Source organism: Pseudoalteromonas sp. C8 (assembly GCF_011378685.1).
Classification (GTDB): Bacteria; Pseudomonadota; Gammaproteobacteria; order Enterobacterales; family Alteromonadaceae; genus Pseudoalteromonas; species Pseudoalteromonas arctica.
Genome location: NZ_WTKT01000004.1, coordinates 115,343 through 173,013 on the forward strand (window position 1 = coordinate 115,343; position 57,671 = coordinate 173,013).

The 57,671-nt window shown below is 45.9% G+C and carries 57 protein-coding genes (2 of these 57 running past the window's edge); 29 read left to right on the forward strand and 28 right to left on the reverse strand.

Features of this window, described 5'->3' with window-relative positions; genetic code table 11:
• From GQR39_RS05670 to GQR39_RS05750, 17 genes are all read right to left on the reverse strand, one after another.
• Nucleotides 1-1,872: the 5' portion of a hypothetical protein gene (locus GQR39_RS05670; RefSeq protein WP_165735022.1), read on the reverse strand. The gene continues 78 nt to the left of window position 1, outside the view; 1,872 of the gene's 1,950 nt are visible here — the first part of the coding sequence; the start codon lies at nt 1,870-1,872; its stop codon lies beyond the left edge, outside the window.
• Nucleotides 1,869-3,686: a hypothetical protein gene (locus tag GQR39_RS05675; RefSeq protein WP_165735023.1), complete on the reverse strand. Its 1,818-nt coding sequence runs from the start codon at nt 3,684-3,686 to the stop codon at nt 1,869-1,871. Before GQR39_RS05675 ends, GQR39_RS05670 begins: the two co-directional genes overlap by 4 nt.
• The gene (locus GQR39_RS05680; RefSeq protein WP_165735024.1) at nt 3,686-4,060 is read right to left on the reverse strand and encodes a D-Ala-D-Ala carboxypeptidase family metallohydrolase; all 375 of its coding nucleotides are present in this window, start codon (nt 4,058-4,060) and stop codon (nt 3,686-3,688) included. Before GQR39_RS05680 ends, GQR39_RS05675 begins: the two co-directional genes overlap by 1 nt.
• A 51-nt stretch (nt 4,061-4,111) precedes the next feature.
• Entirely contained in the window at nt 4,112-10,837 is a 6,726-nt protein-coding gene (locus GQR39_RS05685; protein WP_165735025.1) for a hypothetical protein, read from the reverse strand.
• Nucleotides 10,838-10,910: 73 nt separating this feature from the next.
• A complete protein-coding gene (locus GQR39_RS05690) occupies nt 10,911-12,800 on the reverse strand; it encodes a hypothetical protein (protein WP_165735026.1) in 1,890 nt (629 codons plus the stop codon).
• Between the two features lie 12 nt (nt 12,801-12,812).
• Nucleotides 12,813-13,511, reverse strand: coding sequence for a hypothetical protein (locus tag GQR39_RS05695; RefSeq protein ID WP_165735027.1), 699 nt, complete (start codon nt 13,509-13,511; stop codon nt 12,813-12,815).
• Nucleotides 13,511-14,080 carry a hypothetical protein gene (locus tag GQR39_RS05700; protein WP_165735028.1) on the reverse strand — a complete coding sequence of 190 codons (570 nt, stop codon included), beginning with the start codon at nt 14,078-14,080 and terminating at the stop codon, nt 13,511-13,513. The genes GQR39_RS05695 and GQR39_RS05700 overlap by 1 nt, the downstream gene beginning before the upstream one ends.
• A gap of 1 nt (nt 14,081) precedes the next feature.
• Nucleotides 14,082-14,363, reverse strand: a complete 282-nt coding sequence (locus tag GQR39_RS05705) for a hypothetical protein (RefSeq protein ID WP_165735029.1) — start codon at nt 14,361-14,363, stop codon at nt 14,082-14,084.
• Between the two features lie 101 nt (nt 14,364-14,464).
• Nucleotides 14,465-15,079: a hypothetical protein gene (locus GQR39_RS05710; RefSeq protein ID WP_165735030.1), complete on the reverse strand. Its 615-nt coding sequence runs from the start codon at nt 15,077-15,079 to the stop codon at nt 14,465-14,467.
• Entirely contained in the window at nt 15,079-15,744 is a 666-nt protein-coding gene (locus GQR39_RS05715; protein WP_165735031.1) for a DUF6682 family protein, read from the reverse strand. The genes GQR39_RS05710 and GQR39_RS05715 overlap by 1 nt, the downstream gene beginning before the upstream one ends.
• 14 nt (nt 15,745-15,758) lie before the next feature.
• The gene (locus tag GQR39_RS05720; RefSeq protein WP_165735032.1) at nt 15,759-16,112 is read right to left on the reverse strand and encodes a hypothetical protein; all 354 of its coding nucleotides are present in this window, start codon (nt 16,110-16,112) and stop codon (nt 15,759-15,761) included.
• 49 nt (nt 16,113-16,161) lie between these two features.
• Complete coding sequence (locus tag GQR39_RS05725) at nt 16,162-17,301, reverse strand: N4-gp56 family major capsid protein (RefSeq protein ID WP_165735033.1); 1,140 nt, start codon at nt 17,299-17,301, stop codon at nt 16,162-16,164.
• Nucleotides 17,302-18,043: 742 nt separating this feature from the next.
• On the reverse strand, nt 18,044-19,081 hold the full coding sequence (locus tag GQR39_RS05730; protein WP_165735034.1) for a hypothetical protein: 1,038 nt from the start codon (nt 19,079-19,081) through the stop codon (nt 18,044-18,046).
• Between the two features lie 3 nt (nt 19,082-19,084).
• Nucleotides 19,085-21,214, reverse strand: a complete 2,130-nt coding sequence (locus tag GQR39_RS05735) for a portal protein (protein ID WP_165735035.1) — start codon at nt 21,212-21,214, stop codon at nt 19,085-19,087.
• Between the two features lie 288 nt (nt 21,215-21,502).
• Nucleotides 21,503-23,101 (reverse strand): phage terminase large subunit, encoded by a 1,599-nt coding sequence (gene terL / locus GQR39_RS05740; protein WP_165735036.1) that lies wholly within the window; start codon nt 23,099-23,101, stop codon nt 21,503-21,505.
• Between the two features lie 115 nt (nt 23,102-23,216).
• The gene (locus GQR39_RS05745; RefSeq protein WP_165735037.1) at nt 23,217-23,723 is read right to left on the reverse strand and encodes a hypothetical protein; all 507 of its coding nucleotides are present in this window, start codon (nt 23,721-23,723) and stop codon (nt 23,217-23,219) included.
• A complete protein-coding gene (locus GQR39_RS05750) occupies nt 23,724-24,047 on the reverse strand; it encodes a hypothetical protein (protein WP_165735038.1) in 324 nt (107 codons plus the stop codon).
• A gap of 288 nt (nt 24,048-24,335) precedes the next feature.
• On the opposite strand from GQR39_RS05750, the gene GQR39_RS05755 reads away from it, so the two are divergent.
• The 27 genes from GQR39_RS05755 (at nt 24,336) to GQR39_RS05885 (ending at nt 46,887) form a co-directional block, all read left to right on the forward strand.
• Nucleotides 24,336-25,808: a hypothetical protein gene (locus GQR39_RS05755; RefSeq protein WP_165735039.1), complete on the forward strand. Its 1,473-nt coding sequence runs from the start codon at nt 24,336-24,338 to the stop codon at nt 25,806-25,808.
• A gap of 76 nt (nt 25,809-25,884) precedes the next feature.
• Nucleotides 25,885-26,301, forward strand: coding sequence for a hypothetical protein (locus GQR39_RS05760; protein WP_165735040.1), 417 nt, complete (start codon nt 25,885-25,887; stop codon nt 26,299-26,301).
• Nucleotides 26,302-27,183: 882 nt separating this feature from the next.
• On the forward strand, nt 27,184-27,441 hold the full coding sequence (locus tag GQR39_RS05765) for a hypothetical protein (protein ID WP_165735041.1): 258 nt from the start codon (nt 27,184-27,186) through the stop codon (nt 27,439-27,441).
• A gap of 11 nt (nt 27,442-27,452) precedes the next feature.
• On the forward strand, nt 27,453-27,647 hold the full coding sequence (locus GQR39_RS05770) for a hypothetical protein (RefSeq protein WP_165735042.1): 195 nt from the start codon (nt 27,453-27,455) through the stop codon (nt 27,645-27,647).
• A 693-nt stretch (nt 27,648-28,340) separates the two neighbouring features.
• Entirely contained in the window at nt 28,341-28,949 is a 609-nt protein-coding gene (locus tag GQR39_RS05775; RefSeq protein ID WP_165735043.1) for a pentapeptide repeat-containing protein, read from the forward strand.
• Nucleotides 28,946-29,347 carry a hypothetical protein gene (locus GQR39_RS05780; RefSeq protein WP_165735044.1) on the forward strand — a complete coding sequence of 134 codons (402 nt, stop codon included), beginning with the start codon at nt 28,946-28,948 and terminating at the stop codon, nt 29,345-29,347. The genes GQR39_RS05775 and GQR39_RS05780 overlap by 4 nt, the downstream gene beginning before the upstream one ends.
• A 241-nt stretch (nt 29,348-29,588) precedes the next feature.
• Nucleotides 29,589-30,116, forward strand: a complete 528-nt coding sequence (locus tag GQR39_RS05785) for a hypothetical protein (protein ID WP_165735045.1) — start codon at nt 29,589-29,591, stop codon at nt 30,114-30,116.
• A complete protein-coding gene (locus GQR39_RS05790; protein WP_165735046.1) occupies nt 30,116-30,463 on the forward strand; it encodes a hypothetical protein in 348 nt (115 codons plus the stop codon). Before GQR39_RS05785 ends, GQR39_RS05790 begins: the two co-directional genes overlap by 1 nt.
• Nucleotides 30,464-30,527: 64 nt before the next feature.
• A complete protein-coding gene (locus GQR39_RS05795; RefSeq protein ID WP_165735047.1) occupies nt 30,528-30,818 on the forward strand; it encodes a hypothetical protein in 291 nt (96 codons plus the stop codon).
• Nucleotides 30,819-30,875: 57 nt separating this feature from the next.
• On the forward strand, nt 30,876-31,529 hold the full coding sequence (locus tag GQR39_RS05800; RefSeq protein ID WP_165735048.1) for a hypothetical protein: 654 nt from the start codon (nt 30,876-30,878) through the stop codon (nt 31,527-31,529).
• On the forward strand, nt 31,522-33,600 hold the full coding sequence (locus GQR39_RS05805) for a hypothetical protein (protein WP_165735049.1): 2,079 nt from the start codon (nt 31,522-31,524) through the stop codon (nt 33,598-33,600). Before GQR39_RS05800 ends, GQR39_RS05805 begins: the two co-directional genes overlap by 8 nt.
• Before the next feature lie 71 nt (nt 33,601-33,671).
• Nucleotides 33,672-34,400, forward strand: coding sequence for a hypothetical protein (locus tag GQR39_RS05810; RefSeq protein ID WP_165735050.1), 729 nt, complete (start codon nt 33,672-33,674; stop codon nt 34,398-34,400).
• 1 nt (nt 34,401) lies between these two features.
• The gene (locus tag GQR39_RS05815) at nt 34,402-34,761 is read left to right on the forward strand and encodes a hypothetical protein (protein ID WP_165735051.1); all 360 of its coding nucleotides are present in this window, start codon (nt 34,402-34,404) and stop codon (nt 34,759-34,761) included.
• Nucleotides 34,762-34,763: 2 nt separating this feature from the next.
• The gene (locus tag GQR39_RS05820; protein WP_165735052.1) at nt 34,764-35,162 is read left to right on the forward strand and encodes a hypothetical protein; all 399 of its coding nucleotides are present in this window, start codon (nt 34,764-34,766) and stop codon (nt 35,160-35,162) included.
• A gap of 208 nt (nt 35,163-35,370) precedes the next feature.
• Nucleotides 35,371-36,126 carry a DUF932 domain-containing protein gene (locus GQR39_RS05825; RefSeq protein WP_240918177.1) on the forward strand — a complete coding sequence of 252 codons (756 nt, stop codon included), beginning with the start codon at nt 35,371-35,373 and terminating at the stop codon, nt 36,124-36,126.
• A gap of 276 nt (nt 36,127-36,402) precedes the next feature.
• Nucleotides 36,403-39,063, forward strand: a complete 2,661-nt coding sequence (locus GQR39_RS05830) for a primase-helicase family protein (RefSeq protein ID WP_165735054.1) — start codon at nt 36,403-36,405, stop codon at nt 39,061-39,063.
• 277 nt (nt 39,064-39,340) lie between these two features.
• On the forward strand, nt 39,341-40,303 hold the full coding sequence (locus GQR39_RS05835; protein WP_165735055.1) for a PD-(D/E)XK nuclease family protein: 963 nt from the start codon (nt 39,341-39,343) through the stop codon (nt 40,301-40,303).
• Nucleotides 40,293-41,678: a DEAD/DEAH box helicase gene (locus GQR39_RS05840; protein WP_165735056.1), complete on the forward strand. Its 1,386-nt coding sequence runs from the start codon at nt 40,293-40,295 to the stop codon at nt 41,676-41,678. The genes GQR39_RS05835 and GQR39_RS05840 overlap by 11 nt, the downstream gene beginning before the upstream one ends.
• Nucleotides 41,679-41,704: 26 nt before the next feature.
• Nucleotides 41,705-42,076 carry a hypothetical protein gene (locus GQR39_RS05845; RefSeq protein WP_165735057.1) on the forward strand — a complete coding sequence of 124 codons (372 nt, stop codon included), beginning with the start codon at nt 41,705-41,707 and terminating at the stop codon, nt 42,074-42,076.
• Between the two features lie 42 nt (nt 42,077-42,118).
• Nucleotides 42,119-42,502, forward strand: a complete 384-nt coding sequence (locus tag GQR39_RS05850; RefSeq protein ID WP_165735058.1) for a hypothetical protein — start codon at nt 42,119-42,121, stop codon at nt 42,500-42,502.
• Between the two features lie 191 nt (nt 42,503-42,693).
• The gene (locus GQR39_RS05855; RefSeq protein WP_165735059.1) at nt 42,694-43,410 is read left to right on the forward strand and encodes a hypothetical protein; all 717 of its coding nucleotides are present in this window, start codon (nt 42,694-42,696) and stop codon (nt 43,408-43,410) included.
• 236 nt (nt 43,411-43,646) lie between these two features.
• Entirely contained in the window at nt 43,647-44,195 is a 549-nt protein-coding gene (locus GQR39_RS05860; RefSeq protein ID WP_165735060.1) for a 3'-5' exonuclease, read from the forward strand.
• Nucleotides 44,196-44,198: 3 nt separating this feature from the next.
• Entirely contained in the window at nt 44,199-44,654 is a 456-nt protein-coding gene (locus GQR39_RS05865; protein ID WP_165735061.1) for a hypothetical protein, read from the forward strand.
• A 41-nt stretch (nt 44,655-44,695) separates the two neighbouring features.
• The gene (locus tag GQR39_RS05870; protein WP_165735062.1) at nt 44,696-45,388 is read left to right on the forward strand and encodes an XRE family transcriptional regulator; all 693 of its coding nucleotides are present in this window, start codon (nt 44,696-44,698) and stop codon (nt 45,386-45,388) included.
• Between the two features lie 27 nt (nt 45,389-45,415).
• Complete coding sequence (locus GQR39_RS05875; RefSeq protein ID WP_165735063.1) at nt 45,416-45,820, forward strand: DUF3310 domain-containing protein; 405 nt, start codon at nt 45,416-45,418, stop codon at nt 45,818-45,820.
• 6 nt (nt 45,821-45,826) lie between these two features.
• Nucleotides 45,827-46,009 carry an excisionase gene (locus GQR39_RS05880; protein ID WP_165735064.1) on the forward strand — a complete coding sequence of 61 codons (183 nt, stop codon included), beginning with the start codon at nt 45,827-45,829 and terminating at the stop codon, nt 46,007-46,009.
• 11 nt (nt 46,010-46,020) lie between these two features.
• Nucleotides 46,021-46,887 carry an FAD-dependent thymidylate synthase gene (locus tag GQR39_RS05885; protein ID WP_165735065.1) on the forward strand — a complete coding sequence of 289 codons (867 nt, stop codon included), beginning with the start codon at nt 46,021-46,023 and terminating at the stop codon, nt 46,885-46,887.
• A 56-nt stretch (nt 46,888-46,943) separates the two neighbouring features.
• On the opposite strand, the gene GQR39_RS05890 is transcribed toward GQR39_RS05885, so the two are convergent.
• The 9 genes from GQR39_RS05890 to GQR39_RS05930 form a co-directional block, all read right to left on the reverse strand.
• Complete coding sequence (locus GQR39_RS05890) at nt 46,944-47,501, reverse strand: hypothetical protein (RefSeq protein ID WP_165735066.1); 558 nt, start codon at nt 47,499-47,501, stop codon at nt 46,944-46,946.
• Nucleotides 47,502-47,570: 69 nt separating this feature from the next.
• Nucleotides 47,571-47,936: a S24 family peptidase gene (locus GQR39_RS05895; protein WP_165735067.1), complete on the reverse strand. Its 366-nt coding sequence runs from the start codon at nt 47,934-47,936 to the stop codon at nt 47,571-47,573.
• Between the two features lie 238 nt (nt 47,937-48,174).
• Nucleotides 48,175-49,059: a DUF4238 domain-containing protein gene (locus tag GQR39_RS05900; RefSeq protein ID WP_165735068.1), complete on the reverse strand. Its 885-nt coding sequence runs from the start codon at nt 49,057-49,059 to the stop codon at nt 48,175-48,177.
• Nucleotides 49,060-49,224: 165 nt separating this feature from the next.
• Complete coding sequence (locus tag GQR39_RS05905; protein WP_165735069.1) at nt 49,225-49,467, reverse strand: hypothetical protein; 243 nt, start codon at nt 49,465-49,467, stop codon at nt 49,225-49,227.
• Between the two features lie 117 nt (nt 49,468-49,584).
• Nucleotides 49,585-50,193: a hypothetical protein gene (locus GQR39_RS05910; protein ID WP_165735070.1), complete on the reverse strand. Its 609-nt coding sequence runs from the start codon at nt 50,191-50,193 to the stop codon at nt 49,585-49,587.
• Between the two features lie 314 nt (nt 50,194-50,507).
• Complete coding sequence (locus tag GQR39_RS05915) at nt 50,508-51,137, reverse strand: hypothetical protein (protein ID WP_165735071.1); 630 nt, start codon at nt 51,135-51,137, stop codon at nt 50,508-50,510.
• A gap of 157 nt (nt 51,138-51,294) precedes the next feature.
• Complete coding sequence (locus GQR39_RS05920) at nt 51,295-51,780, reverse strand: hypothetical protein (protein WP_165735072.1); 486 nt, start codon at nt 51,778-51,780, stop codon at nt 51,295-51,297.
• Nucleotides 51,781-51,926: 146 nt separating this feature from the next.
• Nucleotides 51,927-52,361 (reverse strand): thermonuclease family protein, encoded by a 435-nt coding sequence (locus tag GQR39_RS05925; RefSeq protein WP_165735073.1) that lies wholly within the window; start codon nt 52,359-52,361, stop codon nt 51,927-51,929.
• Nucleotides 52,362-52,663: 302 nt separating this feature from the next.
• Nucleotides 52,664-54,571, reverse strand: a complete 1,908-nt coding sequence (locus tag GQR39_RS05930) for a beta-ketoacyl synthase (protein ID WP_165735074.1) — start codon at nt 54,569-54,571, stop codon at nt 52,664-52,666.
• 126 nt (nt 54,572-54,697) lie between these two features.
• On the opposite strand from GQR39_RS05930, the gene GQR39_RS05935 reads away from it, so the two are divergent.
• Complete coding sequence (locus tag GQR39_RS05935; protein ID WP_165735075.1) at nt 54,698-55,708, forward strand: helix-turn-helix domain-containing protein; 1,011 nt, start codon at nt 54,698-54,700, stop codon at nt 55,706-55,708.
• Nucleotides 55,709-55,796: 88 nt separating this feature from the next.
• Nucleotides 55,797-57,023, forward strand: coding sequence for an EAL domain-containing protein (locus GQR39_RS05940; RefSeq protein ID WP_165735076.1), 1,227 nt, complete (start codon nt 55,797-55,799; stop codon nt 57,021-57,023).
• A 16-nt stretch (nt 57,024-57,039) separates the two neighbouring features.
• On the opposite strand, the gene GQR39_RS05945 is transcribed toward GQR39_RS05940, so the two are convergent.
• The gene (locus tag GQR39_RS05945) at nt 57,040-57,552 is read right to left on the reverse strand and encodes an MgtC/SapB family protein (RefSeq protein ID WP_165735077.1); all 513 of its coding nucleotides are present in this window, start codon (nt 57,550-57,552) and stop codon (nt 57,040-57,042) included.
• Between the two features lie 8 nt (nt 57,553-57,560).
• Nucleotides 57,561-57,671, reverse strand: partial view of a GNAT family N-acetyltransferase/peptidase C39 family protein gene (locus GQR39_RS05950; RefSeq protein ID WP_165735078.1) — the 3' end only. Its footprint extends 1,002 nt past the window's final position; only the last 111 of its 1,113 coding nucleotides appear in the window; its start codon lies off the right edge, out of view; its stop codon occupies nt 57,561-57,563.

Sequence of the window (57,671 nt, forward strand, 5' to 3'; positions counted from 1 at the left end):
AATCGCTGACTGCTGGACTAGAATGTTGTCGTTTACGTCTGGAACAAGAACAACGGCGAACGTATGTTCTGCGGTACTTGCAGGAATATTGCAGCCCAGCTGAACCGTTACCGAACCTTCTTCGTTCGCGTTATGTGAATGGAATTTTTGGACTACTGAGCCATCGAGCAACAGGTATACGTCAAAGTTACTTGATGAACCGCCACCGCCTTGATGGTCAAGTGCTATGCCGCTTACGACAAGAACCCGATCACTTTCAGCACCTATTACACCGGGCGACACTTTTCCTGAGATAAGGGCGAACTTCTCGTTTCTATGCACGGTGAAATCATCTTGGATAACAACAACTGTACGGTCTACAATATCGCCCTCGATGTTCTTGGCTTTCAACGTCCCTTCAATGGTGCAAGACTCGTCAATGCGGACGTTCTTCATGTAGCCGTTTGTCGCAGCCAAGTTGCCCTCAAAGAACCCGTCTTTAGCGCGCATTACACCTTCTTGCGTTACGCTAAATCGGCTACCGATACTTAGGCTAGCACCTTCGATTGAGCCACCCTTAATCTTAGGGGAGCTAAACGACAGGCCAACCTTTACGCGCTCTGCGGTGATGTTCGCTGCCAACAGATTATATATCTCAGCATCTTGGATAAATGCTTTGTCGATTATCGTTTTGCCATCTTTAATGATGAACGGGAATAGCTTTGACTCACCGCCCGTTACCGTAAATGACTGAGCATCAACAACGAAGCTAGTCTTGTTCCCATCGTTCAAGAACCCCACACCGCCTTGTAGGTCGCCAACCTTAGTTTTAACGCCCCATTGCGCGTTGTACTTGTTGCCCTCAGAAGCGGAGGCCGTTGCAAGTTGGTCTAACGTTACGTTCGTACCGTTGTAATCAACAGTGAAGTTGCGTAGAGACTGTGCAATGCCGCCCGTGCTACTAGACAGTACGGTATCGAACTCAGTAATCTTTGCCGATATTGATTTGCCTAGGTCGTTTTCCCACTTAGACTCAAGCTCTTGGATACGAAGAACATAGGCTTCGTCTGCATTTACCGCTGCATGAATGCCCCCCGATAGACGAGCGTAGTTCTTGGCGAATTGTTGCTGAATAGTCTCACTTTGCACATGTTTTGAAATAGCACCACTAAGCGCTTGTTCGGCCAACATATCGCTAACTGACGCGCTATCGCCTAGCAATGCCGACAGATTAGAGTCACCTAGGCCAGTGCCTTGAAGCGATCTGTTTAGGGTATCCAACACACTTAAGTCACTGCGCAACCATTTGAAGTTTTCGCCCTGTGCAATCTCATTGCTGTATTTAATTAATACCTGTTCAGGGGTATCGGACGTAGTGCCTTTTGTGCCCTCAGGTGATTGCACATCGCCTGTTACGTAATCACGGTTAACATGTCGAACCCAATAGATGAACGATTTAGAAGGTTCTACCATATCCGAGTAAAAGCCCGTCGATGACGAGCCAACAAACACCGCGTCAGCGAACACAGGCGTATCATCAATAGCATTTGCTAGGTCTACACGATAAACCTCTGTGAATGCATACCACGAAGCACTAGGCCTATCCCATTCAAGGCCTACCATGTTGAACATGCCAAACACTTCAACATTAGTCGGTATGCTAGGTCGAGGGTCATTGAATGCTGTGACGACACCCGATTCAGTCTTGGTCATTAGCTGGCGCATATCCACTGTGCCAACAGCCTGTTTAAAGTCACGGAACGTAACCGCTTTATCTAAAGAGTTGCCACGCCCCATGCCCGCTTGAATCTGTACAGTTTCACGCAGCGCCGAAAGGAACTGTTGGACAGAGCGGGATGCGTCGCGCGGAACAGGGGGTAAAGCACGGCTCATACAAGTTCCTCTGGCGCTTGGGCTAATTGAATATCACGTATTTCTAGCGGGACAGCTTGGCTAATTGGATCAACACCCACACGCCATCTGAACGCACGGCTATTGAATGGCAAGTAGAAGAACGTAGGGCTAGCCACTTCTTTCGTATAACTAACAATCTCGCCTGTAAGTGCATGGTCATACTCAACACGCAGACGTACGGGGTATTGGTTCGCACGTACTTTTGCAATGTTGAAACACGTTGGGTCGTTGAACACATACGTTTTTGAAGTCCACTCGACAGGCATAACAGCATCGCTACTAGAATCGAACAACATAAGCTCTCGGCTATCAGTGTCGATGTAAGCAAGGTCATTTGTTTCCTCAAGCTCAACGAATGATTCAGCGCTTATGTCAACGGTTCGTATGCCCGCATTTGGATTAATCGCATCGAACACAAACGTTTTGCCGACTGTTGGGCAGTGAACAAACACCTTGTTATCCGAGTTCGCTAATCGCATGGTAGATGGGTCAAGCGCGCGCCATTCGTCAGACTCGATAAAGCCCGTGCTAACGTTAGCCATTGAATAGCTTTCAATACGGAATAGGCCGACCTCACTCGCGAAGTAAACAGCCCCCGCCACCTCAGTCGAGCCGTGTGGACTTGAGCAAGGAACTGGATCAGCAAGTCTAGCCGCGTCCATTGACTCAGGGTGAACGCCTTGAATTATGTAGGGAACGCCCGTAGTTAACACAACAAGGTTTGAACCCGATGGTTGGATAGTCACAATGTCTTCTTGGAACACTTTGTAATACTTCACAGGCCACGCGTAGAAAGCTTCTGGCTCTGCAAAACATAAGATTCGTTTGTTATGGCCGACAAGTATATCCGCGCCCATGACTGCAATCTTTTCCATTGCGCCACTAGGGAAAAGCGCAGTATTGGTGTCAGGTGCGCCCACCCAATCCTCGTTGATAGGAGCATCAAGTAAGTCGCCACTGTACGCGCTATCCACATACGTTAACTGTGTGCTAGGAATTTCAGCAACGAACTGGAACACACTCTTGCCCGATGTGCCCAAGTTGGTTCGGTAGATACGGGTTTTAGCTGTTGTCTTGCGAAGTGGATCAGCCGAAAGTAAAGAGTCTGGAACATCTGGCAACGTAAGCGTAACCGCTGTTGTGTTTATATATTCCCACTCACGGATAGTCACTAAATCGGTCGGGGCAGACAGCGCACTTAATCTGCCCCACGCATCAACATAACAAATAGCGTATACAACTTCTGACAGGTCATACTCGCTAACCTCAGGGTCAGTGAAAGGACGAACGCCAATGATTCCATCGCCATTGCTGTCCGTTCCTTCTTCAAAGTCAGGCGGCATTTCTTCACTGCCATCACCATTCGCCACCGCTTCTGATACCCACTTTTCAGCATCACCCGTTGTCACTCCGACAATAGATAAAGGCACTGGAACATTGAGCGGATAAGAGGCCGCTGGGTATGGCCCTCCCCCTTCTTCTGCGTCCAAGTTGTATGCGACTTGTGGGTCAGTATCTTTTGAAGCTATAACAACAAAGTCGTACGCATCATTCTTAAGAGGCGCTTTAACCGCGTATGTAACTTGCGGCCAAGAGAACCATTCATTGCGGTACTTGAACATAGACTTAGCATTGCTGCGGCCATACTGCCCAAGCGACACAGGCATTGCCCACGGCTCAAGAATGCCCCGCTCAGATTTAGTATTATGCGATACGGTAGCGTAACCATCGGGCACTTGTTCATCATCAAACTTTGGTGCAGTGCCCAAGAACGCATTGAAGAGGATTTTCATTAGCTATATGTCCACGACACTGGTTCAGCCGACAAGCGCCAATCAATATGTAGAAAGGAGTTGCCAAAGCCGAAGCCCTTAGCGCCAAGCTTAAGTGCAAGCGCAACAATACGCATACGTTTAACACCCCATCCCACGCGAATGTCGAATGCCACGCCATTAAAATGTTGACCAGGCTTAGCCTTTCGAGCTTCGTCTGGGTGCTGCGCGCATCGGAACGCACTAGACAAGCCCAATGCGCCTACATCTTCACGTATTTTTTGCAGCATACTGAGTGCAAACGGGTCACATTCATTAGGTATTTCACCCTTACAAATGTCGCACGTGCATCGTAGTTCGCTAGCTGCGAAATGTTTTGTTTTTGGTTCTGCCACGATAATGCCCTATTAGTATTACTATTATGGCATTGTAACAGTATTACTACTTTATTTAATCAAATTCTTGACCCCCTCATTGATTGGTTGCGCAAGCCAAGGGATTTGGTTAGCAAGCGGGACAATACGGCTCGGCTGCATTTCAAGCGTAGCAACGTCCACAGCGAATTGGGCACTCGGCCCTGCTGCCGCCACAACGGGGTGATTACCATATGTAGTGCCCGCATATATTGACTCTGCCATTGTCGCAGGACCGAGAAGTCCAGTAGCCGCAAAGACAGCGCCGCCCCAATCCCCTATGTTACGTTCGCCCTGCCATTTAGGACGACCAAACGGGTATCGAATCTGTTCACGGATAACCTCTGCAACCAACGCAAGAGGTACGGCAACCGCTGCGGTTACAGCAACGGCCATCATAGGATTGACACTGCTGTCCTTGTCCTTGAAGCCTTTTGCTAATGACTTGTGCACGTTATCGTAGAAGCCATAGAAGAACTTCTTAAGTGTCGTGACAAGCAGGAAACGTGGATCATTCGCCACCAATGGGAGCTGAGTAGCGCGCGGATTCGTAACAGCCTCATTCACAAATTGGTGAACAGCATCACGATAGCGTTTACCCGCTGGCGTATTCAGGTCGGCTTTGTCCTTGAACTCCGTAACATCTTTAGCAGTAACGCCTAGCTCTTTCAAACGGGCAACACCGCTCGACCCTTCTTCAACGGCACGTATCATGTAGCGTTCAGCCGCTTTCGTTGCAATGGCGCGTGTCATCTTAGTTACATAATTCTGCCCATTCAGCCTGAACACAGTGCCTTGTATCTTCTGCGACACACGGCCTGTCGATAGGTCATTCATGTTGTACATTTCTTGTAGCGAATGCTCGATAGCGTCATTGGTTATAATGTCGTAATCACGTGCCACCTTGTACATTTTCTCACGGCCTACGCTGGTCAGTACGCTTTTAGCATCGTTGAGCATTCCATCGGTATCACCGCGCATACGTGCGTAAGTTGCCGCAACCTCAGGGATACTCGCTAGGCCAGTGAACCACAGAACCGTAGCCGCTTGGAAACCAAGTGCCGCAGAGTTAAGGGCGCGTAACTTAGGTGACATACTCATACCTAATCGGCCTGTAACACCTTGGTAAAGTTTAGAGAACTCGTGGCGGTTGCCCGTATGTACTTCACTCTGAATACGGTTAAACTCGCCATTAGAATCCCATTTCCCATCTACCATTGAGCCATGCGTTTTGTTCCATGCTGCCCAGCTTGTAGCCGAATTAACTAGACGTAACAAGTGGCGCGGCGCATCGGTGTCAACGAACTTACCCTCTTTCAGTTTATCGTAAAGTGGATCAAGTACCTTACGGCCTGCTCTTGGCGGGTTCGACAGCTCTGGACGAATAGCAAACTCAGGGTAGCCACGACCCTCTAAAATAGACTCTAAGAGCGATTCAGGATTCTTTACATTACCTTCGCGGAGGATAGACAAAAAGCCCTCTCTATTGCGCTCAATAACGTGTGTATCTAAATGCACCTTAGAACTTACTGACTCAAACGATTTGTCGTTTTTACGGGTGTATTCATTCAGGTCTTTAAGGAATGCCTCATACTTAGTACGTTCAGGACTATTCACCTTGCGCACGCTGTCCTCATAGCCTTTCTGAATGGCTTTGTTGTTACCAACATCTTTGCCTATTCTTGAGGCGTAATACTCTGTAGCGTTTCGCTGAATGGCCGTAAACTTATCTGCGCGTAGTGCTGCGTCAGGATGGATGCGTTCAAGGCGCGTACGTGTCATTTCTAACAAGCGGAACATGGATTTCTTCGCTAGGCCACGGTTACGCTTAACAACTTTCATCAGCTTACGATTAAGCTGTATCTTACGGCCTTTGCTAATATCAGTGCCCACACCAACATCATTGTCCTTGTGGCTTTTGAGTGCCAGTTCCGCTATTTCCATACGTCTTTGTGCTTCGGACAGGATAGCGGCCTTAACATCGACCCCCTCTTTTGACGCATCAGCCACCGCTTTAATACCCTTAAGGCGCTCTAATCGGTGCTTGGCCTGTACCATATCGCGGTGCACATCTGACGCATCACCGAAGTCGCCTTTATTAACGAATGGCTTGCGTGAGTTGTTACGTTCTTGACTACCTACTGCATGTAACAGGTCGCTTGGTGCATTGTCTAAATCACCATGCGCGTTACGAATGGCCGCTTTACTGTGGCCTTTAACATCATCACGGCGTATTGCGTCAACAAGTGATCGCTTCATGGCGCGTCTTGCTTCGGTATGCTCCACTCTGGCGCGCTCTACTTCGGCAACCATATCATCGCCCTTGCTCTTTTTGGCAAGTTCAAAGTCTTCGCGAGCTTTGGCTGCATTCTCAGTTAGTGCCTCACGGGTAGCCGTTTCCTTTTTGCCGCTAAGGTTTTCAGTTTTACGTGTTTTGCGGATTGCGCCACGAGTGTTAGCGACTTCCGATATTTCATCACGGTTAGCGATTTCATTGTCTACACGTTCTGATTTGATCGTAAGCTCACCGCCATCTTTAGCCGCTTGCTCGTAGTCTTTATCGAACACGCCCGAACGCGCATCACGAAGTATGTCATCGCCTCGTTCTTCTGAGATTTTGCCTTCATCAATTGAGCGCTGAACCAGTGTATGCACATCATCGTAAGAGACTTCATCACGGTACACATTGCCAATATCTTCAGGCATAAGGTCAGACAGTGTGCGAGTCTTGCGCATGTTGCCCTCAATACCCGACACCAACGAAACCAACTCTTTAGGCAGCAAGTTACCCACTTTTACCGCGTGTTCTGCGGTAGCAATAACGGTCTTAAGCTCTGGGGCATCCGACAGTTTTAACCCAATCTTACGAAGCAATGGCCTAACAGCACGGTCAACATGAGGCGCACGAACAACATCAACTTTTTTGTTGTACTTACGGCCTTTGTGGTAAACGTTAGCGCGTATTGCACCCATAGTTACCGACGCAAGCTTGTCGCCATTCATTCGGTAAACAACGGAATCGTCGGGAATTGTGTTCATATCAAAGCTGAATACAGGTCGGCCATCAGGCAGTCTTAAATCGGCCAATGCTGAAATACCGCTAAGCACAGAGTTTGAAAGCTCATTGATAAAGTTAAGGTCTTTGCCCGACGAGTCGTTAAAATCAACATCATCTTCACGCATAGCCCAGCGCGTAACCGCATCAACATCAACGCGGATTACCTTACCACTTTCGTTATCACGTGCCATCACGCCACGGTCACTACGGTTTTGACCCGCCTCGTCACGGGCATTACGCACACGCTTATTACTGGCAAATGAGCTACGAACACTAGATATTAATCGTTCTTCGGGGCTGGCCTTAGCTAACTGGCCTATGCCACTATCTTTCGGAAGTATGCCAATTTTTGACAGTAGAGTACCGAATGCAGATAGGTCGTCATTTTCCAAGTATTCCTTAAGCTTTTTAATCGTACCCTCTGACACATGCTTAGAGTCAGGACGCTTCTCTTGCTCACCGAATGTAAAGGCTGGCGGCTTCTCTGAACCTTTAGCGAACTGGTTAGTCTTGTTCGAGTTCTGGTTATCAATGGCCTTAGAGTTTGCACTTCTGCGTTTAGGCAAACGATTTCCTAGCAATAGCTCACGTTCGTTAGGCTTAACCGACTCACGCATGAACTTAACTAAGCCACTTGCGTTTAGACCAGGCACTTTGCGAAGTAGCTGATAAGCATCGACCGCCGCAGAGGTTCTACGAGTATAGTTTGCCGCAACTTCTAGGTCGTTTGATGTGGTGTCAATCGTGCTTTGAACATCGCCAATGCTACGTTCCGCGCCATCTTCACCACGTTCAGCATACGCTAGTTGTTGGTCGTTCCTGTCGCCAAGTTCACGACGCGACCTATCGGCAGCAGTGTCCTCGTACATCTTATTGACGGTTTTCTTATAGGCTTCGTTGAACTCGAACTTGTCAACACGCGCTTGTAATGCGTCGATTTTCTTAAGGTCATCTGGCTTGTCTTTAAAGCTGTCACGTTTGCCCAATAAGCTACGCACAACCGGTGTAAGTTTACTTGGGTCTAACGCGTCATTGTCCTTAGCATTCTTGTTGAACTGCTTTTCAGCTTCCAACAGTTTACCCATATCGCCATCACTGGCCGTACGCGTTCCCAACTCTCGTTTAAGGTAATCAAGCTTACCAACAACAGTCGTAGGGGCTGGTTTGGGTTTGGCCTTAACTTCTGCTTTAGCCGTTGTGCCATTTTCGCTACTGTCTGCAATCTTAGTCAACAATGAAAGTTTGTCAGCTTCGAGTGAGCTAGTACGCTCAAGTTCGTAGTGTTGACCGACCTCGTTAAGCTGCTTACGGGTAGTGGCTAATTGTGTATCGAATATATCTTTAGCGGCCTGTGTATCTTTGCCCTTACTTTGGATCACACCACGAATACGAATAGCCAGCTTGTCCTTAACATCTGACAACATAGTCATCGACTCGTCTAGTTCTTCTTTGCTTGGCTTGCGACCTTCTTTAATCCAAGTAGGCGCGCTATCTGGTACGTTCTTCTCTTTAGTCGTCGGCGCTTTGCCTTTAGGAACTTTAACCGTTGGTGCGTTATCAATGTTTTTCTCTACTTTGGACTCTTTTTTGATGCGCTCGCTATTTTTGATGCGGGCAGACTTAACCTTGGAGTAGTCACGGAACATCGCACGGCCATCGAACTTGTTAGCGTTTCGGTAGACAATGTTATTGAACTCAGGATTGATAGCACCCAACGCCCCTTTAAGCGCAACATCTGTGCCCACATCTTCGGCCATTGTTAGCTTTTCGCGTTGTTCGTCAGTCAGTTTAAGCTTACCTTCGCGTGACATACTAACGACTTTACGGAACACATTAGCAAGGGCTGCATCCCCTTTGGCCTTGTCATAACCACCCGACAACGGTGTTTTAGAACCGTAATGAGAATCGGCTGAATAGCTCGCCAGTTCTTCATCCGTAAGTGTTCCCGAGTCAACGAGTGCCCCTACCTGTTTCTCATCAAGCGGTTTGCCCTCAGGCTCAAGCATCTTACGTAATTCATCGTAGCGTTCAGTCTTAAGATTCGGCACATCGCGAGAGGTCATAGAGTCAAATTGCCCTTGGCCTACAACACCCGCATCAACATCGGCATCATCACCCGCAGCAGTTTTACGCGCCTTAGGCTTACGCTTTGCAACACGTTCAACATTCAGTTCTAACGACTCAGACCCATCGTATGCAGGCGCTTCGTTTTCAGATTCTTCTACGGTGTCCTCTTTCCAGCCGTGAGCATCAACAGCTTCGCCCTCAGCATCAGCACCGCGTCTAGCTTCGTTGTAGTCACGCATGTAACCAACAGAGTTACCCAAGCTCGATGCGATACCACCGACAGCACCACCCCCAATAACAGCTCGAATGCCCGCTTCAACAATATCGCGTGTTTCAAGATTCCAATCAGTGCCGCCCATTTCGGTTGCAATAACTTCATCAATCACTACTTGCGCTGTGGAGGTAGCACCTTCGATGCCTGCACCCAATGCGGCGGTATTCATAACGTCTTTTAAGCGCTTTGCAACCGATGGTTTAGCCAATGCATCAAGGACAGGTTGCGCCGCTGCCTCTGACATTCCTGTGGCTCTAAGTGATTTGCTCATAACAGCAATAAATGGAAGCGCATTAGTCGCCGCACCCACAAGGCCTGAGGCCAATGTAGAGCTGCCGTGGTCTTCATTACCCGAAGCATCAAGACGATTTTCCATCGCCCCCGCTGCCTGAGCAAAACCAGATACAGCAGGCCCCGCGTACAATCCAGCCTTAACACCCTTCATTAACGAACGCGTTGCCGTAGCGCGCATTGCACCCATTAGGCCTGCACCAACAACAGCACCCGTACCGCCTGTAGCCGCGCCGACTGCAACAGTACCCGCAGTTGCTATCGCATCAACAATAAGACCAGGAGCAGCCTCGCCCAATGTTTCAACAACATAATCTACTGCATCGCCAAAGCCTTGAACCTTATCGACTGACTCGAATTGACGCTTGTTAGCGGAGGCTGCTACGCCATGTTCAAATGCAACAAGCTCACCTTCTTCTTTCCACTCGTCATTGCCAAGTGATTCACCGATATAGTTTAGCGCGCCACCTAATGCGGCTTTAGTTTCATCCGTTCCGCGATCAAATGCACGGCTAAACGTACCACGGCGGTCACGTATTTTGGGTTGGAACTCACCGCCCATCCATGATGTAAACTCGTCGTTTGTGTCGCGAAGCTCTTGGCCTACAGCGTTCATATCTGTGTTGCTGGTAGACTCGTAACCGAGTGCGCGACGCGTAATACCTGTTAGTGACGCTTGCATAGAATCAGCATCTTGAGTTGGCATTGCCGCCCCCGAACGTACTAAATCACCCGCAACGTCTAGGCCGTTCTTGTCACGAAACGTAGAGATTTTACGCCCATATGCCCCGCGTTCACCGCCAGCATCTACGTAGCCGCCATCGTCAATAATGCTCTGCGACAATTCTTGTTCTAGCCCCGCATTAATATTTGAGTCGCTACGCCAATCATGCTCACGTTCAACGCTGTTAAAGCCTTTAGCACGTGCATCTTTTTCGCCACCAATGCCGCCACTGTCGCCATCGCGCAGCTCAATATCGCGTTTATCTGTATTGGCCTGTTGTTCTGCCAATGCTCTATCACCATCATTTGGTTCAAGTAACCTAGCCATTAACTCGTCTTCGTTCATACAAAAAATCCCTAACATTTAACTGTTAGGGATTTTATCACACTACTACTTAGTTACTTTAACAGTATTACTACTAAAGGTTGTCGGAAGTAAAACCTGTATCAAACAGTTTTTGACGTTCTTCATTCCAGTCTAAGCCCTTTTCCTTTGCGGCATCTGAATATCTCATTAGCTTTTTATCATACGCATTACGCACCTCACGAAGCGAACGGCCTGAGTTCTTAGACGCGCCTAAAATCGTCTGTGCCGCGTTTGGCTTGAACTTACCCAATGCTGTATTGATAAATGGTAGAACAGTCTCAGCAGACAGGTTGTTGTCCTCTCCTTTATTTGCCAAGAACGAACGAACACCCTCATTGAACATAGCGCCGAACTTAGGGTCTTTCATCTGGTCAATGCTGAACGTTTCGCTACCCATAAGGCTTGTTGCCAACGCTTTAACACGGCCACGAACACCCGCAGCTTGTTGTCCTTTAAGCCCCATTCGACCACTATACCAATCAGCAATATTAGAACCTTCATCCTGTAGGAACTCCAACGCATCATTTCGGCGCTTAACATCGCTTTTATAATTCTTACCCGCTAAGTCAACATACTTGCGCTGGGCATCAAAGCGTTTTGCTTCGGCTGTTGCTACGGCCGCTTGACCTCTGGCCTCTGCCACATCAAGTGCCACATTATGCTTGTCCAATTCCATCTTAGACACACGCATATCGCCCGTTTCCATGTAGTTACGCATCTGACCTTCGTCAATGTTATTAGTAAGGTAAAGCTCACCCACAACAGCAGCACGTTTACGGCGAGTTGCATACTTTTCATGAATGGCTTGCATACGCGTTTCAACATCATCGGACTGCAACACAGGCTTAAGCTCTGCTCTGGCCTTAAGCGGTGGTGAACCCATGCTCTCTACCGTTTCTTTGGTATCCACAAGGTCATCGACACCCTCCGGCGTTTCTACTTTATTGCTAGGGAGTATCTTAACCTCGCCCTTTTTCTCGATACTAGCTTTAGCATTTTTGCCCATAACGAATTGGTTGGCCGTCTTCTTAACCGTATCACCAAAGCCACGTTCCTTAGCGCCATCAGACAACCAGTTACCCGCTTCCATGATTTTTCTAGCACCCGCTGCACCTTTGTTATACATCTGTTCGAGGCCAACAAACACACTCTCTGCCATCTTACGCTGCACGAAACCTATCGGGTTCGCCAAGTCGCTAGCTGTTACAGAACCATCGCCCTCAGGCTTAACAGTTGGCGCACCTTCGCCCGCATTGATAGGCACATCACTGTCAGGTGAAGTCTGCTTACCTTTCAACAGTCCATGAGACTTAAGGTTAGACATAAACTCCGATTCACTGGCTTCACGAATGTTGCCATTTTCATCTGAGGTAAAGCCTGCACGGATATAGGCCGAATGGTTTTCAGGTTCAACGCCATTCTTTTCAGCAATATCAATACTGCGCTGTGCATGTTCCTGTAGGCGCGGTAAGTCTTCGTTCTTGGCACGAAGCGGCTTACTCTTGTTATCGTTTGGGTTTGACGTTAGCTGCGTTTGTTCCCCGTTATCTTTTAGAACACCAAATGAAGTCGTGCCATCGCCATTGTCTACAGGGGTAATTTCGTCACCACTGCGGCTAACAGAGCGAGACAAACGCTGGTTGCGCTGAATTGCGGCCTGTTCCTGCGCATCAATATCACCCGATATACTGTCTACATAAGACTGACGCGCCTGCTTAGATTGGTCACGCTCAGCTACCTTGTTGTCGTACTCGTCCGTCTGTCTGTTGAACAACGTTTCCGAACGGTTGTCAGCAATAGCTTGTCGTGACGAACGTTCTTCATCTAATTTTGCTTGTCGGTTACGCGCGTACGTCTTATCTTTCTGACGCTCGGTGTAATCCGCGTACTGCCCAATTGCATTAATGATGGCTGTGCCATCGTGCATGCCATATCCTGCCATGATCATTCCTTATTAGTTACTGATAGCGCCGCCTGCCGCACCACCAAGAGAAGCACCCGCAGCTGCACCCATAGGCCCACCTACAAAGCCACCAATAACGCCGCCTGCCACTGCGCCAACCTGTGTCATAAATCCACCTTTAGCAGATTTATACGCTGCGTCACGTTGCTGCTTAGCTTGGTATGCTTGTGACATAGAGGCCGTGCCCGTCGCTTGCAACTGCTCACCAATACTCATTAGCTGTGTACGGGCTGCTTGTTGTTTAACGCGTTGGTCTTCATGCGCTTGGGTCATAACAGCGCTTCGAGCTGTCGCAACACCTCTTGTTTGTGTCCGATCCATTGCGCTACTTTGCGATGCTAGTTGGCCGCTCATGCTGTAACCCAATTGGCGATCAACAGTATTCGCCGTCTTCTCGCCTAGGCCATCGCTTAGCTTGCGTGACGTATCAACGATTGACGTACTTTTCGACTCGTCTACAAGGTCGTCAACAACGGGCAATGTGTTCTGCTCATAGTCAAGGACTTGCTGGCGGTACATATCTTCAAGCGAGTCTTCATACGACTTTTCATCAAGCTTTGCGTCGGCGGCTCGTTGCACCATTCCAATTTTGCCCGGACCATATGTTTTCTCTTGTTTGGCGAGCGCAACAGTTTGCGAATTAGATGGCGTAATAGCCCCACTAGTCGTCGTCTGCTTTACAGTAGGCATTATGTAGTTCTCCCCATCTCGTCATAGTTTGAGGCAGATAGCGGGCTGAAAATTGACACCTCACCACCGATTTCCTCTTTGTTTTTCTCATCGAAACCATCCGAACGGGCATAGGCCGAAGTCGCCGCCACGCCGATATCTAGGAATGCTTGTGTCTTCTTATTAGAGTCCGTGAAATCACTTAACGAACGTTGCTGACCCACTGCTGCCATGCTACGTGCCACGCGCGCTGTGCTTGAGGTATCTTGACGAACAATATCGCCCTCAGTGCCATAAGAACGCCCGCCTTTGCCCGTTGCAGAAATGCCAGTAGACTGCACATCAACGCCACCATCAACAGTCTTAAACTCGCCACCTGAGCGTGATTTTTTAAGGCGTGTACGACTAATGCTGGCGGACTCTGCACCAACGCGGGACATAAGGTTAGAACGCTCGTCACGGCGGTTTGAGGCCATGAACGCATCACGCGACCCCTCTTTTACGGTTGTTCCTTCCTCGAACATCTTGCTTGCAAGCTTGACCTGCATTTTCTCCCCCTCAGGGGTGGTGGGCTTCTCTGGACTAGACATTTCAAAACTCCATAGCATACGTCTTTGATTCAACGTGGAAACCTACTTGCGCTGCCACGCGACCCCAGCCTTCTCTTGGGCTGGTGAAAGTCAGTTTACTACACCCCAACTGTTTGACATAGCTAGTAGTATCACTAATAACATCAGGCCATGAATCAAGGTGGCCTTTCAACGAAGCCGCACATAAAACGTGACACGTATTCTCAGACCATTGGGCAATTAGGAACGCATCTTCCCCCACTAAATGTAAAGTAGCTGCACCAACGAGTAACAGACGTTCCACCTCATGCTCAGGGTAGCCCCCGAACTCACGATAAAGCCGCTCAATGAACGGCTTAATTGTAGGGAAAACCCTTGCTATGTCTTCAACACTGAATGGATCACTTACCATGAAAATCCTGTATTAAACTGCACCGAACGTTTCGGGCGACTGCGGTCATCACGTGCCTCACGCTTAGCCTTGTCGATACCTTCGCGAAAGTGCATTTCGTACGTTGCGGCCGCTCGGCTGTTAGCCCAAGTAGCATCTGGCATCGACAGTAAACGGGCAATAGCTCCACGCCTTATAACATCAAACCATTTGTCAGCTAACGAGTCGGGTACGCTTTCTATGTTTCGGGTGGGCTGCACAACAACCGATACCTCAAGCGTACCCTTTTCAAACGCGTCTAAAATGATAGTGTTACCACTGTGCGAGAATGACCCCACACGGTTTGTTTTACTGATACGGTGAGCTAGTTCACTAACAAGCTTAAAACGGTCACTACGACCCTCAGGCTCGAAATAAGCGAACTTCGTTGACGCTACATAAGTTTCCTCAGGTAACATTTGAAGTGCCGCAGTGTCCTCTACAAGTTTAATGCGCTCAGTATGTAACCACACTTCCGAAGTCCTAAAAAACTCTTGCAGGGCATAACGTACCTGTCGCGCCACTGTAGGGTCTAACGGCTCTGAAACGTCCATGCGGATACTGTCTACCCATTCTTGGACGTTAGCCATTAACGAGCCCCTATTGGATCACGTGTCACACCATTGTCGCTTTCCATGCTAGCTTGTGTGTCACCAATTTGAGCCGTAAACACATTGTAGTAACTTTGCGCGCGAGCCTGCATTCCTTCCGATTCAGTGAACTTACCAAACGCACGATGCAAAATGTAGTTAGCTACACAAGCGGCGTACATCGTAGGTAATGGGAACGGTTCATCAAGTGATAAAACCTCTGCTGGCGTAGTGCCAATAACCATCATTAAACCATTCTCACCAATTGTAGGTGGGTACACATAGAAAGTTCGTGGGTCAGTAAGGCTTACACTGTAGCGGAAGACTGTTAGCGTTTTAGTAGCGGCCATCCAGTTAGGGTCTTCGTTATCCAGTGTAGCGCGTTCGACACGACGAACTGAGCGACCTTCATCTTCCCCCACCATATTACAAACAACTTCTAGCACACGCGATGCGCCAAGCGCCGCTACACTCTGTTTAGAGCCTGCGCTTAAGTTAAAGGTTTCAGTGCTGCTGCATGATTCAGGACGTACACGGGCAATCTCGGCACAAGCTTCGTTAAACCATTGGATTAACTCAGGGTCACGCCATTGAACACCGCCCTCGTCAATATCACGTAAAAGTACACGGACGCGGTTTGTTAGTATTGTTCCTACGGTTAACATGACGTTTTTCCCTATTACTCAGATGCTTTAGTAGCTGCGTTCGCGGCACGTGTTGCCGCGGATTTCTTAGCTGCTTCACTTGCTTTAGCTTTTTTTGCGGCTTCTTCTAACGCTTTCGTCTGTTCCGTTGCGGCTTCCACTTCTGCTTTAGCCTCAGCGTCTTTATGAGACTGAATCACAGATGCAAGCTCGGCTTCACGCTCCGCAATATCCATAATGTCATCAAGTGGCACTAGGCCTGCGCGAATTGCATCTTCTTCAAGGTGTTGTGGAACGCTGCGTTCTTCGCCAGATTTAAAACGGATAACATGGCCGCCAATGCGGGCAGTTACACGGATAGTGTCGCGAGTAAAGTTTTTCAATTTCATGTTTTTGTCTCTTTAGAGGTCGGGGGTAATCGTCACCACCCCCTGCAAATTAGATCGCGAAGTCGATACGTAGAACGCCGTAATCTTGTTTAACAGCACGGTCAGCAGTCTTCTTAGCATCTTTGAACTGCATTTTCTTCATACCGAAGATTTTGCCGTACGCGATACCGAAGTTGTTACCGTAATCGAAATGGTCTCGTTCATCCCATGAAGGGCTATCAAGGTCAATAAAGCCGAGTGCTTGAGCGCCACATAGTAAGCCCATGCAACCCTCAACAGTGCCAGCCGCACCCCATTTAGAACCCGAAGCAACACCAAGCGTAGTTGGTACATGACGGAACTCATGGATGTGTAGGCCATCAACAATGTAAGACTCGCCGCCAGCAAACAATGTGTTACTGTCGCCACGAACGCCCGCATGACGCGCATTCTCTTTGAAATCAGGGTCTAATTTCAGTGCAGCAAGTGCCATTGGGTGTAGGAACAAGTGGTAAACTTCTGAACCGCCAGTGCCACGAATACCACGAATGTAACGAGTCTTAGCAATCGCTTGTAAACGTACAATGTGGTCGTAGCCTAGTTTGTCTTGGGCAGTAATAGCAGTCGTGTCACTTTCAGTAACTTGGCCGCCTTTAATACACATAAGGTGACGCTCAGACGTTGAGGCAAGGCCGCCGTCAGTGTTGAACGCTAAGTCAGACAAGTTGTCATCATTAGAGCCCTGACCAGGACGTACTCGACCATCATTCGTTTGCGCGAAATCTAAGCCAGCTAGTTGTAGGAATGTCATCTGATCTAAACGGTCTGATAACCAGTAAGATAGCTGGTCACGCGCTTGTTCACGGAAGTTAACAACCGTTTTCTGGTCGTTCATTTTACCCGTGTTCTTCACTGCGTTACGTAATTGGTCAACTTCAACTTTGTCTTGATGCGCAGTTAATGTTGATTCGTTACCGGTCAGCTCGTTGTCACCAACAATACCGTCGCCGTGCATATCTGGAACAAGGGTTACAACTGCTTCTGTACCACGTTCTGATTTAGTCAGCTCCGTAATACGTTGGATCATTGCGTTTTGACCCGAACCCATGAACTTAGACACGAACATCTTGTCGCGTGCTTGATGCCACGTATCACGTGACCATACTTTTTTAGCGTCATCATCTAACGCTGAGAAATTAGTTTTTGCCATTACAGTGCATATCCTTCGTTAGTCCCTGAGCCGTTGGCTTGTTGCGAAACGACAAACAGAGGACTTAATAAATCCAAGTGTTTTGAGTCGTCCCGTAACGTGGGTCTATCGAAATGTATGCACGGCATGACTGAGCTGTGGGGCAGGATTGATTTACAAGGTATCACCTTGAATATGCTTCAATAGTAGCAACACTACTGCACCATGTAAACAGTATCACTACTAATCAAGGGTTTATTTTCAGATAGAGTGGACATGCGTAAATGCCTCTATATACTGGCCGTTCGAAAATTTAGGGATATACACAATGGACAAAACATCAAAAATAACAATGCTAGTCTGCGTAAGTCTGTCAGTCGCGTTCGTTTCATGGAGGACTTACATAAACTATGTGGCACGCAATCTGCCAATACCAGACGGTGTTTACATAACGCCAAAATGGGATGAAGCTGCCGTGTGCGAAGAGGCTGCCCGCCTTACGATACGGTACACAGCGAGCAAGCGAGCCAAGGCTATTCGTGCTGCGACATGCAGCCTAGTTGAGCTGAACGGTAGGATGGGCTACCCCGCCGAGAGTTTTAAACCTTACGCCGTAAACTTTTCAAATGGTACATCAGTGCGCGTATTCCTGAACGACAGTGGAAACCTAGCAATGATGGGGGTTTCAGAGCGTGGGCAAGTTCCCGAATGGACAAACTTACCACCAAAGAAAAGCCAACCTTAAGGTTGGCTCTAGCAGAGGTTAAGCGATGTAGTCGCCACGTGCGGTGGCTAACGCTTCTTTGCTCAGTTTCCCGAACTCTTCATCCCCTAATCGCGAAATATCCACCTTAGGGCGGCTACTTCCACCTGACCCCCCTAGCTTGCCACGTTCTTTTTTAGCAGCATCTAGTTTAGCTTTGCTGTTTAATCGCTTAGCAGGCTTAGCCATATCGGCCTTAGGCTTAGCTGTACGGTCTTTTAAGCCGTTCTCTAACGCAACTAGACGTACTGACTTCTTAAGCGCGTCAGATGGTGATAAGCCACGTTCAACGTACAGGTCGCGCATTTCAACAACTTCTTCAATCAAGCCGTCGTCCGAATCATCGCCCGCACTATCTAATTCAGGATATTGAACCGATAAATCAGTAGCCGTTTTAACCAGTTCAGCAGTCGCACGGTCTTGGTTAATCTCACTGCGAACACGGTCTGCAACGTCTTTTTCTGTAAGGCTTTGAGCCGCTTGGTTCTGGCTGCTCATCATCTTGCCAAATATCTCGAATGCCTTGTCTGTCTCGCCATCAAGCATTGCTTCCTGCATACCTTCAAATTCTTCACGCGAAATACCTGTAGCCTCAGGTTCAGGCGCTTTAGTCTCTGGCGGTGCAACCTCTGGCGCTTTGCGAAGTTCGGTCAGTTGGGTCTCTAACGCACGACGCTTTGAGATTTCTTTGTTCAAACGGTCGAGTGGCACTTGGCGCTTGTTCTTGCCCTTCGCTGGCTTTTCTTCTGGCGCATCTTCTTCTGGCGCATCTTCTTCTGGCGCGTCTTCTTCTGGCGCGTCTTCTTCTGGCGCGTCTTCTTCTGGCTCGTCTTCTTCTGGCTCGTCTTCTTCTGGCTCGTCTTCTTCTGGCGCATCTTCCTCTGGCTCGTCTTCTTCTAGCTCGTCCAGTTCTTCTTCGGGTTCGTCAGCAGGCGCGTCATCTTCATCTACGAAGTCGCCGCGCTCAGCAGGAGTTGGTGGAATGTAATCATCAACGATTACAGATGTTGCGTCTAAGCCGTTATGGTTTGCAGCCATTTATTAGTTACCCTTCTTATTATTTTTAGTAGTGTTACTGCTATCTTTATCCGAGGCAGTATACGCCATATCCATAGATTTCATAGCGATTTGGCTAGAAATACGTTTGTCATTCATAGCGTTCTGATTCTGGTGTCCTCTAGCGGCCAGTGCGATGCGTAGAGAAAGCTCTTGCTCTTTCGTTGCACGTTCTTGTTCTAAGCGTTTAAGTTCCATCTGCGCTTGATTAAAGCCCATCAGAGAGTCAGCTTTAGCCATCTTCTCTTTAGCTGTAGCCAATGCCACTTCAATGTCAGCATCCGTCTTCTCAAGTTCTTTACGAAGCATGTTGATTTGGTGTTCGACTTGCATTTCTTCGAGTGCTGCTTGTTCTTCGGTAGGTTCGCCAAAGCCTTGACTCTGCTTAAGGAACTCAGCAAGTTCGCCGCGTTTAGTAAGGTTAGAGTGCTGAACGATAACATGGTCAGGAATAGCGACACCCATTTCACGTAAGCGCAGAGCTTCTTCAAACTCTTGGTCAGCCATTGTGCCGCCAGAAGGTCTAAAGCTAATATCAACCTCGTAATCGCCAACGGTAACATCGTTGAGAATATTGCCATCTTCCTCAGGAACATTGATACCCACGTCGTCCGTACGTTCTTCACCAGCCATTATGCTGTTACCCGTCACCTTAAAGTAACGAGTCTCGCTGTAGAAGTCCTGTACCAACTCAAGCACCTTCTTACCCACTCTGCGACGCGCACGTTTCAAGTTACTTACGATAACAGACACTTGAATTTGACCACGACCCACAGCGGCCTCTTGCGCACGGCCTGATTGGTCAGCGCGAGCCGTACCCAACATTGACGCATTCACTGCCGATATTTCACGGATAGTAGCTGCCGCTTTTTGCGAAATACGGTCAATACCTGTAGGGATTTGGTTAGGCTGAATCTTGTCTGGTTTTTCGTAGCCACGTTTGTACTGTAGCACTAGGCCTGTCTCAGCACCGCGTTCCTCAAGGTCTTCGGCCTCCATATCCACAAGCGAGTCTTCTTGGATAACCCAACCACTATTTGCTGTCGTGTTAACGATGTGCAATTCCTGCGAGCTTGTCTTGTTCAACAAGTTCTGTGGGTCGATTAGGTTATCAACAGGACCGAATGGGTGGCCTCGTCTAAAGTACGCGAAGAACGGTACGATTGTGAACGAGCGGTAGATAGACCAATCATCATGCAGCACAATGTCATCAGCCGTTGTGGTCATACGAACGCGTCGGCCTTTGCGCTTAACTAGGTCTAGGCCATAATGCTCAGCAAACGTTTCGCGTTCTTCTTTACTCGTGCCATAAGGAACAGGACGCATGTTACCCGTTACCATATCAACAAAGTGGAACTGTTCTGACACGCGATAGTGCTGGCGCTCAACTACACGGACACGGCGCAGTTCTCGGCTATCACTTTCATCAAGAGTTGATGTACGGTCAGCGCCACCGAATGTATGCTCAAAATATTCGAAATTATCGTCCGTGTTAAAGCTGTTGGTATCGACCAAGCGTTCTAGGCCTTCTACCTTTTCCCAGCCATACTCAGCACCGATTTCATCAAGCGTAAGCCAACGTGATATAAAGCATTCGTTCCACGTTGAAGGGTCAGCGTTCTTGGCTTCACCATCAGGAATAATATCAATCGGGTCTTCCGAAGTAATCTGTACCTCACCCTGCAAGTTCTTCTCGAAGTTCATGCGTACATCGTAATAGCCACGACCAGAGATTAGGCCATCGGCAAACACATCTTCTTCACTGTCATCAAAGTTGTTTGTGGCGAGAATATTGCGGGTAATAGCATTCAACGCAAACGCAGTGTCTTCATCACCGTAGTCATTAGGTCGGTAAACGACTTCCAATTTACGTTCGAGTTGTTCACCAATAATAGCGTTGACCGTAGATAAGATCATATTCAGTGTGAGTGCTGGGCGACCTTCCGCATCTAAACGCGCTTTGTCTTCCTTATTCCACTGTTCACCAGCATAGAACTGGTTGTTACGGACTGCACGGGCAATGAACTCTTTGTGCTTCGTATTGTTCGCCTCTTCAAATCGAGTTTGATTATCACGAGCGACCATACGAGAATCTACTTTCTTCTTCTTGCTCATTAGCGATCCAATCTATCGGTGAGACGCTCTATAGCGTAAGTAAGCGCGTTAAGCGTGGTGTCTAGCTTCGCACTATCTATCTCAAGTGTGCGAATGCTAGTGTTATTATTTCGTAGCTGCTCTTTGATAGGGACGACTACGACGGTGTGCCACAGTCCCACGATGGCAGCGAATACAGCACCTAGTGCAATAAACATCTTTATGTTTTCAGCGTCCAAGTTGCGACCTGTTATTATTATTTACTGTTTACTAATAATAACAGTAGCACTACTATTTAACAACAAACCACTAAGCCGCCATACCGCTTTTACTCTTGGATTTAGTGCCCCCACCGTACTTCCTAAGCTTGTCTTTAAACGACTCCTTAGACTTAACTTTCTTCTCGTTACGGATACCAAATAACATGATCATCTGACCAATCCATGCCAGCGCATCCACTTGGTCATCGTTAGCCCCAAGTGGGAACTTAAGCATTTCGTTTTGCAGTGAAGACATCCAAGGTGTCGAGTCAACGGTAGGAAAGTAAAATTTACCCTGCTCCATACGACCCTGCAACGGCCTAGCACGTGTGCCCTTATCTGCTCCACGTGTTCTAAGCTTCTCGTAACGTAAGCTTATGCCCCGCTCCTGCTCGGCTTTTTGTATGAACGGTTCAAGCGTTAGCTCAATCTGCCCCGTTTCAATGCCAAACAATTCAGGGTTATATTTCGTCTGAATCTCGAACATTCGGTCAATGATACCCAACGAGTTCCATCGGCCACGTACGAGGTCTACAAGCCAAATGTTTTGCTTTCTGTCGATGCCAACAACGGCAAACACACTGTAATCGGCGGTCTGCTTAGTAGATATTGCCAAATCCGCCGCAGCATAAAGCCGCATCTCATTAAGCGGTGGCATTTCGCCCGGCTTATAATATCTGAACATATCTCGCGTGAAGAAATCACCATCGTCTGATACGGGTTTCTGTTGGTACAGCGCTTCCCAATCTCGGGGGATCATGGCACGTTTGATACGACGAAGAGAGGGTAACGGATAACGCGCCTCATGCAGTGCTTCACCCTTTTTGCGGTACTTCTCGTCCTGCGTTGCAATGGCTGGGTATTCCACCAAGTCCCACTTGTCCACATCGTCAGGTACAGCTTCACCTTTTTCCGCAGCTTCCTGTTTGGCTTCATCAAATATGTTGAGTAACCAGCCTGCTAAATCATCATCGTGCCAGCGAGTCTGGATGATAAGAACACCCCCTCCTGGTGCAAGACGCGTGTAGAATGCAGACGAGTACCAATCTTTCACGTTCTGACGTGTCTTATCCGATTCGGCTTCTTCACGGTTTTTTACGGGATCATCAATAATGCCCAAGTGAGCGCCACGACCCGTAATAGGGCCACCAACACCCGCCGCAGTAAAACTACCGCCATCAGTTGTCGCCCACTTTTTAACGCTCTTGGAATCAGCAGATAGCCGCGTTTTAAATGCCGCTTTGAACTTATCAGTGTCTAATAAGTCACGACACTTACGACTGAAATCTTCGGCTAAGTCACCTGCATACGAACAGATGATTACCTCATGTGTTGGGTTACGGCCTAAGTACCAACTGGGGAAAGTCTTTGAGCCAATCTCACTTTTACCGTGTCGTGGTGGCATGGTAATCATCAAACGTGGCGACAACCCGTTTTCAATATCTTTGGCAAACTTTTCAAGGCGAACACATATATCGGCATGTACCCACCCCGGAACATATGTATCATTGTGACGCTTGATAAAGGGTAAAAGGCGGCGGCGAACAAGCTCACGTTCTGCAAGCTCTTTCTTGGCTTCCAGTTCTGCGTTAAAGGCCTCTACTTCTTCCTCATTGACACGTTGGAACTCATGTTCGATACGTTGCACTGATTCTTTGTTAGATGGCCTTACGAACGTTCCTAGGTGCTTAGCGCATGGTAAGCAGTGTTTGTCGTCATACATTTCAAAGTGAGCAACGGTACGCAAACACTCATGGCAATGCTTATTCTGCATCGCCAACCTCCACATATTCGTCAGGGCTTAGCTGTATGTCCTGCCCTGCAAGTTTGAGTAGCTGTTCGTCATCCATGTTTTCCATTTGCCCACGGTTCGTGACATTGATTTCAACACGGTCAGGTGTGGCTAGGCCATGCAGTTTCACAAGCGAATCGACTGCGCGTATTTCTTCCATAGCCGTTGCCGACTTAGCGTGTGCCTCAAGGTAGAGTGCCGTTGCATCATCCCGAGTGAACTCAAGCGCACCAGCCTGTACAGCCACTTGGCGCTGCATTTCCCGCATGTATGAAATAGCTAATGTAATGTCTTCGCGCTGTGCCATTTCTGCCACTGCTCTAGCGGGGTATCGAAAGCCAGCCGCCCGCGCTGCCGCAGAGGGATTAATCCCCTGCGTGCGTCTTTGAACATAGGTTTCTTCTTGTGCTGTTAAGCGGCCAATGCCCAATGAGGCATAACTCCCGCTCAGTGTTTGTAGTGACAAATCAGCAATCATTTATTCACTCCAAACAAGCGTAGTCTCACCAACAGCAGTCCATTGGGTCGGGTCAACTATGAACGGTTCGCGAACATGGATACGCACAGTGTTGTAGTCCACCCCACCCATGCGGCACTCACCGACATACACAACATTGGGGGCTTTGGTTAGCCCTAATGCATCAATTGCTATGCCCGCAAACATGCCGAGAGGAATGATGAGTTTGTATTCTTTTGGGTTGCTTCGCAGGGTAACAGTAGCCTCAGATTCGATGCTTCGAGCCATGTTCAATGTTTCTTTGGCGGTATTACGTAGCGACTCAACAAGGGCGTTTTTTATCATTTTTATTAGCCTCACTGTTATTTGTATTCAATAGTAACACTGTTAAACCTTCTCGCGAAAAAATATAAAAAAAATATAGGGAATTAGCGGTATACAGACGGGGTGCGGGGGTTAATTGAAAAGCGACTTTTTCCGCATTTCTCACAACATTGGTTGGTTGATGCATTGTATGTGTCTCTGCATAGGAGGCGCGGTCGGTTCGGATCGGGTTTGGTTCGAGTCAATCAATAATCGGGGCAATGAACCTACTTAGGAGTCCCTAATCAATCAATACATAAGGTACATATCATGAAACAGAACTTAATACTTAGCGCAGACAGCAAAGACTTTAAAATCAATGGCGAAGCAGCATTACGCTTATCATCAGCAGACTTCACTAAAGCCGTTGTTCAAACGATTGACGAGCTATCAACAGTATATGGACACCGAACGAACTACATAGTACGTGGTGTTGCATGGGCAATGAAGGGTGAACTCAACAAGCGCGGTCGCCAAGCAGACAATGCAGTGACAGCAAGTGTTGCATACGCCATCACTACCAAGGACGCAGAGAAGCTTAGCAAGCTATCAGATGTGGTTGAGAAGGTGTCGTTGTGGATAGAGGCGATGTTCATACAGTACGAAGCACATGCTCAAGACTTATCAACTCTTGGTGACTATGCAGTCGAGTTCCACCCATTCCAACGACGCATTGAAGCAACATTCCAGCTCAACAATGAGATAGACGATGGCGCAGAGTTTGACCAGTTCGAGTACGATTACGCAGATGATGATGAAGACGATGAAGCAGCCGCATGGATTGAGGAACACGGGCTTGCAACACAGATGAAACAGAGCGAGCTACGCACTCCAAAGGTCAATGTGGCGCAGGCGATGGATTCAGAGCCTAAAGCAGTATTTGAGGACGTATCACGCAATGAATGGGTAGAGGACAGAGTTCACCGCTCACCTGCTGAATGGGTAGAGAACGCTCAGTATGGCGCATGGGGTGGCATCAAGGCCTTAGTAAGCAAAGCAACACAACATGTGCATTATCCACTCGTACTTGAAACAGTCGGTGGTATGCCTGAAAAGCCACTGGCATTCGCTACTAAGTGTATGCGCAAACAGGTGGATATGACCAACAGAGTCGAACGTCTTGAGAGCCAGAAACAGTATGTGCTTGACCGCATATACAAGATGGACAACACGGCAGATGAAGCCCCAATAGCAGCAGTATCCAACGCAGTACGCGATGATGAGGTGGACGAGATAGACACCTCGATACGTGATGCAGTCAAGGTGCTTAACTTCTTGGACGAGTACACACCACAGTTCAACAATTGGCTTGAGCTAGTCAACCTAGACACACCAATACGTCGATACTCAACATACGTCGCATTTGATCCAGTTGAGATGATTATGAACCAGATGGTGAAGAAAGCAGGCTTTGAAGGACGTAGGCTAACAGCTCGCGACAACGCAAGGCTTGAAGCAGATGCACTCACAATGCTTGGCAACCCAACGACTATCGAATCGTTTGAGTTAGAAGACGCTGGCAACCTGAGATTATGGGGTATCCACTTCACAGAGGGTACGTTTGACGAGCTAAGAGGCAAGGCCAAAGACGTTAGCAAGATACGAACAATTCAGTACAGACAAGCCGAGCTTGAGGCACGTGCCAACAAGTTAGCTAGAGTTCAGAAAGGTTCAGCAATGCGTAATAAAAAGCCCACTAGCCCGTTAGAGCTAGAGGCCATCACAAATCAATTCCTTTTCTAAGAAAACTTAGATAAGAACTGAGGGCAAGGTGCACCAACACCCTGCCCTCGCACCAATATAAGAGAGAGAAATACTAATGTCAAACAACACGTTATCAATTGATTCATTATTCGATATGGACGACCTATTCGGAAGTGCCGCAGCATACGAGGCAACACTAGATGCCACAGAAACACCAACAGCAGAGAAGGTTCGCATACGCGCCTACAGCAGCGAATACTACACGTGGATAGGCCAGTGCATACCTATGCCTGCTAAAAGCCCTAAGATCAACGCTGTGGATCAAATAGTCACATCAGCAAAGGGCACAGCATGTAAACGGTGCAATGCAACAGGCATATTCGCCTTAAATAACGGGACTGCTACCACATGCTACAAATGTGCAGGCAGTGGCACAATCACCGCCATTGACGAAGCGCGCACCGCTAAATATTGGGCACGTAAAAACAGTGGGCAAGCCATGAGCAAACATTACACAGATTACGTTCACTAGTTCGTAGGCCAACAGTCAGGCACTACAAACAGACTGACAACCAAACACCAACAAGCAAGTAGATACCGGTGATCAAATCAACTTTCTAACTCCCATCCAACCGCCCAATGGCGCACAACTATGGTCACGAACTAGCCCCTAGCCTGCGAAGAAAGAGAATAAGATATGCGTCGAGAAGCGAGGATGCGAGGCGAGAAGCGAGGATTGTTAAAGGTTAAATGTTATGAGGTGTGTGTTATGTAACGTATGTCATTTAGCAGTTGTCAGTATGGCATGTAACAAGTGTCGTTTGTCTTGTGGATTCTACGGATAAGACGGTTTGGGTAGTTCGGGTAGAGCAACGTGGACAGAATGAGGTTCGTTCTGTTTGGAAAATGGGCGTTATGATTATATTTCGGGAGCTTAGATTTAGTTTACAGGCATTCCGCTTAACCTCAACGCTTAGTACGCTCAGTACAGCTCGCTACGCTTCTCCGTTCGTTCCTCTCTCCGCATGTCCTGCGTCCTGCGTCAAGGTAGACTCCACGACTGACACGAAAGTCCAAGCAATCACCCAAAACATTGCACAGAAGCCTAGGCGTGGACGATGTTAAATTTGTTCTTACGGGGGACTTTGACGACAGAATTTAAGAGTTATTCCGAACGTCAGAGGTCACGCGGCCAACACCATGCGCCACCATCCACACAACACAAGCCACGCGCCCTAGACTGACCAACACGCACCGACTACTACGAACCACACAGCAAGCACCGACCAACGACCAACAACCAGCATCGCCGACCATCGCGCGCTAACTACTAAGCAACACGCAACACAAACTAGCCAGCAACGGCATCAATCGCCCCACAACACGGGCATTCAATACAAATCGGAGCAACACTATGACACCTATCAACGCCCTTCACCGCCGCGTACTTATCAACTACCCTTGGGCAACCGGCACCGAACTCCAACACCGAACACGCACCCTCGAAACCATCGCAACGCACGTAGAGCAATGCCAAGATTACACACTGCGCGGCGACCGATATCAGGCTGCCGCCCACTTCCAGTTAGCATTCAACCTAATGGCACAACAACGCCAACTCGACAGCTACTTTACAACAACTAACACGCAGCAAATGCAACTAGCAGCCTAGGACAATTAACCATGAGCCAACGCCAAACAGATATGATTTCCCGCGCCCGCAGCGCAAAGACCGCCGCATACCAACAGGCCGATGCCGCCAAAGAGGCACTCGCCAAAGGACTCCCTGCCCGCGCCCAACATCACACGGAACAAGCCAATCAATTAGCAGGGGAAGCCAAGCGACTCCTATCCCGCAGCAATGCCCTTTACTGGTAACAATTAATACTCATCACCCCCCGACAGCACTCATTAAACGCTAAATGATAATCGGCAGAGTAATAAAAGATGCAAAACAATGACTTACAGGGAGCAAGTTGTACTTATGGACGCTTGACGCAGATTGGATGGACAAATAATTCGCGACTTTTGGCGCTGGATGTGAGTCAGAAGTAGAGGGCATGTAAACACCAAAAGTGTCCACCTTTTTTTAACCCTGTCCACCTTTTCAAATTGGGTGACCAAGGGGGGTGGACAGCTACAGCCTATGACACATATGGTCTAGACCCATCTGTCCATGTTGTCCATGTTTTTCACCCACCTACAGAGTATAGACATTATATATAGTGTGTTACTACAACACAGAATATAAAACTTTTTCTCTCAGTCCTAGGTATCAAAAAGGTGGACAACATGGACAAGGTGGACAGACGGTTAATAAGTGAACTCTGTAATTATTCATCATCTGTAATATGGGGGTCTGGGGGGTTAGTAAGCACTTACTTACAAACACCAAAAAGTGTCCACATATTTTTTGCTAGGTGGACACTTTAAAATAAAGGTGGACAGACTGTACAAATAATAGGCTATTTATTCGAGTAGCTTACTATTTGATCAACATTCCACTAAAAAGCCACTTTAACCGCTCATTGACGAGCAACCAGTATAAAACCATAACTTTCGGAGATTATTATGGAACAACAAACACAACAAATCAAATCAACATCTGACAATATGCGCCGAGTTGAACATGGCACAGATTTCACGGACGTTACGACAACCAAAGCACAGAGCGACGACTACGCAAGTGCGGTCTTCATAGACTGTAACTTCGAGGGTATGCGATTAGTCTGCGCCAATCTACGGGGCTCAACGTTCATAAACTGTAACATGCGCGACACTGACCTAACGCTAGTGAACGCCTCGAACACCACGTTCCGCGACACAGACCTAGAGGGAGCCGACCTATCGCAAGCCATACTATGCGGAGCCTCACTAGAGCGCACGAAATTCACGCCCGCCAACATTAAAGGGGCTGACCTGCGAGGCGCAACACTACCAGAGGGCATCATCGTAGCGGACTTCACCCTGTCACGCGCTGAACCACTCACCGCCCTACTATCGGCCAATACGCTGCAAATTAACAACGAAACCGCTGAATTAAATGTGTGGGACGCAATGATTGATGAGCATCCTAACGCAGACTATCGCAACCGAGTACGCTCACTGTTAGTCATGTGCCATGCATTACGCGCCAAAGAACGCGCGCCACGTAGCGTAGACCTTGAGGTGGCCGCATGAGAGCTGCCCCATTCCACCGACAACGTGGCTATCAACAACCGTACTTTGATGTGGGTCAGTACAAATTCCACATACACGACGCAACACTGAATGGCGCAGGCGACCCAGCGATTAACATGCAGGTGACAGAGTCATTTGATGGCAGACGAGTTGGCGTGTACTACTTCCGCAATTTCCATCTTACTGCAGCCACTACGCCGAAATCAAAAGCCTTGTGGGAACGCAAACTGGATATGCTATTGGGGGCGCTAGGCATCAAAGAGATGCACGACCTTAAAGAACTAGTCGGACGCACTGTTGTTGTTGAGTTCACCAAGTCGGGGCTTGAACCATTACCTAACTTTTTAGCACCTGACAAAGCAATCCCACTGTATAAAGCCGAACTGTTAGCAGCTTAACTCAATCAAACTTTAACAGTAACACTGTTGACATGGGTTAGTAGCACTTATACTATGCCGCAACTTTCAGGGGAGCAAACCAATGTCACCACCTAGAAGACGTACACATTCTTTCCGAAGACGCGCCGAACAAAGACTAACGCGCGTCCTTCTCCTTTGCATCGCAGTAGTAGTAACCCTACTAAGCACCGCAGTAGCATTCGCTACAAATCACTAATTATCATTATAAATGAGAGCATCCATGAAAAACTTAACAGCAAATGTAGCATACGCAGCCGTAATCAAAAGAGTCATTGAAAAGCACATGACTGAACCACAGTACGCAATAGGCTTGCCGCTTTACGTGCCTGTCATCACAGGTTTAATGGATACCGCTCCTTCACAAACTGACCGAGCGCAGATGTTCGGGGCAGCCGCAACGGCATTCCTATCGGAGTCAACACCCGCGCTTAGAGACTTTAATCCTGAAACGGTTGATGCACACATGGATCAAATCTTTGTTGAGATGCAAAGTATCCTTGACCAAGTACGCGAAAAGGTTATCGGCTCAAAAGATATGCACGACCTTATTAAGAGTAACCGCCAAACTAACTATGTTGACAGCAAAGGCGAACAGGCCGAGACCGAAGACAACGACGGCAAGAGTAGCAACGGAACAAGCATCCTAGACCAGCTACTCAGCGCCCTAAGTGCCGATGGTTGTGGCGAATGTGAAGGCTGTAAACGCCGTGCAGCACTGAAAGAAGAGCAAGAAAAAGGAGCTGCATAATGCCTTACGCTGACCAGAACCTCGAAATCATAAACGAAGTAGCCAATATAAGCACCCAGATACCAAGTACAGAGCGCTTAGCCGACCATCTGACACCTATCATCATCAACGCAGCACCGACTCCAGCTGATGCACTTAGTGACCTTGCAACGCATTACCTTACATTGGTTCACATGCTCAGCGTTGCACACGATGACATTGATAAGCGCGAACCACACTACATTGTGCTTGAAGTGAATGGCCTTGTGGAAGAAGCACTTACCAGTGTCAAAGAACAGTTAATGTTGAACCCAGACTTCGCATTAACAGTGACTAACGAAGCGGAACGCCTGCGCGAACTTGCTTAAACGAATTATGCGGGTACTCCAAGTGGGGTGTCCCGCCACCAAACGGATAACGGAGTACCCAACCATGTTCGGTAACAAAGAACAACAAAACCAAATTGAACAGCTTAGCTCGAAAGTAATTAACCTTGAAACCATGTTACGCGCTGCCACTCGAGACTCAATCAAAGCACACGATCGGATAGACCAGGCGAACCTTAGAACCGCCAACATTGAGCATTACACCGGTATGCGCTCACACAGCTTTGAGAATGGCGGACGCATGTGGAATTACATGCAGATGCACCGAGATATAGCGAACAGCAAGCGCCCTCAATCACTTTTTGTGAACAAGAGCCGCGTAGCACAAGCAGCATAACCAACGGGATGCACTAGTAGCATTCCTCCCCTCTTTGCAACAACACAGGTAACTAACATGAAAAAATTAAAGCTAGGTCTACGCCTAAACTCTTACAACCGTCGCAAGATAGCGGTTGCCGTTGTTAGCGCGCAGATTGGTGGACGCATTGAACAGCTAAACCGTGAACTGTCAGACCTTGGCAAAGAAGTTTATACATCACTATTCGATATGTATGGCCTAGGCAATTTATGCGCTGATGGTGAAGACGTAACGACCATTATGGAAGGAACACTGCCAGTAGCACCGCACATCACTGTGACCAGTCCTGACCGTGCCGACATAATGAACCTTGAATTTGGTGCAGAGCGCCCTATCCCGTATGCCTACCAGATTGGCAATGTTAACGACACATTGTTCGCAGACTTGCCGATGATGGAAGAGCGCATAATGGGATTATTCCCTAAGTGCGCGCTTGTTAAGAGACAGGCCGATGACATTGAACACAAAATCACGGTCTATCTCGAAGGACATAAGACGCTTCGCACTGTGATAGAAGAAACGCCGGGCATGGCTGACATTATCCCTGACGAGTATTGCGAAGAACAGAAAGAAGGTAAGTCACTCGACAGCATTCTAATGGGCACTGACGTTGTTGAAGACCTTGAACACGCTGTTGAAGACCTTGAAGGAGTCCTTGAAGAACAGGACGAGGACACAGAGATTGAGTAGCCTCTTTGACTCAAAAGACAACTTAGCAATTACGGTTATCAAGCGCGCATTCGACCTAGATATTATTGTCTTCCTAGATTGGGAGACATTCTACAAGTCTAAAGCGAACAATGGCTCTAAGTCATACAGCCTTAAATCACTAACCTACCCTGATTACATACTGGGCGACCGATTTGAAGAAACAGGCCTAGGCGTAACGATTGACCTAAACGATGAAATTGTTTACGGGCACGGACAATACTTCTACCAGCAACAAATGGCAAAGATTAAAAAGGCACGTGCTGAGGGTTTACGCGTTGGCCTAGTCGCACATAACACCGTATTCGATGGCGCTATCTGTAATTGGGTGCATGGCCTTAAGTTCGACTTCTATTTCGATACGATGCTAATGCGTAAGTATTTAGCGGCACATAAGCCTGCATCATTAGGCGCGTGTGCTAAGGACGAATGGCCTGATGACCCTGCGCTACGTAAGGGCAGCGATTTGGCGCAAGTTGATGGGATCAAATACGATTACATTAGCACGTCGGAACACGTGTCATTGGCGAAGTATTGTCGTCAAGACGTTAACCTTATGCGCCGTTTATTCTTGGCTTACATACCCCGCATTGGTTTAGGCGAAAGCACTGAACTACGTGCCATGCACATAACATTACGCGCCGCTATTGAGCCACAGTTCGACATTCGACACGACTTACTTGAGGAAGTAATCGTTGAAGAAGACGAGCTTGATGGGATAGCAGCGGTTGCCGCCATACAGTTCTGCATAGACAACGATGTTGAGGGCATATCGCCGAAAACGTTTAGCTCTAACCCGCAGTACGAGGCGTTGTTAAGACAGTTTAAATTACGTGTCCCTAAGAAAATATCGAAGACTACGGGCGAGTTATCCCCCGCCCTTGGCAAAGGCGACCCTGAGTACATTCGTTTGCAGATAGATAACCCTGAGTACGCGGTGCTATACAAAGCCCGTGCGCGCTTGAAATCTACTATTGGCAAGACGCGCGCTGTCCGCATGATTGGGGTGTCTTCAACCTTCCGTTCACGTGGATTTGGTGACGCATGTATGCCGTTCTTCCTGAACTACTACGGCGCGGGGCAAACAGGCCGTTGGTCGGGTGGACAGAAGTTGAACCAGCAGAACAACACACGTGGCGGTAAGCATCGCCTGTCAATGCTTGCACCTGATGGTCACTACATTGGCGTATGCGATTTATCGAACATTGAGCTACGAGTGAACATGTGGTTCTGCGGTCAGACTGACGTTTTAGAAAAGATGTCATCTACTGACCAACTAGGCGAAAAAGACCCTGACAAGTACGACTACTACTGTGACCTTGCGGGCGGCATATTCGGTCGCAAGATAACGAAAGCCGAAGATAAGAACGAGCGTCAGATGGGTAAGGCTGCGGGCTTAGGCCTAGGCTTCGCAATGGGTTGGTTCGGTTTCCAGCAGTACCTTGCGAGTGGCCCGATGGGCATGGAACCTATGTTCAAAGACGATGCATTCTGCCGTGGGGTTAAGAACTCATACGACACGAAGCACTACGCAGTTAAGGCGATGTGGCACTTCATAGCGAATACGGTAATGCCTGTAATCGTTAACGGTGGCGAGCTTCGGTTTGGTCCTAACGAGTCATACGTGGCGCACAAAGACAAGATTGTTCTGCCCTCTGGCCGAGTATTGCAATACAGCAACGCGCGCTACAAAGGTGAGGAAACTCGCGGCGGTGTGTCGATTAAAGTTGTATTCGATTCGGACAAGTACGACCGCTGGGGCAACCCTGTCCTTAAATACCTATGGCATGGCCTGCTTATCGAGAACATAGCGCAAGCAACCGCGCGCGACATTCTTGCGGAGCAGATAGTGAACGTTGACGCAGAGCTTGAGGTTAAGCAATTAGGCTGGGTAATGGGCAGCGTACACGATGAAATATTGGCTGCATTACGTGACGGTGAAGCAGATGAAGGGTTCAAGATTATGGCCGACCACATGGCTATTGCGCCAGCGTGGGCAACTGGCCTGCCACTCGCGAACGAAGGTGGTTTCGCCAGAGAATATTCTAAGTAACAACTCATGCATGACCAAGGGTAGCGGCCACCAAGCTCTGCCCTTTTTCCAACCATTAAAGAGATATGACAATGACAGTACAAGCAATAGCAGACAGCGCAACAGCAATCCTTGAGAACATCGTAGCGGTCGCTAACGAGAACAACGAGACAGTGGATCAACTCAACGAAGCCATCGACCAGATTGAAGAACTTCACGCCCAAGTCGCAGATATGCAGGCTGTCATTAACGCCAAGAACGTAACGCTGAACAAGCAAAGTACGGTTATCGACAAGGCCATTGAGCATAAGTCGATTGATAGTGGAGAAATTAAGAAAGTACGCGCTGAGCTTAAGTTGCTCCAGCAGTTAGACCCTAAGCGTCTTGAGAAGGTTAATAAGACTCAAAAGGCCAAGATTACAGAGCTTAAAACTGACATTGAAGCCGCGCGTAAGTTAAAGGTTGAGGCCATGAAGAACGCCTCTGACCTAGGCCGTAGAATGAAAGCCGAAGGTTTCGCACCATTCTACCAAGACCCTAAAACGGGCAACAGCATTCGTGTAATACCTAATATGTTCGTTAACAAGGACAACGGTTTTGGCGGCGTAGCTCACACCCCTGTTCTTGAGTTCCATCACCGAGAACGTGGTATCACGCGCCAAGGCATCCTAACGTCAACAGGCGATATTAACTGGACTATGGCTCAGAACTCGTCACCGACTGAACTCGATTCACAAATAGCGAAAGACCACATTATCGAATATTGCCAGCGTAACAAGGTGGCGACTAAATTCATCAAAGAAATCAAAAAGGCAGCATAAAATGGCTAAGGCAAACAACTTCGCATCAGCAAAACAAACGGTAGTGCTACTTGTGCTACCTGACACTGAACCTAAGGTACTTAAAGACGATGACGACAACGTTATGGTCTTTGGTAATTTAAAGAAAGCACAGAAGCACGTAGCGAACAATATCGAAGGTGAGTTTTACCCTTTTATTGAATACGCAAATGATGAACCGGTGCAAGGCGCAGGCGACCGCCAAGAAACGAACAACCGCCGCTGTCTAAGATGCAATGGATTCCTCCGCCCGAGCTACCGACAAACTAAGTCTGTCATGCCAGATGGCTCAGAAATGGCCGTTACTGAACTTGATTGCCCGAAATGTGACTTAGGGGAATAACCATGGGCGACACACACACAGGTTTATATTTTTCAGCCACAACCCCTAATGGTATGGCATTCCAAGCACAACCAGACCCGACTGGATATGACGGTTTCAAAGACGATGTGACCGAGGGCTCTTTAATCGAAGCATGTGGGCTAATACCGACGTTAATGATTGACGGAGATGGGGCTAACACGTTCCGCCAGAACATCGACATGAACTACAAATTTGGGCATGAGTGGGGCACGACCGCCATCATTAATGGTGACTTGATGTACCAGTACCCCGAAGACGAACCACTGCCCCCTTTGATGCTCATTGAGAATCTTCAAACGGGAGAGCAAGGGTTAATTTACTCCCATGGGCTCGTTGCCGTAACCGATTGCGGGAGCTGGATAACAACCAAACTAGATTAACCAACGAATAACCTGAAGGATGCATTAGCGTCCTTTTTCATTAAAGAACACAAGTACACAAGGATTTAAGATGAGCGCAGTATTGAAGTTCCCAACAAAACCCGCCGTATTGAACTTAAACGCAGCCCGTTTCGCGGCCGCTGGAACACACGCCGAGGCTGGCCTGTTCTTCCCTGTTGAATGCCGCCCGCTATCAGATTTAACGAGTATGCCCGACCGTAAGCTGCAAGCAGTGGTTCGCAAGGACACGAACACCGTGCTGGCCGTACATGGTCAACGCTACACACTGATTAAGAACGAGGATGTTTACGATCGAGTAGATGCGGCCATTCGCGAATCAGATGCACTGGACACCAACGGTATGCGAATTGTTGATTCAATTGCCTATGAGGGTGGCCGAGCAATACGTTCGTACATATTCCCAGAACACAAAATAAGTATAGGCCGTGGTCGCCGCGACGTAACGAACCTGCGCCTTAACGTGATTAATAGCTACGATGGGTCAACGAACCTACGCATCAATATGGGCGGTTATCGCATTGTGTGTGCTAACGGAATGGTCGTGGGCACAGACGTATCAAACTATGTCGCGCGTCACACATCAGGATTCAACGTAGACGAAGTGAAAGCACGTGTAGCCGCGTCTGTTGAGAACTTCGTACGAATGGGCGATAAATGGCGCATGTGGTCTAAAGAGCCTTGTACGGACGAAAAAGCAGTTGCATTAGTATCCGAATTTGCACGTGGTTCAGCCGCAATGAGAACGAAGCTTTTCGATATTTGGTTAGAGGAAAGCAAGAACCTTGGCAAGACCATGTGGGCGTTCTTTAATGCGTTAACCTACTGGTCTACACACGCTGAGATTAAAGCAGCAAGCGCACCAAACGCAGCAGCCATAATACTTGAGCGCGAGTCACGTGTTTCAAGATTCCTAAGCACACCTACATTAGAACTTGCTGCCTAAAGGGGATGAACTTTAACAGTGTTACTGTTAAGCTGCGCGACTCAGTCACTACTAAAACAAAAATAATATGCCCGATTTCATAGACAGATCGGTTGAGCAGCAAGCGCTCGTGCTTGAGGCTCAACTAGCCAACGCAAAGGCGAAAGCCCCGCGTCTAACACCTAAAGAAGCCTGCCATAACTGTGACGAACCCTTGGTGCACGAACCGCATCGTTTGTTCTGTGACAAGGACTGCGCAGACGATTACGCAAAATACCCAAGGGAGGCATAAAGACCATGAAGTTAAACTTTGTTTCAGCGCACAGCAAAATAGGACCGATGCGTAAAACCATTGGTCTAGCAGATGGCAGCTCACGCTCATACCCGCTTGCTGCAAAACTGACCTCGTATGAAGCAGAGATTGACGTAACCGAAGTAGGCCTTGAAGGATACCGCGCGTTATTAGTTGAGAATGCCAAGTACGGTCGAGCGCTTTACAAAGGCCTGTTTGTTCGCCCCCTAGCGCATGAGTCGCGACGAAATATGACTGACCCTGACGCACGCACCGAGTTCCTGGTGCTAGACGTTGACGGGTTACGAATTGAGGGTGAACTTAAAAAGCACTACCGACCAGCAGACGTTAGAAACGTAGCCGAGTCCGTGATTGAAATGTTACCTGACGCATTACATGACGTTTCGTACATGGCAATGGCCTCAAGCTCGTTTGGGTTAAACCAAGATGAAGTATCGGTTCACATTCACTTCTTACTTGAAAACCCTGTATCACACCGCGCATTGAAGGAATGGTTGACCTCACTTAACTATTCACAAATCGAGATACATAGCCGACTAAAGCTGACGAAAACCAAGACACGTTTAAAGAGTGTCATTGACCCCTGCCTAGCAGAACCAGCCCGTTTAATTTACATTGCGCCGCCGAGTTTTGGACCCAAGCGTCAGAACCCTTTCGCCAATGATGACGAGCGTTTCGTGATAGTTGAGAAGGACAGAAAGTTACTTAATCTAGACCCACTATTGGAGAGCATTCATGACCGTATGGACGCAATCATTAGTATACGTGACGCTAAGATTAAGGAACTACAGCAGGAAGCTGGCATTGTCCGACACAAGCCTAAGTTTACGCGGATCAACGTTGACGGCCACCCTGTTAATGTAATGTCTAACCCGCCTAGCGTTCGCATGGAATTTGCGTACGAAGATGACGAGTTTGTACGTTACAACGTGGGTGGAAGTAAGAACAACGCGTATTGGATAGCGAGGTCGAACCCAGAGGTAGTGCGATGTTTCGTACCAGACGAGCCAACATTCTTATTCAAGAGTGCTGACCCTGAGGCCTATGCAAAGCATTTAGAAAAGTACGGCGAAGCTTACGAAGAAGTCAAAGACGAGGACGGCATTGTACGTAAAGTGCAGCGCAGCATGTTCATTGACCAGACAACGGATGCTTACGTAACGATGGAATACGACCGCGATCATGATGAAATCGTGGAAGTTAACGAGCGACGCAACTCACAGGTAGCGGAAGAATGGCTAAAGCATTACGGCCAGTTAGTCCCTGACCCTGTACCAGCGGCGCACATCATACTCGACCCTAACCGAATGGAAACCAAGTTCGCCATTGGGGATAAGGACTACATAAACCGATTTAAGCCTTCAATTTACATGAGGGATACAAGCGAGCATGTTTACCCTGAAACACTAACGTATGGCAATGCGTGGATGCTTTCACTTGAATGCCCTGTCATCAGCGAAATCATATTAAATATGTTGGGCGATGATATGGATTGTTTCGAGCATTTCATTAACTGGCTGGCGTTCATCATGCAAAAGCGTGACAAAACACAGACCGCATGGCTTGTTCACGGGACAGAGGGTACGGGTAAAGGCCTGTTATTCAAGGCGGTTTTACGCCCACTAATAGGCCAACAATATGTAGCGCAGAATACGTTACAAGGTATTGCAGACGACCAATTTAATGGTTGGATGGAAGACGTAATGTTGTTGATGGTCGACGAGTTCAATATGCGGGGCACCTCAAGCCTTACTAAAGCGGCCTCTTTGCTGAAAACGCGTATCACCGAACCCACAATGATGATTCGTAAGATGCAGCAACAACAGCGCGAAGTTGTGCAACGACTTAACTTTATATTCGCAACGAACGACCTTGATGCTATGCCCGTAACGGACAAACGTCGTTACAACATTGCGCCAAGACAGATGCGCGAACTCGAAGCAAGACTCGGCTACGTTAAGAGCCACCGCGAGAGTACAGATACATTAATTAAGGGTGAGCTTGCCAAGTTTGCCACCTACCTACGTTCATTCACTGTGGACACACACCAATCGGGTTCAATCATTATGAACCAAGCACGTGTTGAGACACAGAAAGCAGGCATGAGTGCATCGGACAGCTTCTTTGCAGCACTACGCGACGGCGATTTCAGTGTATTCATTGGCATTTTAGATAAGTCAGCTGCGAACCTTGAACCTAGGGAGTTTGCCCAGCTAACACGCGTTAAGACGTTCCTAACCGCGAACCTTGAACATGTAAACACGGGCAAAACTTGTTACCTGTTACCCGAAGACCTACGGATGCTTTACAGCTACCTAGCGGGCAAAGAAATATCTGAAAACGCCCTATCGAGAATGTTAGCAACACATGACGTTAACGAGAGGAAACGCAAGTCTAGGCCTGTAGGTTCACCTAAGTCGTTACCCTCAAGACCACGCTGCATCGGTGTGTGTTGGGCTTACGATGATAAAGAAATACTGGAAGCCATACGAGAAGCGAACTGCGTTGTTCCGCGCAATGTAGCGTCAATTGACCCCAACAAAAGAACCAGTGAAGACTTTGATAGAGCGATGGCCGAAGCACAGGCCGAACTTGAGTCCTCAGCTGAACCCGATATATACACAAACAAAGGCTACGACCTATGAACCCCATTCTATACACATCAAAAACGTGTCCAACCAGCAGCGATTTTAAATTATATGCAGAAGTCCTTGGCGTAAAATTAACGACCAAGGACATTGATAACGAGAACCCACACAACGTAACCCATACGCCTTGTGTCAGCTACAAAGACGAATTGCATGTTGGGCTAGACAGTTGCACCGCATTCATCAGACGTGAGTTTAAGGCCAAGAGATAATGGACTTTTCAGCGAAGTTAAAAGCCAAAGCGGCGGAAACAGGCCAGAAAATGATTCAGGGCGTGAGCGAGAAACCGCCCGAAGCTGTCAAAACAGATAGCAAGAAAGGCCTAGCCGATGTGCTGGGCGCACGTGCTAAAGAATCAAAACAAAAAAGCATTGTGGCCGCAGCACCAAATGGCAATGCCAAAAAAGCAGGAGACTTAAATGCTTTATCGAATGCACTTAAACAAGCAAAGAAAACCCGAGAAGACGAACGCGGAACAATGGTCACAGACTTCCCAACCGCAGCAGTCAGAGCATGGTCATTCTCAACGCTCAAGAAATTCGAAAACTGCCAATGGGCTGTAAAGCTAGGCAAAGTTGACAAGATACGTACCGAATCAGGCGAAGGTGCGAAACGCGGATCGGTTATTCATGATGGCTGTGAAGAATGGGTTCGGGGCACGATAGTTGAACTCCCTGCCGATGGCCGTACGAAGTTCGATGCGTTCTCAAGTGACTTTACAGCACTGCGTGAAGACTTCCGTGCGGGCAAAGTAACGATGGAAGACAATTGGGGCATACGCCAAGATTGGTCGCCTTGTGAATGGGACGATGACGAATTATGGGGTCGTGCAAAGCTTGATGCCTTTGTTACCGAGAACGAACATTCGTGTCGCATCATAGATTATAAGACAGGCCAGAAGTTCGGCAACGAAATGAAACACGCTGACCAAGGCCTAAGCTACGCGCTACATGCGATGTATCGCTTCCCAGAGTTAGACACGTTCATGGTTGAGTTTTGGTACATAGATGACGGCTCGAAGATGATACGAACGTTTAACCGTCGCCAGCTACAGATGCTTATCCTTCGCTACCATAACCGTGCTAAGAAGCTCACAACGACTAAAGATTTCATCCCATCAGCTAACGCGCACACGTGTCGTTTCTGTGAGTACGGCACTAACACTAACCGTGAAGGTAAGGCATACGGCAATGGCGCATGTGGCTTTGACCATTATCGAGGTTTAGATGCTGCATAATAAAGTTAAACCGGTGTTTGAACCATTCGCCCACCAAGAGACGTTCGCGAATCTTTGGGGGCGTGAAGAACGCGTGTTGAACTTTGATGGTTGCGGGACGGGCAAAACGCTCGCCTGCATCCACGCAGTTAAGACGTACTGGCCTGAGGCCAGAGTGCTTGTGTTAGCGCCCCTGTCAATATTGACACCCGCTTGGGGCAAGGACTTACGTTTCGGCTGGCCTGAAACCACCTACGCAATTGCGGCAGGAACAGCGGCCAAGAAGCGCAAGGCCATTACTGGCGAGGCACAATGGGTCATCACTAATCACGATACCGTTAAGATGATTGACCAAGAGAATTTGGCGAGCAACTTTGACGTACTAATCGTAGATGAAGGTGATGCATTTCGTAACCGAACATCAATGCGTTCTAAGGCTATAAACCGCATAGCCGCTGACATAGACAAAATGGCGCTGATGACAGGCACACCCTCCCCTAACACCATACTGGATATGTGGCACTTAGCTTTTCTTATCGACCGTGGCGAACGACTCGGGAAGAACTTCTTCGGATTTAGGCAACAGGTATGTGATCCAAAAGCCATTCTTGGTGCGCCAGCAGGGGCAATGAAATGGGAAGACAAGGACGGTGCAGCCGACCATGTAACCCTCATGCTTTCTGATATTACCTCACGTGTCGCATTGAACGATGTGCAAGAGTTACCAGAAACAATCTACCGCGAAGTGCCCGTTGAATTACCCCCTAAACTACGTCGCGACTATGAGTTCCTTAAGCGCGAGTCGGTACTGGCCTTGGAGACAGGACAGATGCTTAACGCTGTTCACGCGGGCTCAAGAATGCAGAAATTGCTACAGACGCTTTCGGGTGGTGTTTACAACGAAGATGGATCAGTGGTTAACGTACACAAAGAACGTTACGAACTGGTACTCGACTTAGTAGAGGAAACAGACCATGCGCTTGTTGCATTCAATTGGACGCATCAACGCGATGGCCTAGTAGCAGAGGCGACTAAGCGCAAGCTTAAGTTCGCTGTTATAGATGGGGGCACACCGCTCCTTGAACGTAACAGAATTGTTTATCAATTTCAGCAAGGCAACTTGCAAGTGATATTCGCACACCCGCAGTCAGCGGGACACGGCCTAACCCTAACGGTAGCAAACCGCGTTATTTGGGCGAGTCCAACCTATCGCGCCGACCTATACGAGCAGTTTAACCACCGTATCGTAAGAACAGGCCAGCAGCGCAAAACAGAGATTATTCATATCGCTGCCGAGGATACCGTAGAGGAAACCGTTTACGAGAAGATGCTCGATAAGCAGATGAATATGATTGACCTTTTAAACACTATTGCAGGCCTGTCGCAAGCAGCCTAACAACTAATCATTATAGAGAGAACCTTATGAGAAAAGCACCTTTAAACGCATTCGCAATTACAGCAGCAGACTTCGACCTTGATAGCTTCAACGAAGCAGTTAAAGACGTACGTAACACCCGCAAACAGGTTGTTGACTTCGGCAGCGACTTTGAAGATACCCGCGTCAGATTGGAAGAAGCACAAGCAGGGCTTAAGGCCGCGATGGCGGTTCTTGACCTTGATGAAATTACGAAGATTACGACTGAGTGCAAACGATTAAAGGCCAAGCTTGAGACGACACCTGTCACTAAGATTCAGGCGTTTGACGAAGCTATGGACAAACTTTCAATATTCTTTGAGTCAGGCTGTCGCGCCGTGAACCTTGAGGAATTACCAGCAGAAAAAAAGGCCGCATAAATGTCAGCAGCAAAGAAATTACCAGAAGTAGACTTCACCGCAATGGAGGTCTACGACCTACCCGACCGTAAACATGTGGTGTCAGAGCTATTCCGTGTACGAAAAGAGATTGCACTAATAGAAGCCAACCAACTTAAGTCACTGAAAGAGCGTAAGGCCGATTTAGAAAACTATCTTAAGGCAACGTTAGAGGTAGGCGAGAAAATCGCTTACGTTGGCATAGGCTCAATATCTATGGCCGAAGAATCGCAACCATCTGTTCACGATTGGGAAGCACTGTATGAATACATCAAAGAAAATGATGCGTTTTACTTCCTACAGCGCAAGCTAAATGCCGCACCATTCCGTGAATTATTAAGCATGGGAGACGAGCTTGTGGGCGTGTCAGAAGTCAAAATCCGCAAATTATCAGTACGTAAAAATTAATTAGCGTTACTGTTGACTTGAGTTAACAGTAACACTACTATGGCGACCTCAACCCGTTCTCTCTATGTGACTTGTTGTGGTTGCTTGCTAGCCCCCGTCTTCTTAGTCAGTTGTCGGGGGCTTATTGATCCTAACCGATCCAAACTAGACTCATAACTAATAATCCAACAACGAATATAGGAATACATATCATGGCTAAGAAAAAAACAGAAGTAGCAGAAGTAGAAGTAAAAGACGAGAAATTTGCTGGCGTAGCGTCAATCGAAGACCGTAGCTCATACGTGGGTCGTGGCTCGGAGAATGTAACCGCATCAGATTTAGCAATCCCTCGTTTAAAACTACTACAAATGATCAATCCAGAAGTAGAACCAGGCAACCCTAAACAAGTTGATGGCGCTCAAGCTGGTATGATTATGAACAGCGTTACAGAAGAACTTCACACCTCGTTATTCCTAATCAACCTTAGCTTCACACGTAAAATCGTTGTATGGCGTAAGCGTAAGTTAGGCGGCGGTATGGTTGGTTCTTATGAATCGCAACAAGAAGCGCTAGACGCTTTAGCCGAACAAGGCCTTGCTGAAAAAGACCATGATATTTCGGAGAACCCTACTCACTTGGTACTTGTACTAGATGATGAAGGTAGTCCGAAGTCAATCGCACTACTTGATATGCCGGGTGTTAAAGCCAAAAAGTCTCGCATTTGGAACACTCTAATCGCAGACGAAGAAAAACAAGGCAACCCACGTTTCGGTTGCGTATGGCAGCTTGGCGTTATTTCTGAGTCTAATAGCTCAGGTAACTTCTTCAACATTGACGTATCACTTATCGCTCATGCTCCCGATGAGTTATACGAACAAGCTGTTGATATGTTTAACGCCATGTTTGCACCACGCAGCGAAGCGGCATAACAAAGCCCCACCACTTTAGGGCTTTTGCCGACCTACTAATACTAGGTCGGTTTTTTTTGTGCCCACAAAAGGGTCTTTTGTAATTATTGTATACAACTTGATCACTGCAACCTGTTACTGCATGAACGTGTAGTTAACAGTTACATTTAAGTTATTTTAAACTTTCAATTGTCTTTACAATGACTTACCGTGAAGACACGAATTTGAGCAATCATTCTAAATTAGAGGGATCACATATGATTCAGGATTACATGACAGATATAGAATCAATGGGTACTAACGCGAACGATGCAATTATATCTATCGGCCTTGTCCCTATGGACATTGAAAAACGAGAAATCAGTAAAGGCTTTTATATTAAGATTAGTCTTAAAAGCTGCCAAAAAGCAGGCTTCAACATTAACGCAGAAACGGTTATGTGGTGGCTACAGCAAAACCAAGCGGCACGTGACGAGTTTAAAGGTAACTACGCACACGCTGATATTAAAGATGCGCTAAAAGCCATGTCAGCATTCATACGCGAGACCGCACAAGTAGATGACATATCTGATATCAAAGTTTGGGGCAATGGCGCAGCAATGGATAACGTACTGCTAGCTGCTGCATTCGACCGATGTGAAGTAACACGACCTTGGACACATTTAGGTGACCGCTGTTACCGCACACTTAAGAACCTCACACCAAGCGTAGAACGTGTAGAACCAACCATTGCACACCACGCATTATATGACGCAGAAGCTCAAGCCCTTACACTCTTCAAACGACTAGATAAACTAGGCCTCTAATTAATGATTGAATCGCAGTATACGGCGAATGTAGGGAAGCGTCTGCCGTCTGACAAAATGCGATCATGGAAGGTCAATGACAACTTCGCGGGGGGCGTTCCCGATGCATTTTACCGCCACCTCGAAGGAGTTCGCCCGCTCTGGGCTGAATACAAATTTATTAAAAGTTTACCAAAGCGCCCTACTACTATAATCAAGCCTGCATTGTCAGAGCAGCAACGATTATGGTTGATAGAGGCTGAAGCCGCGAATGAACTAGCGGTCGTAATTATTGGATGTGAGTCCATAAAGCATAAGCGTCAAGTATGCGGTGTTGTACTGACTGACCCCAACGAGTGGGATAACGGCATATCTGCCGAGCAGTTCGCAACGCGCGCCAAGTCACTAAACTACGACGCTTTAGCAGCATTTATTTTTGAAACCGCTGCTACAGGAGAACTAGCTACGGCTCTATTGTAACGTCAATAGACAGGCTGGATGCCGCCTGTACAGTGGTGTTCATGGGTTATCAGACGTTAGTGAAGCGTTTGACAGATAGCAGTGTTACTGTTACATTCCCCCATAAGCAAGCAACCACAACGGGTAACATAATGGAATACAGTGACGACGTACTACAAAAAGTAAAACTAGCGTGGTCTGCCCATAGAGATACTGAATCGCTTAGCCAAGCTAAAGCGGCTCAAGCAATGGGCATGAACCAATCAGCTTTCAGTCAATATCTGAGGGGTGCGATACCACTGAACACCGACTTCTTATCGAAGTTTACAGCCTTTACGGGCACAAAATTATCGGACTTTGGCGCAGAGGTTACAGCAGTTCCTTCCCGCCCTCTAAGAGTTTTGCGAACGTTGTCGGGTGCTAAGCCCACTGTAAACTCTATATTAGTTGAAACCATACTGGAAAACGAAGCCTCATATTTAGTTGAAGTTGACTACAACGACTTTATGTTGCCGAAAGGTTCAATGTTACTAGTTAACCCTAAAGGCACAATACGCCACGGCGACAGAGTCGTTTACATTCGCAGAGGCAATGGGCACACAGTGTTTGGTACGATATCGCAAACCGAAGAAGGCTGGGAGATTCTAGAACAACTTTGGCAAGGCGGCAGACGCTACCTAGTAGACCCGAAAGATGACGTTTTTCGCGTTATGTCGGTCTACTTTCCTCTTACAAAGGGGTCAAGGTTTAGATAATGTGGGCTAACCCCCACAGGACTTAAGATGCCCAACACTAAACAAGACGATGACACAATAGAACAAGCGCCACACTACAATACTCGCAAAGTAGAGGCGATCAATTTCGTAAGGCATATGGATTTTGCAACGGGCAACGCGTTTAAGTATGTGTGGAGACACGGCCTTAAAGACGCGACCACTTTAGAAAAGGGCAAACGTAACTATTACATACGTGATGCCCTTGTCCACCGCCCTGCACTCATGGGCATAGATGAAGCAGCATTCCTGACACGCTTGGTATCAACAGTAGCCGACGAGTTAGAAGTGCCTGAGTTTGAGTTATTAGTGTCCCTTATTTGGGCTGCATCTGGCGATTACGATATGTTAATCGACCGCGCAAAACAGCTACAGCTATTTCCCGTTTCTGTCGAACGACTGATTATAGGGTAAAGCGATATGGCGATCAGTATTGAGTGGGTAACACTTAACGCTATGGCTAAGGTGACGGGTTACACCGTTGCCGCACTTCGTAGCAAGATTAAGCGCGGACAATTGTTTGAGGAAAAGCACTGGCGTAGAGCGCAGGATGGCCGTCTTCTCATACATGTTGGAAATTTTAACGAATGGCTTAAGCAGTAACACTACTAATTATGATAACAGTAAACGTAATAGCAGACTCAATCGCCAACGGCGTACGCATAACCTCTGTAGAACTTGAGTACCACAGGTTCGTTCACTCGGAGCTTATGACACACAGAAACTTCTCACGTAATGCATCAAGCTCACGTGCGATACCAGCCAAAAAAGGTAGAACGCAAGTATGGAACAGCCCACAGTATCCAGTACATTGGGGCGCGAACCAGCGTGGCATGCAAGCATCGAAACAACTGACGGGATTAAAACGACACTTAGCCAAAGGTTTGTGGAAAAGTGCATCGAAAGTGGCATGTGTATTACATTGGGGGATGGAGAAAATTGGGCTTCACAAGCAAGTCTGCAATCGTATCTTAGAGCCATTCCAACCAATAAAGGTGTTGGTCACATCAACGGAGTGGGCGAATTTCTTGTGGTTGCGAGACCATGATGATGCACAGCCAGAGATACGCGAACTAGCGGGTAAACTTTCTACGGCCTTGATTAGTAGTGTTCCTACTACACTAGGGCATAAGGGGTGGCATTTACCCTACGTTACGACTGAAATGCGCGCGACACTAACGCTAGAAGAAATGTTGATTATCTCTATTTCATGTTGTGCGCAAGTTAGCTACAGAGCGCTTGATGTTTCACTCGCTAAAGCACGTAAAATCGTTGAGTCGCTTACGTCAGGTAGTCGAGTTCATGCGTCGCCATTTGAACATCAGGCCTCGCCTATTCCTACGTACCATAGGCTGAGTATGACCAAGGCCAAGCGCTTAGGCATAACGCATTTTGATACGGACAATAACCGCTGGTCAGGCAACTTCCGTGGCTGGGTTCAGCATAGACAGCTGATTAAAGGGAATGTTGTAACTGGGTGATATGTTAGCCGCCCACTAATCGGTGGGCGCTTAGCTTTGGTTTAGAGAAGAAGAGTTTAAGGAACTAAGGAAAATACCTTTATTGTCTTATCACCCTGTATAGATGAGTAAGTAACCTCCAACGAAAGTTTTCGTAAATGAGTGAGAATACATTCATATACTTCTTTTTCTTTCGTTGAAAAAGTAAGTATATCTAGCGACGAATTTGCAGAAATACCTAACTCAGCACCAATTTGTAATGCTGTACCATTAGACTTGTCAAAGGCTAATATTTGAGTTTGGAGCGTTTTAACTGTTAACTCTTCGTCACCCCGAAAAACTTTATACTTAATGTTAATCGCAGAACCCGTACCGTAATTCTTTAGACTAAAATTATACGAAAGTTCGCTATCATCGAGAGCAATGAACCTTTCAATCACAGGCGTTATTGAGCTCATGTAAATTTTACGGTTGTGTCTTAGACCATTGCTGGCGTAAAACAACGTACCAAGCGTAGCCCCGAGCGCCAATACATCCTTTAGTTCAACCTCAAAGTTAAAACCTTGACCGACAATTATCCCTGCGATAAAAAGTAAAACCGCTGATACTACATATACAATTTTGTTGTTGCTCATTTACCTATCTTTTTTTATTCAGAGCTACTAAGCTGCGGGGACGATTAAATCTCCGCTTATAGAGCCTCACTACCCCAACCTAGCGTTCGGCCTGTGCATCCTAATAGACTGCGTTACAACGCCCTCTACGCAATACTCATCGAATGACGTAAGCTTTACGGGTTTGTACTCTGGGCACGATGACAATAGCTGGTTGTTCTTCAAATCAGCTATTTTACATACAAACAATCCATTAAGGCATGCGACAATTATATCGTAGTTCTTAACGTCCTGCGCTCTATCAATTATCAATATGTCACCGTCAAATATCCCCATGCCCTCCATGCTTCGCCCACTGGCAATGCCCATAAACGTAGAGTTTTTGACTAAGGATTCATCAATACTGTTTTCGAGCCCTCTAACGTTGGGGCCCATCTCGACGTTCTGAACAAGCATATAATAATTCCAATTATTCAATAAGAGTATCGGAATTATTATAGAACAACACTGTATATGCGTACAGTTAAAATATAAGTTGAGTAACTAGTTCACCACTAACGATAAAATTAATAAAGACCCGCTGCTATAAGTAAGCTAACCTTCGAATGGCGGCAGTGTGCCATGGGCGGGCATAGAATCTTGAACGCCCTCACGCTACTTATTTTTATTCCGTTTAAAGTACTTGTCATATGACTTAAAGTGAATCAAAAACATCTTTTTTCAAAAGGTTCATTGGATGAAAAGTTGGAATGTTTTTATATAAATCAATTACTTTTTCCATTTGCTCTTTATTAGTTCCAATGAAGTATTTATTTGCTTGTGCATAAATCAACATACATAATTTAGCTGAGAAAGTAGCATCAAAAGTTCTACTTTTAATTGCATCTGGAGAGTAACTTATAAGTTGTGTGTTTGACACTGGAAATATTATTTTGGTATTAAATGAATGTACTCCTGTTAAATTTTCTATTAGCAGAGGATTGTCACTACAAGGTAAGTTATTCCACCCGCTATCGTTTATTTGATGGTACTTCCACTTGCTTAAATCATCATATTTTAGAGTGAAATCGAAGGATATAAGTGGGAGTATGAAACATCTAAAGTAATGTTTAAACCCAGAATCAGATTTAAGCATTTCTTTGATATTTTTGGTTTTTCCTACATAATTTTCATTTATTATCAATTTCTCTCCAAATTTACTTAGATCTAGAGAAGCAATATACTCATCGGCATAAGCATCATAACAAGGTAAACGCCAAAACTGGAATGCGATGTACTGCTTAATTAGTAAAATCCCCTCTTTTGAAATGATTTCATCATTAATTTTTCTGCTTCTAATCAATGAAACATACTCACTAAACCTTGTTTCAATATATCCATACAATTTTTCTAGGTCATCAGTTAATTTACCCTTCATTTTAATTGTATTAAGATTCTTTTCGAACAAAACCGTTTTTGGAGTGTGCTTATCCCTCTCAAACTTACAAAGTGTTTTATTGTAAACTTGAAGACGTCCATTATCTGATGTAAAACCTTGAAGATAGAACTTAGGAACGTAGTGATGATTGACTGAATTCATTGTACCTCGTGATCATATAACGAGACCGTAGAATAACTCCAACAGCCAAATTCAATAAAAAAAACGAGTTCATGCAATTAACTCTAAGCGCATTTGGAACCCATAAAACAGGCTGTTTTTCTTAAAAAATGAGTAACTCTACAGCCTCAAAGCTTTGTTAAATGGCTATTCTCTGGGTAGCAGGCCATCTTCATTTCTTTTTGGTTCACTAATACCTTGCTCTTTAATATGCATAAGTATTTTTTGCTCGTAATGTGGTGCCCAACCATCATGGTTATTGCTATAACAAGTTCGGCAAACAGTTAACTTATAGATAAGGATAAACTTTCCATCATATACATTACGCCCAAATTGAAATTGCTGACCACAAGTAGCACAAGACAACATGATTTTATCTGAATTATTCATTTGACACCTATGTAGTGAGCCATTTAACGCCGTTTTAAGCGGCAAATTGCAGTTGGCTGAAATAAGTGAGGCACGAACAAAAAGCCAACTGTAACTTGTCCGGCTTGAAAACCCTTGTTAGGCCTTTGGCTCAAAACTTTTTCGTATTTTTTCTACTTCAGAAACAAGTGGGTCCATATCTACTTCACCACCAGTAAAAACTTCAATATCAATATAGTTTTCTTCAATTACAGATTTACCAGCAAACTCATACTCAGTTGTAATTATAAACTCGGAAGGACAATTCTCAGGAGCTTCACCACCTAAAATAATAAAGCTTTGAGCCAATGGAAAAGTTAATTCATAATTTGGAGCAAAACTTTTAATTGGTGCATTAAATATTTTAAAATTACGAAGATTCTTTTCTTGGTTATTTGGTTGATTAAATTGGAAAAAGTCACGATCTATAGATATACGTAGATTACTAGCTGCACTTAAACCAGTATTTTTTATACTTAAAAATATCACAGGAGAGTGCTTTTTTAATATTGGTTGAATTGTTATATAAGGGCGAGTTAGGGCTTCTGTTTGAATTCTTGTTTCATTTACTGATTCTTCACTCACTTTAACCATTTTATGTGTTAAGTAAGCATATATAGCTGTTAAAAACACTAAAATATCGGTTAAATAAAACATTCCAAACTCCTCGAGTAGAGCAATCCAATAGTTGATGTCAAAAATATCCATAAAAGGCCTAACAATTTAATAGTGCGCTCATCGCACATATTTCTGCCGACTAAACGCTCGTTTATCTACTTTATATAGTTTTAACAAATAACCTAAAGCATTACTACCACTTAGTTTTTAAAGTTTTAAAGTTTTAAAGTACAGTTTAATAGAACAATATGCGCGCGTCGCTCATTTTCATGGAATATATGCTCAAAGAGCAGTTTGACCAATCAAGTAACTACGATATTTAGTCAACCTCAACGTCTGCTCATCGCTCTTTGCCGAAGTTCGGCTTAGTGCCACTTGCGGTCGTTGGTAATCTTATACCTTTGTTATGCATTTTTTAGATTTATACTCATTTCTTTTGTAAAATTTTCCATAGCATCAATAATTTCAACCAAGTAACTCTGCTTTATGTTGAGGTGAACCCTTGCGAATTTTTCAGATTCTAAATGTTTATTACCATTTACAATTTTGAAATGCCTTTTGTGAAGCTCTTCATCTAGATGCCCCGCGTTATGCGCAACTATATTTCTCAGTTCTCTAGCTTCAATGATTCGTTGCCAAAACTTAGTTTTTGTAGGTACTTTTACAAGCGCAATTTTTGTTAAATATGTTTTAGCGCGTTCGATGCCTTTTCCTTTGTAATCTTTCAACTCACAACAAAGGCTTCTTTCCAAGTACAAGCTATAGCAGAACTGATTCAAGTAATCTTCGAAAAGAGATACTAACATTACCAAATAGGACTGTTTCTGATACTGTGGAAATATGGAATCAAAATGAGCACTAAGATCATTACGGTATTTGTACCTATCCCAATATGTTGATTCGTCAGCTTCTAAATCAGATTCATTATATTTGGTAGACTCTTCGTTCCAGTGACGTTCAGATAACTCGATGAAAACCCGAATTTTATCTAAATCGTATAAAAAGTACGCTGCAAACTGATCTGATTTTTTCAAAACGCCTCCTAATTATTAGTAGCTGATGTCTGACGAGGCTGTAAAATAAATCCAACAGCCAAAAATGATTTTAAAATGAGCTAGTTTTTATTGCTTAAAATAAGCGACGCGGGAGAGAACAAATGTTATTTTGCCTTTTGAGTGAACTGCTACAGTTTTAATCGCCATCTAATTTTTTTATCCCTTCTTTAACATTTTCTATTTCCGCAGTTCCAATTGTGCTGTGACCACCTTGAGGTAAGTTTAACTTTAGTAAAGTATTTTGCTCCAAAATCAGTTTTTCCAAGTTTGCAGATGATTGACTAGATGAATGATAAGATAAAATCGAAAAAGTAGCGGATAAAACCAAAGCGATTAAACTTACAAACAACATAACTCTGTTCCACTCATTTGTTGAATTAGAGTTTCTTGCTGATTCCTCTGTAATCGTAGATTGTAAATCGCCTAAGATCTCATTTGTTGGGTTTTTAGGAATACAAGGTGCTTCAAGTATTCTGTGGTTGCTGTGAGAATTTGATAGCTGAGCAATCAAAATATCTTTAGCTTCTTTATCAACCTCAGAATCAGATTTTTTATTGGTTCTTTTCTGGTTCATATCTTCTTTGGTACTTGGTTTAAAACCGAGACTAGTTAAATCAGTCATCTAACACTCCGTAACATATAATATCTTATTCTTTCTCATTTTCGTGATACATAACACCTAAATAGGCTACTTATGCTATCAGATAAAACTGCAATATCTAGTACATATACTGAATTTAAGGCTTTTCAATTACCGCAAGCAAAAACCTAACCACACCAATCTTTCGCTTTAGTGCCACCATCATAGGCCACCCCTAAGCCTGAGCTGATTAGAATGTCAGTCAGGTTTTTGTTGTCCACGTATACGTCAGCCACTATCCTAAAATACTTACCACGTTTCGTGTTCCTAAGCTCAATAACCTTTGCCGAGCGAAGCGCTTCAACTGTTACTTGCTTAGCTTGGCGAGCGAGGTCTTTCTCTTGTTTACACTTGCCACGCATTTCAGGCGTATCGACACCCGCTACACGAATACCAATCCGCTCCCCTATCAGAGAATGCAAACCCGCGATATTAGCGCGAAAGGTGTCACCGTCATAGATTGAGGTAACTGTTTCAACTGTCAGCGTCCCGTGGTTTTTGTTTTTGATACTTTCGGCATTAACATTGAACGCCAGTAGTAGAAATACAATTAATAATCTCATAGTGCCTTTCCGTACTGTTGGTAATTAATACTCACCCTACTATAGCGAAGAAAACCCAATCAGGCATGTGGCGACTAATAAAGCTTGTTCAAACGGTGCTTTAGGCAGTGAATTTCAGAACGGGTTAGAGCGCGTAAATGGGGCGAAAAGTGGGGTGACTGTGGGGGCATTTCGGTGCGAGTTTTTGGTGTGGGGTGATGCTGGGGTGAGAACGTTTACAAATGATGATAATCTATGTCAACGCTACAGCCCAGCAAATACGGGGGGTGTTAGCTTATGCTAATGCATACAAAACCTTATTCCTAGAACATATCTTGATAGGAATTTGTTGTGCTAAACGTAATTGCTTTTTCAAAGCCAGGTAACTGAATACTTTGCTCGTCTATTACAATATCGTTGTCGTCAATAAGTCCGTCGCCAAAGCGGTAAATAAGCTCATATTGGCCTAAATCTGCTTGAGCTTGATACGTTTGTTGCGCGGCTTTAATTGCCACTTTTTTCTGCGCGTAACTACTCATAACTTCATCGCCATGGCGCTTAGCGAGCATTTGCATTGTTACTTTTGGTGAAAGTACGGTAGCTGTTGCATTGTTACCGCCAAAGCCTTTCGAATTTATAAAAGCTATATCCATATCGGCGCATTCGTAATGGCTATTACGAATATCAAGATGATCGGTGTAAACATCATCAGCCACTTTATCAATTGTGGTAATACCCGGCATAATATTATGGCTAAATACACCTAGAGCTATCGCTAATTGGTCGCCACTTGCAGGAGCTATAGTATGACCAACATAGGCTTTTGGCGCTGTCACTTTCCAATTATCAATAGCGAACGTTTGTGCCACTTTGTGATATATCAGCGACTCTGTTACGCGGTTTAGTGGTGTACTTGAGCCATGCGCTAAAATAAAGCTACGTTCTTGCAAAGCTTCTTTGCCTAAAAGGCTCGTTGCTAAAGCAGCCGATTTAGCCATGGTAATATAGTTACCAGGACCAGGTGACGTGATTGATTTTTTTATGCCATCTGCATTTACAAATACATCTGGTACGCAGCCCACAATGTCAGCGCCTAGTTCAAGGGCTAAGGCATCGTCCATTAAAATAGCAACTTGTGCGCCTTCACCTAATGTAAAGCCGCAGTTATCCCCAAACGGGCGGCTACTTTTGCGATAATCTGGTTCTTCATCATGTGATAAGTTATCTAAGCGGCGCAAACCTTCAACATTTGCAAGTGCGCTCATGTTACCAAAGCCTTCAATCACTTCGGATGTAATAGCACACTCAACACTTGCGACAACCGCAACGCGTGTACGCCCTGCTTGTATGTCGTTTACTGCTGCACGTAAGTTGTATAAAAACGTAGCACAGGCGCCCGAGGTCGAAAACGTAGTTCCCACATTGCCCGTAACATACGCGTTAATAAAGTCAGTCGACATTGTATTTAAGCCCAGTGCTAACTGCTTAGTGCTAACACGGTCGCCTTGTTGGCGTGCTTTAACTAAACCGCCTAGGCCTTTGTCGTCCATTTGGCCAATTACCGATGCTGAATAAGTACCAATTTTATCTGGCTCAACGCTATTCATAATGTGTTGCCAATCAAGCCCTGTTGATTTAATCGCATCGGTGGCTGCAAAAATAGTCGCTTGCAAACCACGAGGCTGATAGCGGCTGTTATACATAACAGACGGATCAAACCCAGTCGGAAATTGCCCTGCAGATTTAATTGGATTATCACGTGTTGAGTCATGCTTAATATCTAAATCGGCTGCAATAGTTACTTTTACTTTTTTGCCTTCAAGTTCTTCAACTTGCCAGCTAGCTGGAACAGGTACCGGTAAGTCGCGAGCGCGAGTTTCAAACACAATAGCGTTATCGCTTGATGCGTTTAGCGTCATTTTTTGCTGCCACGGTGTGGCATCTGCATCAAAGTGTTCTTTTTCAATTTTACGAATAAGTGTACCGGCAATAATTTGCTCACCAAAGCGTGCTTCTATGTCGCTTTGCTCAACATTATTACCTTGTGTATCTTGTAATTGGCCGTTTACAACGCTTACTAGATTCATCAGTGTGGCGAGGCCTAAAAATGTTTCACTGCGATCTTTAGCGTTTAAACTATCTAACACGATACGGCGATAACCTTGATGAAAAGAAGTACGGCCAGCGGCGTTAATGCCACCCATGCCTACTATAACGGGTAATGCAGTCATAATTTACCTTTAAAAAACGTGTTATAAGATGAACACGCAGTTTAAATGGATTACGTACCATGCATTGTGCTTTAATAGCCAAATATTCAGCACAAAAGGCCAAAAAGTACTGGTCGGAGCATTTACATGACTGAAAAAAACACTAATCCACCACTAAACATTGCTATAGCGGTATATCCGCATTTATTAGTGACTAGTTTAACGTTACCTATAGAAATGCTAAGAGCCGGCGAGGCCTTTGCTAAAGGCCACCTTAATAAGCAAAGTTTTAGACCGCTTGCTATAAATTTAGTGGCTAAAAATGCAGAATCTATAGCTACTCGCGCAGGCCTTGCGATAAATCCTGATTGCATAACAACTAATGCGCCCTACAGCGATTTAATTATAGTCCCGGGTATTTGGCGAAACCCGCGCCCAGTAGTGCGTACAAATCAAGACGTAGTTGATTGGCTAAGCGAAAGCTTTAGCGCAGGCAGTCACATAATTGGTGTAGGTACTGGCAACTGCTTATTAGCTGAGGCTGGCTTACTTGATGGGCACCCTGCTACCACACATTGGCACTACGCTAATCAATTTAGCCATGACTATCCGTTAGTGCGTTTAAAACCCGACTTTTTTATAACCCAATCAGAGCGTATGTATACCGTAGCGAGTCTTAATGCCCTTGCAGATGTGATCGTACATATTATTAGTCAGTACTATACAAAAGCAGCCGCTCAACATGTAGAGCGTAATTTTTCGCACGAAATACGTAAACCCTACGAAGATCAACGCTATTTAGAAGGTGCAGTAGACCGTCACCCCGATGAGCTAATTGCGCAAATTCAGTTTTGGTTAAAAACCAATTTAGCCACCGAGCTAAACCTGCAAGAAGTCGCTGCTCAATTTAGCTTGAGCTACCGTACTTTTACCCGCCGTTTTAGAGCAGCAACGAACCAAAGCCCTATTGAGTATTGGCAACAATTACGCGTAGAAGGTGCGAAGGAGTTATTAGCATCATCAAATTTATCAATTCAAGAAGTGGCTTTAGAAGTGGGATATAACGACCAAGGTCATTTAACACGCGTGTTTAAAAAAGTATTAAGCCAAACACCTAGTGGTTATAGAAAAGTAGTTAGACGAAAGTTATTTGGATAACCAGCGACGACACTCTAAATTGGCATTTTTTTATATATAAATTATACTCTTATCAATAATATAATTTACGCCATACCAAGGTAACTGCATGAGAGATAAACTTAGTAAGCACCTTTTTGATCCACAAAGCGATGCTTCTATTGAGTCAAAGTTATTAAAGTTACTTTCACTTGTACGAAAACATTTGAGTATGGAAGTCGCGTTTATTTCAGAATTCACCAATACTGATCGCGTTTTTAAAGTGGTAGATAACCAAACTACAAATACCTGCGTATCAGTAGGTAATTCAGATCCAATTTGCGAAACTTACTGTAAAAAAATATCCGATAACGAGCTAGAACAAATAATCCCTAATACTCTTGAGCAACCAATAACCCGCAACATGCCAGTGACAGAAAAGCTAAATATTGGCTCTTATATTGGTGTACCCATTATTTTATCCACCGGAAAGATTTATGGAACTTTTTGCTGTTATAAAACCGTATTAGACAATACCTTGAACGACAGAGATTTGTCATTTCTTAGGCTGATTTCTGAAATAGCTACTGAGTTAATCGAAAAAAAGGTTCAATCTGACATTTTAAATAATGAGTCAAAGTCGCTTATTGAAAATATTATAAAAACAAACGATATTACGATTTATTTTCAGCCCATATTTAATTTATCAACCAATCAACTTTCGGGTTATGAGTCTCTGTCACGCTTTTTTATTGAACCCTATAAAACACCTGATATTTGGTTTAAAGATGCTGAAAAACTGGGTTTAGGAGAAGCATTAGAAATACTTGCTATACAAAATACATTACATTACTTAGATCAATTTGATGAAAAAGCTTATATCACTATAAATACTTCACCTCAGCATATTTTATCAGGCTCAATAGACAAAGTATTACAAAGCATTGATTGTAATAGAATAATTTTAGAAGTGACTGAACATTCACCTATTTTAGACTACCAAGCTATGAGAACCGCACTTCGACCATTAAGAAACCGGGGTTTAAAGCTAGCTATCGATGATGTAGGTGCTGGATTTTCATCTTTTCAGCATATTTTAGAATTAGAGGCAGATATCATTAAGTTAGACATAAGCCTCACTCAAAATATAAACACAGACCGTAGAAAGTTTTTATTAGCTAAAGCACTATGCGGATTTGTTAAAGCTATTAATTGCTCAATTGTAGCTGAGGGTATAGAAAATCAAGATGAATTAAACACACTCAGAAAACTAGGCGTTGATAACGTACAAGGCTATTTTATTGGGCGCCCAGCTCCTATTGAAGATGCCATCCAATATCAAACAATTACGCTCTAATTAAAAAACGCCACTTTTAGTGGCGTTCTGTGTCGTTAAATTCTTTTCGATAATAGCGTTTTTGATAGTTTTTTACTTTAGTGTGTACGCCTTTGCTTAAGCTTTTAAATTTAGCCTCAAGTACGTCAACACCGTATAAAATACTGACCACCAGCACCGAGAGTTTTATTGCAGCGCCAAGGTTTTCGGTCGCTATCATAACGCCTATTGATGCAAGCACCCAAATGGTTGCAGCAGAGGTTACGCCAACTACCGCACCATCTTTTGCGAGCATAACGCCAGCCCCTAAAAAGCCGATACCTGTAATTATTTGACCAACTACACGAGAGTGATCTATTACATCCCCTTGTAAATTAAACGCAGTGGATAAAAACAAATACGTACCCAAGGTTATTAACGCAGAGGTACGAATGCCTACAGGTTTCCCGCGCAACTGGCGCTCTATACCAATAATGGCACCGCAAAAAGCCGCAGTACCAATAGCTGCCCACGAATACGGGGCTACATCAATTAAATCTAAAAAAGTCACTGTTAACCTTATATTTTATTAGCTATAGCCACCGCAGTTCTTAAACGTTGGCTACCAAACGCTGACATTTTACTAAAATCACTTCGTGCAATAGGTACATACTGGCAATCTATTGCGAG

What these genes read in the sequence shown, in the direction of transcription:
- GQR39_RS05825 (WP_240918177.1), top strand. Translation starts at nt 35,371, where the DNA reads ATGCCCGACCGTAAGCTGCAAGCAGTGGTTCGCAAGGACACGAACACC.
- GQR39_RS05800 (WP_165735048.1), top strand. Translation starts at nt 30,876, where the DNA reads ATGAAAAAATTAAAGCTAGGTCTACGCCTAAACTCTTACAACCGTCGC.
- GQR39_RS05710 (WP_165735030.1), bottom strand. Translation starts at nt 15,079, where the DNA reads ATGGCTAACGTCCAAGAATGGGTAGACAGTATCCGCATGGACGTTTCA.
- GQR39_RS05895 (WP_165735067.1), bottom strand. Translation starts at nt 47,936, where the DNA reads ATGCTTGTTCAGAACGTCGAGATGGGCCCCAACGTTAGAGGGCTCGAA.
- GQR39_RS05820 (WP_165735052.1), top strand. Translation starts at nt 34,764, where the DNA reads ATGGGCGACACACACACAGGTTTATATTTTTCAGCCACAACCCCTAAT.
- GQR39_RS05685 (WP_165735025.1), bottom strand. Translation starts at nt 10,837, where the DNA reads ATGAACGAAGACGAGTTAATGGCTAGGTTACTTGAACCAAATGATGGT.
- GQR39_RS05700 (WP_165735028.1), bottom strand. Translation starts at nt 14,080, where the DNA reads ATGTCTAGTCCAGAGAAGCCCACCACCCCTGAGGGGGAGAAAATGCAG.
- GQR39_RS05780 (WP_165735044.1), top strand. Translation starts at nt 28,946, where the DNA reads ATGAGAGCTGCCCCATTCCACCGACAACGTGGCTATCAACAACCGTAC.
- GQR39_RS05900 (WP_165735068.1), bottom strand. Translation starts at nt 49,059, where the DNA reads ATGAATTCAGTCAATCATCACTACGTTCCTAAGTTCTATCTTCAAGGT.
- GQR39_RS05750 (WP_165735038.1), bottom strand. Translation starts at nt 24,047, where the DNA reads ATGATAAAAAACGCCCTTGTTGAGTCGCTACGTAATACCGCCAAAGAA.
- GQR39_RS05690 (WP_165735026.1), bottom strand. Translation starts at nt 12,800, where the DNA reads ATGGCAGGATATGGCATGCACGATGGCACAGCCATCATTAATGCAATT.
- GQR39_RS05850 (WP_165735058.1), top strand. Translation starts at nt 42,119, where the DNA reads ATGGAGGTCTACGACCTACCCGACCGTAAACATGTGGTGTCAGAGCTA.
- GQR39_RS05770 (WP_165735042.1), top strand. Translation starts at nt 27,453, where the DNA reads ATGAGCCAACGCCAAACAGATATGATTTCCCGCGCCCGCAGCGCAAAG.
- GQR39_RS05715 (WP_165735031.1), bottom strand. Translation starts at nt 15,744, where the DNA reads ATGTTAACCGTAGGAACAATACTAACAAACCGCGTCCGTGTACTTTTA.
- GQR39_RS05675 (WP_165735023.1), bottom strand. Translation starts at nt 3,686, where the DNA reads ATGAAAATCCTCTTCAATGCGTTCTTGGGCACTGCACCAAAGTTTGAT.
- GQR39_RS05725 (WP_165735033.1), bottom strand. Translation starts at nt 17,301, where the DNA reads ATGGCAAAAACTAATTTCTCAGCGTTAGATGATGACGCTAAAAAAGTA.
- GQR39_RS05790 (WP_165735046.1), top strand. Translation starts at nt 30,116, where the DNA reads ATGCCTTACGCTGACCAGAACCTCGAAATCATAAACGAAGTAGCCAAT.
- GQR39_RS05885 (WP_165735065.1), top strand. Translation starts at nt 46,021, where the DNA reads ATGATAACAGTAAACGTAATAGCAGACTCAATCGCCAACGGCGTACGC.
- GQR39_RS05890 (WP_165735066.1), bottom strand. Translation starts at nt 47,501, where the DNA reads ATGAGCAACAACAAAATTGTATATGTAGTATCAGCGGTTTTACTTTTT.
- GQR39_RS05765 (WP_165735041.1), top strand. Translation starts at nt 27,184, where the DNA reads ATGACACCTATCAACGCCCTTCACCGCCGCGTACTTATCAACTACCCT.
- GQR39_RS05855 (WP_165735059.1), top strand. Translation starts at nt 42,694, where the DNA reads ATGGCTAAGAAAAAAACAGAAGTAGCAGAAGTAGAAGTAAAAGACGAG.
- GQR39_RS05875 (WP_165735063.1), top strand. Translation starts at nt 45,416, where the DNA reads ATGCCCAACACTAAACAAGACGATGACACAATAGAACAAGCGCCACAC.
- GQR39_RS05695 (WP_165735027.1), bottom strand. Translation starts at nt 13,511, where the DNA reads ATGCCTACTGTAAAGCAGACGACGACTAGTGGGGCTATTACGCCATCT.
- GQR39_RS05760 (WP_165735040.1), top strand. Translation starts at nt 25,885, where the DNA reads ATGTCAAACAACACGTTATCAATTGATTCATTATTCGATATGGACGAC.
- GQR39_RS05775 (WP_165735043.1), top strand. Translation starts at nt 28,341, where the DNA reads ATGGAACAACAAACACAACAAATCAAATCAACATCTGACAATATGCGC.
- GQR39_RS05940 (WP_165735076.1), top strand. Translation starts at nt 55,797, where the DNA reads ATGAGAGATAAACTTAGTAAGCACCTTTTTGATCCACAAAGCGATGCT.
- GQR39_RS05880 (WP_165735064.1), top strand. Translation starts at nt 45,827, where the DNA reads ATGGCGATCAGTATTGAGTGGGTAACACTTAACGCTATGGCTAAGGTG.
- GQR39_RS05870 (WP_165735062.1), top strand. Translation starts at nt 44,696, where the DNA reads ATGGGTTATCAGACGTTAGTGAAGCGTTTGACAGATAGCAGTGTTACT.
- GQR39_RS05785 (WP_165735045.1), top strand. Translation starts at nt 29,589, where the DNA reads ATGAAAAACTTAACAGCAAATGTAGCATACGCAGCCGTAATCAAAAGA.
- GQR39_RS05730 (WP_165735034.1), bottom strand. Translation starts at nt 19,081, where the DNA reads ATGGCTGCAAACCATAACGGCTTAGACGCAACATCTGTAATCGTTGAT.
- GQR39_RS05755 (WP_165735039.1), top strand. Translation starts at nt 24,336, where the DNA reads ATGAAACAGAACTTAATACTTAGCGCAGACAGCAAAGACTTTAAAATC.
- GQR39_RS05840 (WP_165735056.1), top strand. Translation starts at nt 40,293, where the DNA reads ATGCTGCATAATAAAGTTAAACCGGTGTTTGAACCATTCGCCCACCAA.
- GQR39_RS05865 (WP_165735061.1), top strand. Translation starts at nt 44,199, where the DNA reads ATGATTGAATCGCAGTATACGGCGAATGTAGGGAAGCGTCTGCCGTCT.
- GQR39_RS05815 (WP_165735051.1), top strand. Translation starts at nt 34,402, where the DNA reads ATGGCTAAGGCAAACAACTTCGCATCAGCAAAACAAACGGTAGTGCTA.
- GQR39_RS05745 (WP_165735037.1), bottom strand. Translation starts at nt 23,723, where the DNA reads ATGATTGCTGATTTGTCACTACAAACACTGAGCGGGAGTTATGCCTCA.
- GQR39_RS05935 (WP_165735075.1), top strand. Translation starts at nt 54,698, where the DNA reads ATGACTGAAAAAAACACTAATCCACCACTAAACATTGCTATAGCGGTA.
- GQR39_RS05920 (WP_165735072.1), bottom strand. Translation starts at nt 51,780, where the DNA reads ATGACTGATTTAACTAGTCTCGGTTTTAAACCAAGTACCAAAGAAGAT.
- GQR39_RS05830 (WP_165735054.1), top strand. Translation starts at nt 36,403, where the DNA reads ATGAAGTTAAACTTTGTTTCAGCGCACAGCAAAATAGGACCGATGCGT.
- GQR39_RS05925 (WP_165735073.1), bottom strand. Translation starts at nt 52,361, where the DNA reads ATGAGATTATTAATTGTATTTCTACTACTGGCGTTCAATGTTAATGCC.
- GQR39_RS05795 (WP_165735047.1), top strand. Translation starts at nt 30,528, where the DNA reads ATGTTCGGTAACAAAGAACAACAAAACCAAATTGAACAGCTTAGCTCG.
- GQR39_RS05905 (WP_165735069.1), bottom strand. Translation starts at nt 49,467, where the DNA reads ATGAATAATTCAGATAAAATCATGTTGTCTTGTGCTACTTGTGGTCAG.
- GQR39_RS05930 (WP_165735074.1), bottom strand. Translation starts at nt 54,571, where the DNA reads ATGACTGCATTACCCGTTATAGTAGGCATGGGTGGCATTAACGCCGCT.
- GQR39_RS05735 (WP_165735035.1), bottom strand. Translation starts at nt 21,214, where the DNA reads ATGAGCAAGAAGAAGAAAGTAGATTCTCGTATGGTCGCTCGTGATAAT.
- GQR39_RS05810 (WP_165735050.1), top strand. Translation starts at nt 33,672, where the DNA reads ATGACAGTACAAGCAATAGCAGACAGCGCAACAGCAATCCTTGAGAAC.
- GQR39_RS05860 (WP_165735060.1), top strand. Translation starts at nt 43,647, where the DNA reads ATGATTCAGGATTACATGACAGATATAGAATCAATGGGTACTAACGCG.
- GQR39_RS05910 (WP_165735070.1), bottom strand. Translation starts at nt 50,193, where the DNA reads ATGGATATTTTTGACATCAACTATTGGATTGCTCTACTCGAGGAGTTT.
- GQR39_RS05720 (WP_165735032.1), bottom strand. Translation starts at nt 16,112, where the DNA reads ATGAAATTGAAAAACTTTACTCGCGACACTATCCGTGTAACTGCCCGC.
- GQR39_RS05845 (WP_165735057.1), top strand. Translation starts at nt 41,705, where the DNA reads ATGAGAAAAGCACCTTTAAACGCATTCGCAATTACAGCAGCAGACTTC.